The following is a 56,359-nucleotide window of genomic DNA, read 5'->3' on the forward strand; positions in this document are numbered from 1 at the left end:
ATCACACGCTGTCTCTGGATGGCGACCCGGTTGACGTTCTGGTTCCGACCCCGTATCCGTTGCAGCCTGGCTCAGTGATCCGCTGCCGCCCTGTTGGCGTGCTGAAAATGACCGACGAAGCAGGCGAAGATGCCAAGCTGGTTGCCGTTCCACACAGCAAGCTGACCAAAGAATACGATCACATTAAAGACGTTAACGACCTGCCTGAACTGCTGCGTGCACAGATCGGCCACTTCTTTGAGCACTACAAAGATCTGGAAAAAGGCAAGTGGGTGAAAGTGGAAGGTTGGGATAACGCTGCTGCGGCGAAAGCCGAGATCGTTGCTTCCTTCGAGCGCGCGAAAAACAAATAAGCGCCACACGATATGCATGCATTAAAGCCCTTACGGGCTCAAGATATCGCATGATCAAAAACACCGCCTTGCGCGGTGTTTTTATTTATGGCGACCATGACTTGATTGGCGACTCGGCCTCAAGCCTCTTCATCTTCTTCGCTGCGCTTTAGCCAGTCGCCGCTGGCAATACGCGTCAGCCCTACAACAGGGTGCTTGTACAGATAGATCCAGGCACTGCCCAGAGGCGTACGAATCAGCTCACGTTGGTATTCGTGGCCGTCCCGCTTTAAGGCATCCAGTTCGGTCAAAATCGACGAACTAATGCGATAGACCTCGCAATGGATTTCTCCATTACCGGGTACCACTGCCGGATAATGGCCGAGATCGTACAGCTCGAAACCTGCGAGCTGACAGTCCCCTAACCATTGCGCATTTGTCATCCAATGACTGTTTCCCTGTTTGCGTCGTAAACTGCCGTAAACAATAATTCGCATCGCTAGAACTCAAACTGATAGAGCACATCTAATGCCTGGCTAATTCCAGACACCGCTTCCAAGTATAGTTTTGGCATCAGGCGATAACGTAACGTTAACGTTGCCAAAGAATCAAATATGCCAACACCATATTTCACTTGCAGACCCGGAAGGACGTAGCCGCTGACGACAACCTGAGAATTATCGCCAACACCCTGTGTATCCAGAGCTAAATTACTTACGCCAAAGGCCTCGCCGATTTTACCCACAACTTGACCACTTTGTGCAACCCCTAAACCGACTAACATTGAGGTCATTGCCGAGCTATCTGCTCCACCGCTGTCCAAACCCTGTCCACGCAGCAGATAAGAGAGCGCTTCCTGCTGTGACATCGCTGGATCGGAGAAGACTTCCAGCTTCGGTGTCGCGGCCATGCCGGTAACACGTACGCCAGCGGTAACGTCATCCGCCGTGTTGTCTGGGTTGCGAATGGCTTCGATATTCAGGATCGGCTGGTCTGGCGGGCCGGAGAACAGAATCAGCCCTTTGCGGACGATCAGATCCTGCCCGTAGGCTTTAAAGCGACCGGACGGAATGTCGATCTGGCCGTTCAGCCCTAATCCGCGCTCGTCCTGAACCATTTTCAGGTCACCCTGTAGGCGAGCCGCCAGCCCGAACGCATCCAGCCGCACATCATTCCCAACGCGGATCGTCAGGTTACTGTTAATCGGAATCGCGGCGCTGGCTTTCTTCAGCGGCTGGCGCTGGGCATCCAGCATGACTTCATCCGATGACACCGCCACCGCACTTTCCGGCATGTCTTTAACCACAATGCGCGCCCACGGAATACTGACCGACCCGTTTAACGCGAACAACTGCGGCGTGGCCTCGAAGACAATATCCGGTGAGACATCCAGTCGCGCCATCGGCGGAATCGTCACCCGCAGCTTCTGGCCTTTCGCCGCAATGCGCGCACGCCAGGCATCAGGCTGCGACCAGTCCGCATTCCCGCCAAGGTTCAACTGCCCGTTATCCGTTTTCAGGAAGCCTTGCAGCGTTGACGACATCCCACTGAAATTCACCGCCAGCCGCCCGTTGGTCAGATCGACCGGCATCCAGTTGCCGTCAATGTCCAACCGCTCCAGCACCATCTGGCCAAAGATCTGAGGACGCGCCGCATCCCCGGCCAGACGCAGGTTCGCATTCAGGATCCCCGCGGCTTTTTCTCCTTTACTCAACGCAGGGTTGAGCAGCGCCAGCGAAATATTGTTGATTGTGACGCTGCCGCCGAGGTTGCGTCGGCCCTGTGGATCGGTCACCTGAATATCACCGCTGAAGCGTCCGTTCTCGCGAATCGCCATCAGCCAGCCGAGCTGCGCCCGACCGCGATCGAGCCCGGCATTCAACGTAAAGGTATCGAAATCAATCGGCAGCGTGTTGCCCTGCATCTGCTGGCGAACGCTGACGCCGTTACCCACCAGCGACACTTTCGCCTGCGGTAAACCTTGCCCCGCCTGCCAGCTGATATCGGCACCGCCGGTGAACGTCCCGGCCAGCACCGTATCCGCCGTCAGGAACGGCTTTAACATCGCGAGATCGAAGCGGTTCAAGCGAATGCTCGCCTGTCCGCTCGGTCCGGCCTCAATCGCTTTTGGTACGCAGAGCTCTGCATTCGGATTCCGCCAGCAGTGCGTGCCGATAGTGATCTTCTGCTGCGCATTCAGGTAATCCAGCGCCATATCCTGCGTCAGACGCCATTCGCCTACCGGCGTGTCGAAGCGGGTATTGTTCAGCGTGCCGCGCCAGCGCTGTTCCTGACGATCAAAACTGCCCGAAAGTGCCAATTGCCCTGCGACCGGTTCACCCTGCATATTCAGGCGAAGCTGGTGCTGCTTTTCATTGCCGCTGGCATCCAGCGTCAACAGCGCAATATTCAGGCCGTCCTGCTTTAGCGCTTCAAGACGCACGGCCAGCTTGCCCTGAATCTGCTGTTCAGAGCGCACATCACCTTCCACCCTCACACTGCTAATCGTCATCGCCTGCCAGCGCAGGCCGGACGCTGTGATATCTGCCAGCATCTGTGGTTCACGCAGATTGCCACGGAGTTTGAGTGTGCCGATGGCACGCCCCGCTAGACCGGGCAACATGCCGTCCAAGGACGGCGCATTGATGTCGGCATCCAACTGCCACTTGTCGCTCAGGTCGCCTTTGACGTTCAGTTGGTTGCGGCCTAACGCCAGATTCAGCGCTGGGATTGTCCACTGGCCCGCCGCGTTACCGCGCAGTTCGCCTCTGGCCGTGAGCTTATTCGCTTTCACGTTGCCGTCCAGACGCAGTTCCGGCACCTGCAACTGCCAGCTACCGCCATAGACGCTGCCGCGTGTCGTTATCTTGCCGTCTATTTTCGCGGGCCATTCAGGCCACTGTTTCGCGGTATTAATCCCGTTCAGCAGCAGCTCGCTGCGCCAGCTGATCGCTTTGCTCCAGTCGATAAGCGCAGCCAGATCGGCATTCCCCTGCAGCGCCGCCAACCGCAGGCGGTTCAGCGTAAACTGCTGTTCGTTGCCTTTACCATCCAACAGCAGCGTCGCGGGAGGAATATCCGCCCCGCTCAGATCGCCGCGCAGCGACAGCGCATAATCGGTCGCTTTACCGTTAAAACGCAGCCTGACGTTACTGGCCTGATACTGCGTTGCGCCCGTCAGCGGCCAGCGCACGCGTTCGGTTTGCAGCGTCAACGCCAGCGGCAGCCCGGCTTCTGCCAATTTAGTTTGCATATCTAACTGGGCACGCTGCGGCCCCGAGAGGTTCAGCGCCACATTCAGCTGTTCGCGCAGGCCACCTTCAACCGTCAGTTTCAGCTTCTCGCCTTTGAGCGGATCGACGTTCAGCACGCCGTTCGCCGTCAGCGAGACCGGCCAGCTATCACTTAGCGTCGCTTCACCGCGCACATTCAGTCCGCCCTGCGGCGATTGGACGATCAGTTTGTCCAGACGCAAATGCTGTTGCTGGGTCGAAGCCTGTACGAACAGGTTATTAATCAAGATGTCCTGATCGCCCGTCAGCCGTAGCTGTTCACCGTGAATTTCGACAATATTCAGATCCAACGGCAGCGTGAACTGGGGTAAATCAGGTAATAGCGGTTTGGAGAACAATTCGCTCAGGCGTTCACCTAGCGGTTGTTCAGGCACGGCAGGCTTGTCAGAGGTGCTATCCGTTTTGGATGTCGATGCCGTCGGTATCGGTGTCGTGGTGGTGGCAGCCGCGACCCTATTATTTGCCGCCAGCGCGTTATCGATGTGAAGCGTTTGCGAGGTGCCTTGCTCCGCCGCATCGCGCACGTTCGCCGCCGTTTCTTTAATAACCGCGGCCATTTCCGCCGCCGTCACTTTGCCGTCTTCCAGCACGTCGACAGGGGTTTTCGGTAAGGCCACCAGCAGGGCGCTGATTTTGGTCGGCAGCAGCGTCAACGCGCGCCCTTCCCACTGCATGCCGGTGCGGAATTCACTGAGAGAAACCGCTGTGTCATCCACGGTAACCTGAACGTTGCTGAGCGTTAACTGACGCAGTGAAATCGGGAACGGTGCAGAGATTTCCGTGACTGGCGTTGAAGGCGGCGGTGGCTCTGCCGCCACAGGCAAGGCTTTGGTATCCACAACCACATCAATGCGGTTTGCCGAGAGGTCATTGATACACAGCTGACTTTTGCGCAGACACGCTAGCGCAAGCGACAGATGAAACTCCTCGCTCTTTACCGTCACGCCCGGCATTTGGTAGCTAACATTTTTTAGCGTCAAATCACGCCAGCCGCCGCTTACGCTGGCAATCTCCAGCCCCGGCACCATGCGTGCTGCGGTATTCAGCAACAGATGCAAGCCCGGCGTGGTTCCTACCAGTAATCCCAGCCCAACAACGAGCAGCAGTAAGAAGGCGACAAACCCAATGCCGACCCTTTTCCACCAGCGCCCTTTTCGTACTGGCGTCACCGGCGCGTTATCCTGCGCGGCGTTTTCTTCTGTAGCCAGATCCTGGGCTTTTTTTTCGTTTTTCTCATCCATCATAATTCAGGCCCCAGCGCGATATAGAACTGAACATCGTTCTTCTTCTCTGCATCGCCGATCGGCATAGCAACATCGAGTTTTACCGGACCAATCGGCGAGGCCCAGCGTACGCCGACGCCCGTGCCAGTCTTGAAATTACTGCGTTTGATGTCATTCACTGCTTCACCTGAATCAACAAAAACTGCGCCCCACCATTTTCCCGTCACGTTGTATTGGTATTCGAGCGAGCCGGTCGCCAGCTTGGACGCACCGGTCAGTTTGCCATCGCTGTCGCGCGGCGAAATAGATTTGTACTTATACCCACGGATGCTGCGATCGCCACCGGCGAAGAAACGCAGTGAAGGCGGGACGCGGGAGAAATTATTGGTTTCAATCCAGCCCAGATTACCGCGCGCGACAAAGCGGTGTTTATCCGCCAGCGTACGAATCCAGACGTTTTGCGCCTGAATCACGGCAAAGTCGATATCCGATCCCCAGGCGGTGTCGGAAATGTCGATAGAATAACGTTGCGTATCGCCCCATACCGGCATCAGCCCGCCGCGTTGGCGAGTTCGGTTAATGCTGACGCCCGGATAGATCAGCATCGTGGTATCCGTCACGCTTGCCTGCGTAAAGTGATCGAGGCTCCAGCGCAGGTTAATCGCCCGTTGCCAGCCGCTGGAGAGATCCCAGTAGCGCGCCACGTTCAGCGTGGTGCCATCGGATTTGGTATCGTTGAGATCTTCGCGTTTGAAACCGCCTTGCAGCAGGTAATACTGCTCAAGCGGGTTCTTCAGCAAGGGGATTTTGTAGCTAAAATCGAGTGATTGCTCTGGCGCGGACACGCTCAGGCTGCTTTCCAGACTGTGCCCGCGTGAATTCACCCAAGGCTTATTCCAGGTCGTTTTAAAGCGTGGGCCAACATCCGTGGCATAACCGACACCGGTCTCAATACGGTTACGGGTTCGTGGCGTCACCACGGCATCCAGCGGCAGTACCTTGGAGCTTCTCGAGCGCTCGAAATCAGGTGAGACCACGACAGAATTAAACCACCCCGTAGCAGAAAGACGGCGGTTTAACTCACCGAGGTCTTCACTGGTGTAAGCATCACCTTCATGAAACGGCACCAGATTTTGCAGATAGTCATCGCGGATTTGCGCGCCCTGAAAATGTACGGCACCAAAACGATAGCGTTCACCGCTGTCAAAGTCGATATCCCAAAACGCCTCTCTCTCTTCCCGCATCACGCCAAGCTGGCTTTGCTGGAAGCGGGCATCGAAATAGCCTTTGCGTAATGACAAACCGTTCAGCCCGCTTTTAAAGCTATCGAAATCACCGTGGTTCAACACCGAACCGATTTCGGGGCGATCGTCTTTAACCAGTTGTTGGTAGTCTTTATCGTCATGCGCACCGCCGCGCAGGGTGATGTTCACCCCGGCAATTTTTACCGGTTCACCGGGAGTCACGGTGGCAATCAATACGGGTCGTCCGCCATTAACGGCAGGCCGGAATTCGAAACCAATCTGTGGATCGTAGTAGCCGAGCGCGCGCAATCCCTGACGGATCGCTTCATCGACGCGTGAGCGGAAACGCCCATCGGCATTCACCTCATCGACCGCAATGGTCGATAAGCGTGCCCGTACATTCTTTTGTAACTGCCCTTCCAGCCCCATGACTTGCAGACGCACATTCGCTGCCTGGCTCTCTGGGGCCAGCATCAGCAACGCACACATCAGGCCAAGAACCCGGTATCGTGGCGCACCGCAGCCAGCAAAGCTATTTTTTTGTCCTGCTATGCCTTTTTGCCCGGTAACGCTTTTTTTTCCAATGAAACTTTTCGTTGAGATGAAAATAGCCACTGAGCTCCCTGATAAATCGGTCTGTCGCCTACAACCTATAGCATGGCTTTTATTACTTCGCCCGCCGCATTGACGGACGTCGCTGTACGCTTGCCTGACAATCCGCCACGCAGCGCCAAAATCTTCTATCAACTTTGCATGATATTAGTGATAAATACTAATTTTCCATCTTAAGAATAGATTTTCACCTGCAAACATCAATATGCGGCATTACGGATAAACATTACCTTAACATTAAACACCGTGAAGATATAAAGACAGCCCAAAGCTTCTTGGTTATGCTTTCCATGAAAGCGGGTTATTTACCCAGTCTAGCTGGAGTTAACAACGTGATGAATTCAATTGATAAAACGCAGCGGATTACGCAATCCGATGCTTTACCGGGGCGTTCCACCCCTATGCCCGTCGCCAGGCTGCATGTCGTGCATGAACATTCCATGACGCATGTGCCAGACTCAATGTCCGTGGCGATTTTCGCGATGGGCTGCTTCTGGGGCGCGGAGCGTTTGTTCTGGCAACAGCCGGGGATCTACAGCACGGCAGCGGGTTACATTGGCGGTTACACGCCCAACCCGACCTACCGTGAAGTGTGCAGCGGGCAAACCGATCATGCCGAAGCGGTACGTGTCGTTTTCGATCCTGCGGTGATCGACTACGAGCAACTGCTACAGCTGTTCTGGGAAAATCACGACCCCGCGCAGGGCATGCGTCAGGGCGGCGATATCGGCAGTCAATACCGTTCCGCGATCTATACGCTCACACCCGAGCAGGAACAGGCCGCACAGGAAAGCCTTCAACGCTTTCAGCAGGCGATGAGGAAAAACGGTGACGGCCGCGCCATCAGCACAGAAATCGAGCCTGCGGGTCCGTTCTATTATGCGGAAGACGAGCACCAGCAATACCTATACAAGAACCCGAACGGCTACTGTGGATTAGGCGGTATCGGCGTCTGTCTTCCGCCTCAGCGTTGACCGCTGGCGGTAATTTCACCGCTCCTGCTATAATGCGCCCGAACCGGGCAGCGTGTTGCCCGGTTATATACCTCCAATTATTGCTATTAATTTACTCACCTTTCTGAGGATCGCTGCGTCAATCTCAGTGCATGCGAAAACTTTAAAAATGATGTTAAACAGTCTATTACTGATTCTTTTTCTTATTGCCATCAGTGCGTTTTTCTCGATTTCCGAGATCTCTCTGGCGGCGTCCCGTAAAATTAAACTCAAACTGATGGCCGATGAGGGAAACCTCAACGCCGATCTGGTGCTCAAGTTTCAGGAAACACCGGGCATCTTCTTTACCGTAATTCAAATTGGCGTCAACGCCGTCGCGATTCTGGCCGGTATCATCGGCGATGCGGCATTTTCCCCGACGTTTTCCATACTGTTTGAACGCTTCATGTCACCCGAAGCCGCAGATAAAATCAGCTTCATCTGCTCATTCGTACTCGTCACCAGTCTGTTTATCCTGTTTGGCGATCTCACCCCGAAACGCATTGGTATGATTGCGCCGGAAACCGTCGCGGTCCGCATAATCAACCCCATGCGCTTCTGCCTGTTCCTCTTCCGTCCGCTGGTTTGGATCTTTAACGGCCTGGCTAATGTCATTTTCCGCCTGCTCAAGCTGCCGATGGTGCGTAAAGATGACATCACGTCCGATGATATTTATGCCGTGGTGGAAGCCGGTGCGCTGGCTGGCGTACTGCGTAAGCAGGAACATGAGCTGATCGAGAACGTGTTTGAGCTGGAATCCCGTACCGTACCGTCGTCAATGACCTCACGCGAAAGCGTGGTCTATTTCGATCTGCGCGAGCAGGAAGACAGCATTAAGGAAAAGATCGCCCAGCAGCCGCATTCCAAGTTTCTGGTTTGCGATGGCACGATCGATCAGATCGTCGGCTACGTGGATTCCAAAGACCTGCTGATTCGGGTACTGGGAAACCAGAGTCTGACGCTGAGTAGCGGCGTGCAGATTCGTCCGGCGCTGATCGTACCGGATACGCTGACGCTGTCCGAAGCGTTAGAAAGCTTTAAAACCGCGGGCGAAGACTTTGCGGTCATCCTGAACGAATATGCGCTGATCGTCGGCATCATCACGCTTAATGACGTGATGACCACGCTGATGGGCGATCTCGTCGGTCAGGGAATGGAAGAACAGATTGTCGCGCGCGATGAGAATTCCTGGCTGGTTGAAGGTGGTACGCCAATAGAAGACGTGATGCGTGCGCTGAATATTGATGATTTCCCGCATTCCGGCAACTACGAAACCATTGGCGGCTTCATGATGTATACGCTGCGGAAAATCCCGAAACGTACCGATGCGGTGCGCTTCTCAGGCTATAAGTTTGAAGTGGTAGATATCGACAGCTACAAGATCGATCAGCTGTTGGTGACACGTCTGGAAGACCGCCCGATTGTCTCATCCAGCGTGAAGATTGATAGCGACGATTAACCGCCAGAAGACATGCCCAACCAATCGGGCTTCATCACAAACCAGAACGGCCCGCTACGGGCCGTTTCTTTATCACTTATCCCATCTCGGCCTGAAGCCGGATGACCTGGCGATTCACTTCGGACATCACCAGAAGATGCTGCTTATCCTGTTTCTTTGGCAGTAGAATTTTGCCGTAGTCGAACTCAAAAGCACCAACCCCTTTTATGTACAGCCGCCCACGAAACAGGGTTTTCACATACTTGGCGACTTTCAAAGGATTGTAACGTTCGAAGATCCTCATCGTTTTACTCTCCCGTTTTATTTTTTTACGCTCTCCCTTTCACCAACATGGCTGAGGTTCTGGAGCGCTAATGAGATAACGGATACTGCTAATTAGTACTGTAAAACGGCATTTAGTTCCCCACTATTCAGTATTCTTAACTGCTTTTACAGATTTTTACAGAGTAGTGTTTAAGGAAACCCCTATTCATCAGTATAAACCTTCAAAAATAAGGGTTTTGTGCACTCGGACACAAACCGTTTCATCGTGGAGCAGGACAGACCAGTTCCCTGAATCTACGCTTATTCCATAGCCTGATATTTCCCCTCATTGCCATCGCATCGGGCCACCCACACTGAAGGACATACCATGATAAAAATACGCCACCTGCTCCTCGCGCTCTCTATCACGCCTCTGCTGGGGCTCCCAGCCTTAGCCCATACGCTGGTACTCAACCAATTGGTTCCCCCCGTCGGCGTCGCAGACAGAGGAGAACTTCAGTACCTTAATAATCAGTTTAGTTATAAAAACTGGAACAGTGCGCAATTGCCCGGAAAAGTACGTGTGATACAACATATCGCTGGCCGCACCTCTGCCAAAGAGATGAACGATCCACTCATCTCCGCACTGAAGGCCGCTAACCTACCGCATGATTATTACCAAACGACGACAATCGTGAATACCGACGATGCCATCATCGGCACTAGTATGTTTGTGCGCAGTAGTCTTGAGGACAACAAGAAAGCTTTCCCGTGGTCGCAATTCATTGTCGACAGTAACGGCAACGTGCGGAAGACCTGGCAGCTACAACCACAAAGCTCAGCTATCGCGGTGTTGGATAAACAGGGGAAAGTCCGTTTCGTGAAGGATGGCGCATTGAGCGGACAAGAAGTGCAGCAGGTGATGTCCCTGCTGCGCCAGTTGCTGGAAGAGAAATAACGCCCCGCCTCTAGCTGATTAAAATAAAGAGACGCGAAAACCGGGGTTGAGGAAAGATTCACGCGGCGTGTAGGACAGCGGACGCCCTTGCCAATCATGAATCTGCGCCCCGGCAGCCACCGCCACCGCATGGCCCGCCGCCGTATCCCAAATGTTGGTCGGCCCGAAGCGCGGGTAAAGCTGCGCTTCACCTTCCGCCACCAGACAAAATTTTAGCGATGACCCAATCGCCACCGTCTGGTGCTCACCCAATTGGCTAAGATAATCTTTCAGTTCACTATCAGCATGGGAGCGGCTAACCACCACCAGCGGCGGATGCGCCTGCTTCACCGTAATTTGCCGACGCTGGCCGTTCTCTTCTTTCCAGGCTTTGCCTTCCGCCGCAGAATACATCACGCCCGTGACCGGCACATACACCACGCCCAGCACGGCCTGACCGTTCTCGATCAGCGCAATATTCACCGTAAACTCGCCATTGCGGCTAAGGAACTCTTTGGTGCCGTCCAGCGGATCGACCAGCCAATAGCGCTGCCAGTGCCGACGGATTTCCCACTCTGGCGGATCTTCCTCTGACAGCAAAGGAATGTCAGGATACGCCGCAGTCAGCCCGTCCTTAATAACGCGATGCGCCGCAAGGTCGGCAGCCGTCACCGGTGAATCATCTTTCTTGTGCGCAACATCGACAGGATGTTGCCCTTCGTAAACCTGCATAATCGCAGCACCAGCATCGCGAGCCAGTTGGCAAACAGTTTCTAACATGATCGACCTCGTCGTTATCGGTTACACGTAACGCAGACTTCATCTCTATCATTCATTATACATCTGTGAGGCAATCTACGATTATTGCCATTATTGATGTCATCCTCAGCATTTAGAGACGATAATCACTTTAACTTCATCATGATATGAAAGACACCCCCGATCGCCTCACGCGTCGACAATTACCTCACAAGGAGTTACGCAATGAAGCATTCACTGGCACTCAGCCTGCTTGCTACGCTGGTCGCCACGACCGTTCATGCCGCTACTGTTGATCTACGGGTATTGGAAACCACCGATCTGCACAGCAATATGATGGACTTCGATTACTACAAGGATACGCCAACCGACAAATTTGGTCTGGTGCGCACCGCCAGCCTGATTCACGCCGCGCGCGAGCAGGCCACCAACAGCGTGCTGGTGGATAATGGCGATTTGATCCAGGGCAGCCCGTTAGGCGATTACATGGCCGCGAAGGGGCTGAAAGCGGGCGACGTGCACCCGGTTTATCAGGCGATGAACACGCTGGACTATTCCGTCGGCAATATCGGTAACCACGAATTCAACTATGGCCTGGACTACCTGCACAAGGCGCTGTCCGGCGCGAAATTCCCTTATGTGAACGCCAACGTGCTAGATGCCAAAACGGGTAAACCGCTGTTTACACCTTTCCACATTGAAAACAAGTCGGTTACGGATCGCGACGGCAAAAAGCATACATTGCGTATCGGCTATATTGGCTTCGTCCCGCCGCAGGTCATGGTGTGGGATAAAGCCAATCTGACAGGAAAAGTCACCGTAGAAGACATCACGGAGAGTGCCAAAAAGTGGGTGCCAGAGATGCGTAAGCAAGGTGCCGATCTGGTGATTGTGATCCCTCACTCCGGCCTTTCTGCCGAGCCGTATAAAGCGATGGCGGAAAACTCTGTTTACTACCTCAGCCAAATTCCCGGTGTCGACGCGATCATGTTCGGCCATGCTCATGCGGTTTTCCCCAGCAATGACTTTGCGAACATCAAGGGCGCTGACATCAAACAGGGAACACTCAACGGCGTGCCTGCTGTGATGCCGGGGCAATGGGGTGACCACCTCGGCGTCGTCGATTTCACGCTGAATAACGACAGCGGCACATGGAAGGTAGAACAGGCGAAAGCGGAAGCCAGACCGATCTATGACAAAACGCAGAAGAAATCACTGGCGGCAGAAGACGACAAGCTGGTGAAAGTGCTGTCCGATGCGCACCAGAATACGCGCGAATTTGTCAGCAAGCCGATTGGTAAATCCGCAGACAACATGTATAGCTACCTGTCGCTGATTCAGGACGATCCTACGGTGCAGATCGTCAACAATGCTCAGCGCGCCTATGTGGAGCACTTTATTCAGGGCGATCCCGATCTGGCCGATCTGCCCGTGCTTTCCGCCGCCGCGCCGTTTAAAGCCGGTGGACGTAAAAACGATCCTGCCAGCTATGTCGAAGTGGAAAAAGGCCAGCTCACCTTCCGTAACGCAGCCGATCTGTATCTCTACCCGAATACGCTGGTGGTGGTGAAAGTTAACGGGCAGCAGGTACAGGAGTGGCTGGAATGCTCTGCGGGTCAGTTCAAACAGATCGATCCAAGCAAGCGTGAACCGCAATCCCTGCTCAATTGGGACGGCTTCCGTACCTATAACTTCGACGTGATCGATGGCGTCAATTATCAGATTGATGTGACGCAGCCTGCCCGCTATGACAGCGAGTGCGCGTTAATTAACGATAAATCGCATCGTATCAAAGGGCTGACGTTTAATGGCAAACCGATCGATCCCAAAGCGACCTTCCTGATCGCCACCAATAACTATCGCGCCTACGGTGAGAAATTTGCCGGTACGGGTGAGAAGTATGTGGCCTTCGCCTCGCCGGATGAAAACCGCTCCGTTCTGGCGGCCTACATCAGCGCGGAAACGCAAAAGTCGGGAGAAGTGAAGCCGCAGGCGGATAACAACTGGCGTCTGGCACCTATCGTCAGCGAGACGCCGCTGGATATCCGTTTTGAGACGTCACCGTCTGAAAAAGCCACGGCGTTTATCAAAGAGAAAGCACAGTACCCGATGACGTCCGTCGGCAATGACGAAACGGGCTTTGCGGTTTATCGCCTTGACCTGCAACACGCTAAATAAAGACTGACAGCGATGTCATCCACAGGCTCCTGCTTCGGTGGGAGCCTGAACGGAAGTTTTACAGCGGCTCAACCGCGTTATTTGCTGACGCATCAAACTTCTTTTGGGATAACAGTACGTTATCCATATTCTGTTCCGCCCAATAGGTAAGCTCGGCAATCGGCTTTGCCAGCGTTTTTCCCATTACGGTTGAGGCGTATTCCACTGTCACCGGAATGGTTGGAAAAACCGTTCGTTCGACAAAACCGTCACGTACCAGATTCTTCAGCGTTTGCGACAGGACCTTTTGTGAAATCCCTTCCACATCGCGTTTTAACTGATTAAAGCGCATCGGTCGTTCAACCAGAATATTCAGAATCAGCAACGTCCATTTATCCCCCACGCGATCCAAAATCATGCGGGTCGGGCAGTTTTTCGCATAAACATCATAGCGTTTGCTCATTATCGCGTTTCCATCTGGTTACCTTGAAGATACCAACTCACTTAAAAGTGCTGTCTTAACAGAACCACGAGGCTCCGATATAGTCCTCACATTATAAAGTTAGTATCTATTAGAAAGCACGTATCACTCGCAGGCTAGATGACAAAGCCACGGCGTATCGTTGATAAACACAGAGAAATGAGGATAAGTTATGTCAAAAGCAGTCGTTATTTATCATTCAGGCTACGGCCACACCCAGCGTTTGGCTACTGCCGTTGCCGAAGGCGCTAACGCCGAGCTGATTGCCATCGATGCGGAAGGAAATATCAGCGATGCCGAGTGGGAGCAACTCGCCGCTGCTGACGCCATTATTTTCGGTACACCGACCTACATGGGTGGCCCGACCTGGCAGTTCAAGAAATTTGCGGATGCCAGCTCTAAAGCCTGGTTCTCCCGCAGCTGGAGCAACAAAGTGTTTGGCGGCTTTACTAACAGCGCCAGCCTGAACGGCGACAAGCAGGTCACACTGATTTATCTGCAAACGCTGGCTTCACAGCACGGCGGAATTTGGGTCAGCCTGAATCAACTGCCTTCCAATGCCAAAGCGGCAAAACGCGATGATTTGAATAACCTCGGTGGTTCTGTCGGTCTGCTGGCACAGACGCCGTCTGACGCCAGCGTAGATGAAGTGGTCGCGGGCGATCTGGCGACCGGTAAGCTGTACGGTCAGCGCATTGCTGACATCGCCGCAAAACTGGCTAACTAGTTCAGCAACACCGTCTAAGTATCATTATCCAATGCACAAGCGCCGCCCTTTCGCGGCGCTTTTTTTATCTGCTAGTCGCGAAACGATCCCCGCCCATTGCGATAGTGCCCCTTCCCCCGCTCATGCCCGCGTCTGTCCCAATCACCGCGACGCGGCCCGCGATCGTCAACGTAGCGAGGGGGATCAAAACGGCGCTTATCATAATCGCGCCTGTCACGCTGACTCTCACGCCACCAGCGGGCATCGCGCCAGCGCCAGCCATCCCAATAGTAACCGTGCTGATTACGTTCACCACGGTGGTAACCCCGGTGCTCCTGCCACCAGCGCTCGCTGCGCCAGTCATAGCCATCCCAGTAATTACCTTGTCTGTCACGCTCGCCGATATTCAACGTGACACCGGGCATCAGATCGATGCTGGCCCCCTTAGCCTCTGGCGCTGGCATGACCGCAAACATTCCTACAAACAGGGCACTGATGACGAGTGGCTTAAACATAGGGTAACTCCTTGCTCACCGCGACTGCGGCCTGACAGAGATATACGGGGAATTTCCCTACGCCACTATCAGATAAATACTTATTTTCCTAATTTTACCATTCTTAACGTTTCGCTAATGCCCATGCACGCTACTCATCAGCGCCCTATTAATTCATTAATAAATTTAATACTAAAAATCCACTCAGGTACCAATAAATGCCGAATTAAAGATTAACCATAGGGAATAAATATTAGAAATATTCACCTTAGCGCCAATACTTACTTTCAGAATATCCATCATTCATAGAGGAAGCAGCGATGAGCGAAAACTATACGGTGGGCGATTATTTACTGGATCGTCTGACACAAATTGGTATTCAGCATCTCTTCGGCGTGCCGGGCGATTACAACCTGCATTTTCTCGATCATGTTATCAGGCACCCGGAGATCGCCTGGGTGGGCTGCGCGAACGAGTTAAACGCCGCTTACGCCGCCGATGGCTATGCGCGATGCCGTCCGGCGGCGGCCCTGCTTACCACGTTCGGTGTCGGCGAGCTCAGTGCGATTAACGGTATTGCAGGCAGCTATGCGGAATGCCTGCCCGTCATTCACATTGCCGCTGCGCCTAGTCTCGCGTCACAACACAACGGTGAACTACTCCATCACACATTAGGCGACGGCGACTTTAGCCACTTTTCCCGTATGGCGGCAGAAGTCACCGTTGCCCAAGCCAGCCTCACCGTCGAGAACGCCACCACAGAGATCGACAGGGTCATTGGAGAAGCGCTTGCTCAACACAAGCCGGTATACCTGTTTCTGCCTTTGGACGTGGCTGCCGCACCGGCTGGAACACGGCCGTATTCGCTCGTTATCCCTGAACCATTACGCTCTGATGAGTCACTGCAAGCCTTTGTTACCGCCGCCACCGAGATGCTGAGCGAGGCAAAATCGGTCTCATTGCTGGCTGACTTTCTGGCTCAGCGCGTTGGCGTTGCAGAGCAGATCCAACGCTGGCTCGATAAAACGCCGCTCCCCCACGCCACCTTACTGATGGGGAAAGGCACGCTAAACGAACAGCATCGCAGCTTTACCGGCACCTACGCGGGTGGCGGCAGTCACGAAACGATCCGGGCACACATCGAAGACGCGGATGTCATCATCAGCATTGGCGTACGCTACACCGATACGATTACCACTGGCTTCAGCCACCAGATTCCCAGCGAAAAAAACATCGATATCCAGCCCACGCTGGCGCGTGTTGGCAGTCAGGTTTTCCCCGCTATTCCAATGTCAGATGCTATCGCCGCGCTGGAAAAAATCACTGCGATACTCGCGCCCCGCTGGGATCACCGCACCATTACGCCGCCAGCCTTACCGCCATCAGAGCACACAGACACGCTCAATCAGCGGGAGTTGTGGCAACAGATGCAGCGTTTCCTTCGTTCCGGCGATATTCTCGTGACCGACCAGGGCACCTCCTGCTTTGGCGCCGCGGCGCTCCGGTTGCCGAGCCACTGCCACTTCATCGTCCAGCCGCTGTGGGGATCGATAGGCTATTCTTTGCCAGCCGCATTCGGCGCACAAATAGCTGAGCCGGAACGGCGCGTGGTGCTGTTGATCGGCGACGGATCGCTGCAGCTCACCGTACAGGAGCTTGGCTCTATCATTCGGGATCGCTTGAACATAGTCATTGTGGTACTGAATAACGAAGGCTATACAGTCGAACGCGCCATTCACGGCCCTGAACAGCGCTACAACGATATCGCGGCCTGGAACTGGACGCAGCTTCCCGCCGCGCTGGGCGCAGATGAAAATGAGATACTCTGTGAACAGGTCTGCTCACCCGTTGCACTCGCGCAGGTGCTTGAGCAGGTGAACGCCACGTCTCGCTTCTCGCTCATTGAGGTGGTATTGCCGAGAATGGATATTCCCGCGCTCTTACACACCATCACGCAGTCGCTTGAGACCCGTAATACCGTGCAGTAGAACGGCATACTTTTTACCGCCTACCTCGTAAGCGGTATATTCAACGATTAAAGATGCATTTAAAATGCAATTTATAAACTGCATTCGTTGAGAGGCATCATCATGGCATACCGCGATCAATCCCTGGGTGAGTTGGCTATCGCTATTCCGCGCGCGACCAAACTCTTTCGTGAACTCAATCTGGACTTCTGCTGCGGCGGAAAGCAAACGCTCAGCCGCGCGGCGGGCAAAAAAGATCTCAATATCGACGAGCTGGAAGCACAGCTAGAAAAACTGGCCGCGCAGCCTTCTGACGCACGCGACTGGCGTGAAGCACCGCTGGCCGACATTATCGCTTACATCATCCCTCGCTTTCACGATCGCCACCGCGAACAGCTGCCAGAACTGATTCTGATGGCAGAAAAAGTCGAGCGCGTGCATCACGATAAAGCCGATTGCCCACACGGTCTCGCAAACCAACTGACCGCCATCTATAACGAGCTGTCTCAGCATATGATGAAAGAAGAACGCATCCTCTTCCCAATGATCAGTCAGGGAATGGGCGCGAATGCTGCCGCACCGATTTCAGTGATGGAGCATGAGCACGATGACGCTGGACGTGATGTGGAAGTGGTCAAAGAACTGACCAACGGTGTCGTACCACCGGAAGGTGCCTGCAACACCTGGCGTGCGCTGTACTCCGGTATCAACGAATTCATTACCGACCTGATGGAACACATCCATCTGGAAAACAATTTGCTGTTCCCACGCGCGCTGCGCGGCGAGTAATGTCGTTTCAATAAAAAAAGAAAGTCAGTAGAAACAAGAAAGGCGCTCATTGAGCGCCTTTCTTTTGGCTGGAGATTACAGAATTTCCAGCAGTTCCACTTCAAAAATCAGCGCGCTGAACGGCGGAATGGAAGCGCCCGCGCCACGTTCGCCATACGCCAGATTGTGCGGAATATAGAGTTCCCACTTGGAACCAACTGGCATCAGCGTCAACGCTTCAATCCAGCCTGGAATCACGCCGCTTACTGGGAATTCAGCAGGTTGACCACGCTGGACGGAGCTGTCGAACACGCTGCCGTCAATCAGACGACCGGTGTAATGCACACGTACGCGATCCTGACGAGCCGGGATTGAACCTTCACCCTGCGTCAACACGCGGAATTGCAGACCCGATTCCGTGCTGTTCACGCCTTCTTTCTGCGCGTTTTCGGCCAGGAACTGCTGACCCTCTACCGCCAGCACCTGTTGGCGATCGCGACGTACCGCATCAGCACGCTCGTGAATTTCACGCAGCGCACGATGAACCACATCCACAGGCACCGCAGGCGCATTACCTTCCAGCGCGTCACGTAAACCAGCAAGCAGAGCTTCTGGGATCAGGCCTTCAAGACCTGATTCCTGTAACTGTTGACCAACCTGTAAGCCGATGCCGTAACTTGCCTGCGCTTCGACGCTATCAAAAGAAGGAGTTGTCATGGATGTTCCTTTTAATCTGTAAAAAACTGAAAGCGCAGCATAACAGCGACGGGGATTGGGGTAAAATCCTGTGTGCAGGTAATCACGTTAACCGCACGCCAGCCAAGCCATTCCGGGAAGCTGGCCTATACTGGTAGTTCTGAAGTTTCTATCGCACGGGTTGCCTTAATCATCAACGCGTTAACTGGTCAGCCCATACGGATTATCGGTATACTGGATTGCGTTATTATCCTGATACCGTTTTTATGCCGACGCAGTTTGGCTACAGGTATAGCTTAGTAACTGGCATAGCGTTGTTAATGACATCATTTTTATACTGATTGTTTTTATACTGAACTGTAGTAAGAGAGGTCACCATGGGCAGAATTGCGCCCAGGAAGCGGAAAACCACCTGGGATTATCAAACGCTAGTACGCTTCTGCCAGCGAATCATCCAGCGGCAGCCCTCACATGCTGTAGCCGTAGAGAACGACGGGGAACGCGAAGAGCAGGAACAGCTGCCCTCTCCTTCCCTGCGCGAGCGTCTTGGTGCCATGCTACAGAAAGTCTGGCATCTGCCCGACGGTTATCACTGGATGGAACCGTTGCCGTTCTTCCATCGCCGCGGGATTTTAATCGCTATCGCACTGCTGCTCGTCGTGCTGCTCTGGCCTTACAGCGCCCAACACCCGCAGCCAGCCCGTACCACGCCCGTGCCTCTTACTCAGGCAGATAATCAGGCTGCGATGCAGGCCGTGATTATTGAAAACCAGCCTTCCATACCCCAGCAGCAGCCTGCGGCTACCGAGCCTCCGGCTACGTCATCAGCACCGTGGCGACAGTATGAAATTGCCTCGGGGCAAACGCTGGCCCAGCTCTTTCGGGATAACAATCTGCCCGTCAGCGATGTGTTCGCAATGGCTCAGGTGGAAGGCCGTGATAAGCCACTCAGCAATTTACGCGCAGGTCAGGCAGTTAAATTACAGCTGAATGCACAAGGTATGGTTGCCGAGCTGGAGATCGAAACCACGGCGAACCAGACGATTCGGTTCACCCGCGGTGCGGACGGGGCTTTTACTCGCACTCGCTAGCGAGCCAGCCGTTCCAATAGAAAATCGCGCAGGACAATAGCATGGTTGTGCTGCGCGTCTTTGCTGCCATAAAGCAGCGTGATTGCCTGCTTCTCTTCAAGTAACGCCAACAGCCTGCCGCACGCCGAGCCCTGCGCTAACTCATTACGATAATAATCCACAAATTCCGCCCAGCGTTCAGGTTCGGCGTGAAACCATTTCCGCAACTCGCTGCTCGGCGCGATGTCTTTAAACCACTCAACGCCCTCCAGACGCGCTTTGCTGATGCCACGCGGCCACAGGCGGTCAATCAGAAAAGTATGGGGAGAGAAAGGGGCGTGCGCGTCATAAACACGGGTGAGATGAATCAAGTCAGACATGCGGCCTCCGGCCTGCTTTTTAGGTATAGGTAATGATAGGCCATTTCCCGATCCCTAAAATGCAAAACGCTGGCACAAGGCCAGCGTTTCACATGTTAACTAAAGAGTTAATTCAACGATAAACGTGAATTACGCTTCAGCAACAACAACAACATTCAGTTCAGCAAAGACATCGCTGTGTACCTGGAAGCTTACTTCGTGCTCACCCAGAGTACGCAGAACGCCGTTCGGCAGGCGAACTTCGCTCTTAGCAATGTCAACACCGGCAGCCGTTACCGCATCAGCGATATCGCGAGTACCGATGGAACCGAACAGTTTACCTTCGTCGCCTGCTTTAGACGCGATGGTAACGCTACCCAGTTCTTTGATCTTAGCAGCGCGAGCTTCAGCAGCAGCCAGAACGTCAGCCAGTTTGGCTTCCAGTTCAGCACGGCGTGCTTCGAAGAACTCAACGTTTTTCTTGGTTGCCGGGACAGCTTTGCCCTGTGGAACCAGGAAGTTACGAGCATAGCCCGCTTTAACGTTTACCTGATCACCCAGGCTGCCCAGGTTTGCTACTTTATCAAGCAGAATAACTTGCATTACTTTATCCTCTCAAAGTCTCGTTAATGGACAGTGGCCGATTACTGATGACGGTCAGTGTACGGCAACAAAGACAAGTAACGCGCACGCTTGATAGCGCGGGCCAGCTGACGCTGGTATTTTGCACGAGTACCGGTGATACGGCTCGGAACAATCTTGCCGCTTTCAGTGATATAGTTTTTCAGCGTAGCGATATCTTTGTAATCAATCTCTACAACGCCTTCCGCGGTGAAACGGCAGAATTTGCGACGACGGAAATAACGTGCCATGTGGCTAGTCTCCAGAATCTATCAATTCAATCTGCTCGGCATGTAACACTATCTTACTCAGACCATTGCGCCCTTGATGGCAGCTAATAAATCCGTGCACGGTAAGTTGCGTGCCGACCGTTATACTGTGGGTAACTGCTTGTGACGAGAGTCCGCTGACAATCACGGGCATACGACACCATGCTTGCCGACTCAATCCGGCTTCCTCCTGTGTCGAGCGGTGCTCAAGCACAAACTGACAGTGAGGAATGCCTGACGGGCTGACTTTACGAATGGGCGTCTTGCACACTGTGCCGGACAACACCAGACGATTCACCGTCACCACAACAATTACTCTTCAGAATCCCCTGCATCCACATCATCGCCAGCTTCAGCGAAATCTTCACGACGCTCACGGCGTTCGTCTTTCGCTTTCACCATTGGAGATGCTTCAGTTACCGCGTGCTTAACGCGCATAACCATGCTGCGGATAACGGCATCGTTAAAGCGGAAGTTTGTTTCCAGCTCATCGATCGCTTCCTGCGGTGCTTCAACGTTCAGCAGAACGTAGTGAGCTTTGTGCAGTTTGTTGATCGGGTAAGCCAGCTGACGGCGGCCCCAGTCTTCCAGACGGTGGATCGTGCCCTGCGCACCAGTGATGGTAGCAGTGTAGCGCTCGATCATGCCCGGAACCTGTTCGCTCTGGTCAGGATGAACCATAAATACGATTTCGTAATGACGCATCGAATTGCTCCTTACGGATTATTCAGCCTCCTGTCTGGGTCAACCGCGGCCCGTGGAGGCAAGGAACGTGTATGTGTGCGGCTGAAAAAATGACGCGTAAGTATAGTGCCCGACATTAAAGAACACAAGGAAGAAACACGGGAGTTTTCTGCGTGGCGATATTTAAGCATTCGGGACGGGATTACAGCGTCCGCTGGAAGAAATCAGCCCCCGCTTGCAGCGCCGTTGGCGTAATACGATGCCCCACGCCCGGCTCGGTCAAATACGTCAGATTAGCCAGCTTATCGCGCACCTGTAATGCCTGATAGAGGCGGGCGCTTTCTGCCGCCGGCACGACATCATCCGCTTCACCGTGCCACACCAGCAGCGGACGTTCGGACAAAGCGTCCAGACGCGTAGTGACATCATAATCAGCCAGTTTGCTCGCTAACGTCTGCAACACCGCTTGATTTTCTTCACTATCGGCCGGAACCGGAGGAAACAGCGCGGACGATAGCGTCGAGAAATAGCCCGATCCCATAAACGCCGCCACGGCGGTAATCCAGGGATAACGCGCCATACAACCAAGCGCACTCATTCCACCGAGCGACGCACCGCAAACGCCAATTCTCTCACCATCAATCAGGCCACGCTGCCGATATTCCGCCACATAGCCGGGGAGTTCTTCAATATTCGATTGCAGAATATCCCAGAAATGGCGCAACCGACGTGCGTCATCCCCGTCATAGCGCGCACCGTGCATGGCCGCATCGGCCAAAATCACCCGAAATCCAGCCTGAGCCAACGCATAGCCAAAATACGAGTACACCTCTTTTGATGAAGTGTAACCATGAAAGAAAAAAATCGTCGGGAGGGGCTGCTCTCTCCTTCCCGCTGGTGCCGCGTGAATCGTTTCAATACCGCTACCGAGTTTATCCAGTGACATTTCGACCATATTTCCCTCGTTTTCTGTTCTGTCAGCCTATTTTTATGTAGCGAAATCGTATTTAGCAGAAAGGGGATGACCTTCTACGATAACCCACTCACAGCCATTTTCTTATCTCCGTGTCGTCACTGATTCCATGCTGGTTTAATTGGCGTATTTATGTAAATAAAAAAATCACATTGATCCAGATCAATAACTGAAACGAATGTTTACACTCCGTGATTAATTTTTTTTCACTTACTGCCGTTAACGCATGTGAAGCAAGACTAAAAAATAACCTTTTTATTATAAGAGACACACATATGTTGGGACTTTCTTTTAAACACTGGGGCCTGGGTATCAAGCTATCCGTCATCGCTTCACTGAGCGTGGCGATACTTTTCATTGCATTCACCCTATCCCTCACCCGATCAGCAGGCAATCAGCTCAAAGCCCTGACCCTTAACGACATGCAGAGCCAGGTGAATGGCGTCACCGACATGATCAACATGTACGATACCAGCCTACAAGCCGAGGTTAGCAATTATACGCGGCTGCTGGCGAGCTTTCTGCCGACGCGGTTTTCACTGGATACCGTTAACCGCACACCTTTTGGCAACACCGCTCACCCAACGCTTAAGGCTGGCGACACGGTATTGAACCTCAATACTGAAGTGCCGGACGACTTTCTGAGCCGTACTCACGCGATTTCAACGATTTTTGTTCGCGATGGAGAGGATTTTACGCGCGTCACCACGTCGCTGAAAAAAGAAGATGGATCGCGCGCGATGGGCACCAAACTCGATCGTGAAAGTCCGGCCTATGCGCCCGTGATGAAAGGCGACACCTACAGTGGGCTAGCCACGCTGTTCGGCAAACAGTACATCACTCAGTATGAACCGATACGCGATAGTGAAAACAAGGTGATCGGTATTCTGTTCGTCGGTGTCGACATCACGAAGCAATTTACCGATATGCAGCAAACGATTCTGAACAAGAAAATGGGTGAAACCGGCCATTTCTTTGTACTTAGCACGAAAAAAGGAAAAGATGCGGGCAACTATCTTTACCATCAAAGTAACGCCAACCAACGCCCTGACTGGTCAGAAGGTGCGTTAGAGAAAGTGCTGGCAACCGGTAATGGTACGATCGAATACGACAACAACACGATGACGGGCGAAGAGAAAACCCGAATCATGGTGTACCGCAGTATTCCGCAGTGGAACTGGATTGTTGCAGGCACGGTGAGCAAAGAAAGCCTGATGGCAGAAATTAATCACACCCGTAACTTGTTTTTGAGCGGCGGCATTATTCTGGTTCTGCTGTTCGCCGCATTCTTTGTCATGCTGACACGCAAATGGCTGAGCCAGCCGCTGGTTGAAATCGTCAAAGTGGCGGAACAGTTTTCTGCCGGTAACCTGACCGCGACGCTTTCAAGCAACCGTTACGATGAAGTTGGCCGCCTGATCGATGCCATTAACGGTATCGGACAAGGGCTAACGACCATCGTGTCGCAGGTGAGAAATTCGTCCGAAGAAATCAGTGCTGGTACCGATGCGCTAGCTGCCGATAGCGAAAACATCAGCGAACAAATTGCCCGTCAGGCCAGCAGCGTCGAAGAGACATCTGCCAGCATGGAGCAACTCTCCGCCAGCGTGAAGCAGAACGCCGATAACGTCTCCGCCGCCAAAGATCTGGCAGAGCAGAGCGCCGCAGCAGCACGAAACGGTAGCCAGACCGTCACCGACTCCGTTTCTACGATGAGCGACATCAAGAACTCATCGCAGCGGATTGCTGATATCACGACCGTGATCGAATCTATCGCTTTCCAGACCAATATTCTGGCACTGAATGCCGCAGTAGAAGCCGCTCGCGCAGGTGAACACGGCAGAGGTTTCGCCGTGGTTGCTGCTGAAGTACGGGCGCTGGCACAGCGCAGCTCCACCGCGGTGAAAGAGATTGAAACCCTGATTGATGAATCACTGGAGAAAATCGAAGCGGGTTATCATTTCTCAGAAAAAACGCAGGCGGTAATGGACGACTTGCGTAACCGCATCTTGCAAGTCAGCACCATCGTGAACGATATCGATATCGCCTCACGCGAGCAGTCCGCTGGTATCAGCCAGGTGAACATCGCGATTGTACAGATTGGTCAGGCAACACAGGAAAACGCCATTCTGGTCAACAATTCGGAAGACACCGCGCAGAGCCTGCGCCAGAAAGGCCACCACCTCAGCGAGCTGGTCAGCGTCTTCCGTATTTAACATTCACACAGCGGCCATCGTGTTGCAGGTATTGCACGATGGCCACCACTTGCGTATTATGCCGACGTTTTTTCACCCATCCCCCCACACTGACAAAGGAGACGACATCATGACAACACCAACTCTGATTCTTTGCAGGACATCTCGGGACTAATTCCGCATTCTTTTCCGCTTTGCGTTATCCCCCCAGCTGTAGCCTGCCTTACCCTATTTTTAAATTGATCAGCAGGATGATCTATGGGCAATGCTATTCGCTCTATTTCGGCGCGCGTCAGTGTGATCGCGACGGAAAACACCTGGATTGAAGATAAAGCAATCCAACAGCTTCACATTACATCACAACTTCCCGATATGGTTCGCGTGGCCGGCATGCCAGATTTGCATCCGGGTCGGGGTTACCCTATCGGCGCCGCCTTTTTTTCACAACAGCGGTTCTATCCGGCGCTGGTCGGAAACGACATCGGCTGCGGCATGGCGCTATGGCGCACGAGCCTGAACGCCAACAAAATCTCTCTGGATAAGCTGGAGAAACGGCTTGGTAATATCGATGGACCACTGGAAGACGATATCGAAATTCCCCCTTCGCTGGCGGATTTTCGCTATTCGCTGGGCACCATCGGCGGCGGTAATCATTTTGCGGAACTACAGCAGCTTGATGAAATCTATCAACCCGATGCACTACACGCTTTGCACATTGATCCTAAACAGCTGCTGTTGCTCGTCCACAGCGGCTCGCGCGGATTAGGGCAAACCATACTGGAAGCTCACGTGCGGGAATTCGGCCATCAGGGGCTTGAAGCCAATACGCCTGCCGCAGAGGCCTATCTGGAACAGCACCAGTTCGCGCTGACGTTTGCCACCCACAATCGGCGGCTGATCGCGCAGCGAATGCTGGAACGTTGGCATACGGAAGGCGATGCCGCACTGGACGTGAACCACAATCTGGTGACATCAGCAACGATTGAGGGCATTTCTGGCTGGCTGCACCGCAAAGGCGCGACACCTGCCGACTGTGGACCGGTCATCATTCCCGGTTCGCGCGGCGACTACAGCTACATCGTGCAGCCCATTCCTCACGCCGACAGCCTGTATTCGCTGGCACATGGCGCGGGCAGGAAGTGGATGCGCACGGAGTGTAAAGATCGACTGTCTTCACGTTACAGCGTCCAGCAACTCGCGCGTACCCGCTTCGGCAGCCGCGTGATTTGTCAGGACAGACAGCTGATTTTTCAGGAAGCACCAGAAGCCTACAAACCGATAGACAGCGTGATCGGTGCGATGCAGCAGGCGGGATTAATCACGCTGATTGCTCGCCTGAAGCCGGTACTCACCTACAAAACGCGTGGGGAGGATAAATGATATTGCTTCAACTCTCCGCCGCACAGGGGCCGGACGAATGCATGCTGGCAACGACAAAAGCGCTTCACGCTCTGACGCGAGATGCCGCACGGCAAGGCGTCAACTGTGAAATTATCGAAACCGAAGCGGGGAAACGCGCGGGCACACTACGTTCCGCACTGGTTCTGCTAAACGGTGAACAGGCGGAACCGCTCGCCGCCAACTGGTGCGGTACACTTCAGTGGACGTGCAATAGCCCCTGGCGCAAGGGTGGCGGACGCAAAAACTGGTTTATCGGCGTCGCCCGCTTTCATCAGGAACAGGCGTTTGCCGATCACGAGATTCGCTTTGAAGCCACCAAATCCTCGGGTCCCGGTGGGCAGCATGTGAATAAAACCGAGTCTGCCGTCCGCGCTACCCATGTCGCCAGCGGTATCACGGTGAAGGTACAGAGTGAACGCAGCCAGCACGCCAACAAGCGTCTGGCCTGTTATCTCATCGCCTATCGTCTTGAAGCGTTACAACAGCAGCAGCACGCTGAACTAAGGCCACAGCGGCGTCTGTTCCACCATCAGATCGAACGCGGCAATCCGGTAAAAGTCTTCAAAGGCGAAGATTTTACGCTGGTCACCTCGCGCTAACCTCAACTCACGGGCAGCACCGACTGCCCGCTGTTAGTTTTCTCTTGTTAAAGAGAATGCCATCGGCCCGGCGATAGCGCTACACTTCCGCTATCCACTCCTGTCAGGCTGAAACGATGAACATCGTGCGGATACTTTTCTTACCCTTAATACTGATGCTGTCCGGCTGCCAGATCATACAAGGTAAGCCTGTCGCGCCACCGCCGCCTGCGGAGAAAGCGCTTGAAATTCGCTACGCGCAGGCCAGCAAGCTGGAAAAAATGGGGACGATTTCGGTGAGCATGCGCGGAAACGCAGATGATGTGGATCGCGCCCTTCAACAAAAAGCCGATGCCTCTGGTGCGCATTATTATGTGATCGTAATGAAATCCGAAGCTGCCGCGCTCCCCGGCATGTGGCTTGCGCGCGCCGTGCTATATCGCTGAATCTGTGGGACAGGTTGTCAAAACGCGGTAAACAAAGGTGCTGGGCAAGGATATCCGCCAAACAATACCGGGCGGATTCCCGGTATTGTCATGCAACGGCAAATTAATACGACATACACGCCGCATTCAGAATCCCGCCGCTGAGCGAGGCGGCACAGAGAAAGGCACCAGTGGCGACATCATTATTCTGGATATGCTGACTGATGCGTGGCATATACAGGCGCACCGCGAAATAAATAACCAATTGCACCACCAGCGCGACTGCGCCCCAGGTGATGTAATCCACCAGGCTCACCGAATTAATCGCCGCACTGGAAAGCGGGATAACATAGCCAATTAACGCCCCACCAAACCCAATAGCCGCCGTAGCGTTGTTTTCTTTAATCAACGCCCACTCATCATGTGGCGTGACACGGGTGTAGATAAACAGAAAGGCCAGCACCATGGCAAACCCGATAAAGAAATAAGAAGCGAAAGCGAGTAGCGACGTAACAATAGGCATAGCGATATTCCTTTTAAATGAGCCCCGTTGGCGCATCAGCAATAAATAACAGGAAGCATGAAGAATATAGATGATTCTTGCATAGCAAAGCGTTTATACATGACTTTACGTGATAAACAATGCAGAAATCCCCAGCGGAGCGCGTTTCCCCCCAGACTTCATACCCGCACGAGTCTCCTCACATTTTTCAAGAAAACGGATAAGCATTGCACCTGAAATGTCGATAACAGATAAGGCATTTTTTATCAGTCAGATAGGTGCCTGTTTCACACTCATCACCTGCTTTTTATGCAAACACACAACAACAACTAATCCGTTATTGACCTGCGATAACGGTAAATAATTAATGAACGAAAGGAAGAGGTTTATGCTGCGCTGGATGTCATTTCAAAACCTGTCTGTAACGCGCAAGTTATTGGTAGGGTTTGGTTTATTGCTCATTATGGGAGTCATCCTCTCTATGGTCGGCTTTTACGGATTGCACAATAGCGACCAATCGTTAAAACGCATCAGCCGTCTTGGCGCCATGTATGACAAGACAGTAGTCGCGCGGGAAGGCAACTTCGGTTATGCGCTGGAGCGTAAAACGGCGCGGCACTCGTTAACGGCGCGGGGAAAACGATGGAAGGGATTGTCCAGTCAGTGACGCAGGTCCACGCCATCATGAAAGACATTACTACCGCGTCGGACGAGCAGCATCGCGGTATTTCTCAGGTCGGTCGAGCCATTATAGAAATGGATCAGAACACACAGCAAAACACCGTGTTGGTGGAGCAATCCTCTTCTGCGGCTCAGTCTCTGGAACAGCAGGCGATCGTACTTTCTGATGCCGTTTCCGTCTTCCGACTTTTACAGCCTTCACAACAAGGCATTCACAGGCTGGCGAGCCCCGCTGCATAACCCCAACGAAAAAGAGGTGCCCCAGGGCACCTCTTTACTATCATTCGCGACACTGATTACGCGCGCTGGCGAACGGCTTCAAACAGACACACGCCAGTAGCAACCGACACATTCAGTGAAGACACGCTGCCCGCCATCGGAATACTGATCAATTCATCGCAGTGTTCACGAGTCAAACGACGCATACCTTCCCCTTCCGCGCCCATCACCAGCGCCAGCGGCCCGGTCAGCTTGCTTTGGTACAGCGTATGATCCGCTTCACCCGCCGTGCCAACGATCCAGATATTACGCTCCTGCAACAGGCGCATCGTACGGGCAAGATTGGTCACGCTGATAACCGGTACGGTTTCCGCCGCACCGCAGGCCACCTTCTTCACCGTCGCATTAAGCTGCGCAGAACGATCGCGCGGCACAATCACCGCATGTACACCAGCGCCATCCGCATTACGCAGGCAAGCGCCCAGATTATGTGGATCGGTCACGCCGTCCAATATCAGCAGGAAAGGCGTTTCCAGATTGTCTAACATCGCAGGCAGATCGTTTTCCTGATATTTCCGCCCTTCTTTAACTTTCGCTACGATCCCCTGATGCACCGCATCGTCAGCCTGCTTGTCCAGCCATTGGCGGTTCGCCACCTGAATGACGATGCCCTGCGCTTCCAGCTCCGCAATCACAGGCTGAAGGCGACGATCGTCGCGCCCTTTCAGAACAAAAACTTCCAGAAAACGCTGTGGATCGCGCTCAAGCAGTGCCTTAACCGCGTGGATACCGTAAATAATTTCGCTCATTGATACTCTTCAAATTAACCATAACAGGTGGTGCCCGTTAATGTAGAGATAGAGGTTTTCCCCGCGCGCTCACCTTCTCAGTGGAGGGCGCGGGCTCACTAACCTTACTCAGCAGATTTTTTCTTCGCGCGTTTCGCTTTGGTCGCGGCAGCGATTTTACGCGTTTTTTCCGCGTTCTTTTTCGCTTTATCGCGGTTCTTTTTCGGCTTGGCTTTTGACTTATCCGACTTCGTGCTGCTCTCGCCTTCTTTGCGGAATGCGGCATCCGGCTCAAAGTTTGCCGGCGCTTTGCTCGCGCTGCGACGACGTCGACTTGGCTTGGCCTCACGCGATTCCGGTTTCTTCACACGATCGCGTGCAGTTTTACCTTCACCGCGCACCTTGCGCGTGCTGGAAATCAACGCGAAATCAATGTTGCGCTCATCCATATGGACAGCTTCAACACGAATTTCGACTTCATCACCCAGACGATAAACCTGCCCGCGCGATTCGCCGATCAGCCGCTGGCCGATATTATCGTAGCGGTAGTAGTCATTATCCAGCGTGGAAACGTGCACCAGCCCGTCGATAAACAGATCTTTCAGGCGCACGAAGAAACCAAAGCCGGTCACGCTGGCGATAATTCCCGTAAAGACCTCACCCACGTGATCCTGCATAAAGTCGCATTTCAGCCAGTCCGCGACGTCACGCGTGGCCTCATCCGCACGGCGCTCCGTCATCGAGCAGTGCATGCCCAGCTGTAGCATCTCGTTAATATCGCTATGCCAGCCGCCCGTTGACGTCCAGCGCTCATGACGATCGCTCAGCAGATACTTAATGGCGCGGTGCAGCGACAGGTCTGGATAACGACGAATCGGTGACGTGAAATGGCCGTAAGACGTTAATGCCAGACCGAAGTGGCCTCGATTCTCTGGGTCATAAATCGCCTGCTTCATTGAACGCAGCAGCATAGTTTGCAGCATTTCCCGATCGGGACGATCTGCCAACTCATTCATCAATTCGGCGTAATCTTTCGGCTGTGGCTTCATTCCACCTTTCAGCGTCAGCCCCAGTTCGCCCAACACGCTACGCAGGGCTAAGACATGGTCTTCACTCGGCTGATCGTGTACGCGGAACAGCGCAGGCTCTTCGTTTTTCTCCACAAATTTCGCGGCGGAGATATTCGCCAGAATCATGCACTCTTCGATCAGCTTGTGCGCATCGTTACGCACCACCGCTTCCACACGATCGATACGGCGTTCGGCGTTGAAAATGAACTTCGCTTCTTCCGTTTCAAACGCGATGCCGCCACGCACTTCACGCGCGTGTTCAAGCGCCTTGTACATGCGGTGCAGCTCTTCCAACCCACCCACCAGCGGCTTGTAGTGCTCGCGCAGTTCGGCGTCGCCTTGCAGAATATTCCACACTTTGGTGTAGGTCAGGCGCGCATGTGAGCTCATCACTGCTTCATAGAACTTATAGGACGACAGCTTACCCTGCGCAGAAACGGTCATTTCACAGACCATACACAGGCGATCGACCTGCGGGTTAAGCGAACAGAGTCCGTTCGACAACACTTCCGGCAGCATCGGGACTACCTGCGACGGGAAGTATACCGAGGTGCCACGCGCCCGCGCTTCATGGTCAAGCGGCGTATTCGGCCGAACGTAATAGCTCACGTCCGCAATCGCAACCCATAAGCGCCAGCCACCGCCGCGTTTCGGCTCACAGTGTACCGCGTCATCGAAATCGCGGGCATCTTCGCCGTCAATCGTAACCAGCGGCAGCTTACGCAGATCCACTCGGCCTTTTTTCGCAGCTTCCGGCACTTCTTCGGAAAGATCCTTTACCTGCTCTTCCACTTTCTCCGGCCAGGTGTGCGGAATATCATGGGTACGCAGGGCGATATCCACCGCCAATCCGGTGCCCATGTTGTCACCGAGGATCTCGACGATCTTACCCACCGCTTTCGTGCGGCGCGTGGCACGTTGCGTCAGCTCAACCACCACCACGAAGCCCATACGAGCGCCGTTAATTTCTTCTTTCGGGATCAGAATATCGAAGCTCAGGCGGCTGTCATCCGGTACGACGAACCCGACACCAGCATCGACAAAATAGCGTCCAACAATTTGTCCGGTACGCGGTTCCAGCACGCGCACAATGCGCCCTTCACGACGCCCTTTACGATCCGCGCCCAGCGGCTGTGCCAGCACTACATCACCGTGAATCGCCCGTTTCATCTCTTCGGCCGACAGATAAAGATCGTCTTTACGGCCTTCCACGCGCAGGAAGCCGAAACCATCGCGGTGACCAATGACCGTACCGCGCAGCAGATCGAGTTTTTCCGGCAACGCATAGCACTGACGGCGGGTAAAAATAAGCTGACCATCACGCTCCATCGCACGCAGGCGACGGCGCAGCGCTTCGAGAGCGTCTTCTCCGGTTAATTGCAGGTCGGCGGCTAATTCTTCCCGGCTAATCGGGGTATCGCGCTTGGCGATGTGCGCCAAAATATATTCACGACTGGGGATGGGGGATTCGTATTTTTCTGCTTCTCGTTCCAGGAATGGATCTTGTGACATTGCGGTTCCTCCGTTGTCATCAGCAGGAGGCTGAACAAAACTCATTCAACCAACAATAATTTATAAAGCGGCGGGTTTTCTTTGACCATATCAGCCAGCGTGTATTGATCCAGCTCATGCAGGAAATTTTGTACCGCTTGTTGAAGCACCTGCTTTAAGCGACAGGCCGGTGTGATGTGGCAAAATTCATGGCTACAGTTAACCAGCGTGAGCGGCTCCAATTCGCGCACGACATCGCCAATTCGGATGGTTTCTGCCGGTTTCCCAAGACGGATACCGCCATTCTTGCCGCGCACGGCCATCACCAACCCAGCACGACTAAGTTGATTGATAATTTTGACCATATGATTACGGGACACGCCATACACTTCCGTGACTTCCGAAATGCTGGTCATTTTCCCGCCCGGCAGCGATGCCATGTAAATCAGCGCTCGCAAACCATAATCCGTAAAACTTGTTAACTGCACATAAACCTCGGATACCTCTGGGTATCATTGACTGGCGTATTGAGTACGCCCCTGAAAAACCAACGCTATTAACAGATAATAAACCAGGCGTAAACGCTACGGCTAATTATTTATACCCTTATGTGTTAAGAGAAACCCGCGTTGAAAGAAACCACCTGGCTACGCACTTCCACACATCCTGACGTCTGCCATATCTTTTTAATTTTATCTCACCGCAACACAGATAACGTATTCTCTTCTGTTGCACACACCACATCCAATGATGACTGGGTTATCACCCACGAAGGCGGCGTAAGGAAAAGGACACCATGAGGTTGAAAAATATTTCTATTCGTACCGGCTTATTAACGTTATTGCTGCTAACTACCCTATTGCTACTTATCGTCAGCAGCATGGGCGTTGTCGCGATTAAGAAAGACAGGGAAACGCTGACAGCACAAAATCAGATTCAGGGCATTGAGTTGGGCAACCTGATGAGCGGCTATAATCAGACGCTTAGCGCACGTGCCTCGGCAACGCTCGCCGTCAGGAAGATTGAAATCGGTCTGCTGGACGACGGAGCCAAGGAAACCGGGGTCGTAGAGAAACATCTTCACCAATCGCAGGAAGACATTGACCGCGTGATCAAATCGGCCAATGCCGATCCCAAACAGCAGGCGCTGGCGCAGGACGTATTAAAAACCTATCAGGCCTATTTTCAGCAGGGCATGACCCCGATGCTGAGTGCACTGCAAAAGCAGTATACCGACGAATATTATGAAGTTCTGGAAAAACAGCTCGGCCCGCTGAGCGAAGCCTTTGATTTATCAATCCAGAATTTCCGTCAGTATGCCCAACTGCTTTCCGAACAGGGGCTGGCACAGTCCGAGAACAATGAGAGCATCATGCTGTTGCTCATTGCCATCGCCTGCCTGCTGTCTATCACGCTGGTGGCATTAGCCTGGGTCGCGCTACGGCACATGCTGCTCAAACCGCTGGACTATGCCATTGAGCAACTGGAACAGGTTGCCGCCGGTAACCTGACACGCCGCCTGATTCAAGGCGGAGACAACGAACTGGGTCGACTCAATGATGCTATCGGCCGCATGCAGGGTGCGCTGCTGGAGTCGGTCAGTCAGGTGCGCGATGCCAGCACGCAAATCGATCTCGGTAGCCGCGAACTGTTTGAAGAAAACGCTCAGCTTTCTCAACGTACGGAAGAATCTGTTGCTGCGCTGGAACAGACGGCAGCGAGCATGGAGCAATTGAGTGCGACGGTGAAACTCAATGCCGATCACGCGGAACTCGCGCATCAGCTTGCCAATAATGTCTCGAACACCAGCAGCCGCAGCAACGAGTCTGTCTGTTACGTCATTGAAAAAATGCAGGAGATCGCCACCAGCGCCAAGCGCATCAATGACATTCTCAGCGTCATTGACGGCATCGCATTCCAGACCAACATTCTGGCGCTGAACGCCTCCGTTGAATCCGCTCGCGCAGGCGAACAAGGCAGAGGCTTTGCCGTCGTCGCCGGAGAAGTGCGTAATCTGGCGCAGCATAGCGCACAGGCGGCGAAAGAAATCCGCGCATTGATTTTGGATTCCCAGACGCGCGTGTCGGAAGGGCTTGAATTAGCCTCTAAAGCAGGCGAAACCATGGACGAAGTGACCGACGAAATCATCCGTATTACACAGCTGATGCGAGACATTTCCACTGCCACGCAAGAACAGCATCGCGGTATTGAGCAGGTTAACGTCGCCTTCACACAGATCGATAAGGTCGCTCAGCACAACGCGCAGCTCGTCAAAGCCTCATCGGCAACTACACAGTCGCTGGAGCAGCAGTCTCAGCAGTTGATGCGATCCATGGCGCTGTTTCAGGTAGAGCCTCGTCTTTCCTAATCTACTGATGGATTGCACCGCCTATGGTCAGCCCAGCGCTGACCATAGGCATTCCCCCCGCAGATAGTTCCGCTTCCGCATATTCCCTAAAAAATCGAATAAATAATGAGAAAAAGCAGGAACCCTTTTCCCTCCCGAGAAACCTATTTCATAGGTATCCTTTCAGATAATTTGAGTATTATTTTTTTACCGCTATTCTCTGTTTTTATACATAAGCGTATAAATAGAGTTACAGCGTTAACGCTGTCCAAAAGAATTGCTTCAATACATTGAATAAGAAGACAATGAGAAAAAATCCCTGACAGGGATATTAATCATGTATTTCAGGTCATTAATTAGTTATTAATGTAATATTTATTATATTAATTAATAGCACGCTATTTTATTAACTCGTTCCATTGATTTTCGCTTATAAAAATGGGAACAGTAAATCACCCGATAACATCACAGATGGCATCATGATAAAAAGAATGCCTCTGACAACAGCGAATCAAGGGTAAAGACAGAAAGAACATAGGCAAATATAAACATGAATAATCAGTCAGTTGATGTTGATTTGATTACCAGGTTTGACAATGAAGCCAAACTACACGCGCTCAATTCCGTTTATGCCATCGCCGAATTCGACCTGGCAGGGAAACTGATTGAAGCCAATCCGCTTTTCTGCAAAATGCTGGGCTATAAAAAAGAAGACATTATTCAGAAAAACCACACGTTTTTTCTGCCAGAAGCGCAGCGCCCAAAACACGATCATTTCTGGCACGACGTGGTTAAAGGAAATATCAATGCAGGGGAATTCCAACGGAAAACCCAAAAAGGAGAGATTATTTGGCTCCATGCGGCTTATACGCCAATTATCGATGATAAAGGCCGACATATCGGCATCATAAAACTGGCAACGGATATTACACAGGAAAAACTTCTCGTGTCAGAACACCGCGCCCGGTTAGATGCGATTGAGAACGCTCAAGGCGTCATCGAGTTTGATAAAGATGGCTATATCACCCACATCAATAAACATTATCTGGTGCTGACAGGCTATGAGGAAAAAGAATTACTCGGTCAGCACCATCGTCTACTCTGCGATCCTGTTGATACTGAACAAACAGAGTATCAAACATTTTGGGAAACCTTACACCGCGGCCACCCCATCAGCGGGCGCTTCCATCGGCTTGGCAAAGACAGCCATTCATACTGGATACAGGCGACCTACAGTCCGATCATGGATAGCGACGGCAATGTAAGAAAAATCATTAAATACGCCCACAACATCACGCAAAACGTCGAAACCGAAAAGAAAACCCATCAGCAAGGCATCATTCTCGATATTCTGCTGTCAGTCCACGACAGCTTTCTGCTCGACCACAATCTGCCTTCCGCCTGCGATAAAGTCTTTGAGCGGCTGCTTAACGTCACCAACAGCACCTTCGGCTTCATTGCCACGTTGCAGGAAGATGAAGACGGCAAGTCGCTCTATCTTCCCGCGATCTCCAACCTTGCCTGGGATGAAGAAACCCTTAACTGGTACAGGCACCAGCGCAGAACCCACGGCGGCCTGAGGCTCCGTAAGCTGGATAATCTGTTTGGCCACGTGGTCACCCACAATACGGTGGTGTGCACCAATAATCTGCTGAGACAAAAGGCAGGCCGGGATCTTCCGCCTATTCATCCCGCACTGTATTCCCTGCTTGGGATTCCTATCACCCACAACGGCAAAGCGATCGGGATGATCGCGCTGGCTAACCGCCAGGAAGGTTACGATCAAACGATGATCGAGCTACTGGCTCCGCTAGTGAAAACGCTCGGCATCATCATCCACGCGCGCTCACTGGAGGATGAACGCACGCAGATAGAAGCCTCTCTGCGCTTTAACGCAGGGCATGATTTTCTTACCGGACTGCCGAATCGCAGCAGTTTCTTCGAACAGGCCAACACCTTTTTCCAACACAAGCAGCAAAGCCATCAGGCAGAGAAAAGCTGTCTGGCGATTATCGACATTGATTTATTCAAAAACATTAACGATCAATATGGCCATCTGGCTGGCGATGCCGTCCTCAAAGAGCTGGCGATGCTGATGCGCATGTCGCTACGTCAGGAAGATCTGGTCGCCCGCATCGGTGGTGAGGAGTTCATCATTCTATTAAAAGATGTCTCTTACCAAACGGCAGTGGTAACGATTGAGCGTATTCGACAAGCGATTGAGCAACATACGCTGGAATACGATCGTCAGAATCTGCGTTTCACGATTAGCGCTGGCATTGCTGCTTACCGTACCGATCTTGCTTCTGTTGAGGACTGGATTCAGTTAGCCGATGAAAACCTCTATGCGGCTAAACGGCAAGGTCGCAACTGTGTGAAATAAGCCCATCCCGACAGCGTTGCTGGTAGCTTTGCTCGAACGTTTGCATTCCCGCAGCGGCTCCGGTTTGAATCAGGCCGGGAAGCTGGTGCGTTTTCCCTTCCCGAATCAGGTTGCTGACCGCCGCAGTCGCCGTCAGCACTTCATAAAGCGCGATTCGGCCACCTTGCGCAGCGGGCAGCAGTTTTTGCGTCACTACCGCCTGCAAACAAGTAGCTAACTGGCTACGAACATAGGCTTTCTCTTCACCTGGAAAGACGTCAATCAGACGATCGACCGCCTGCGATGCACTACGTGTATGCAGCGTGGATAACACCAGATGGCCGGTTTCCGCCGCCGTCAGCGCCAGCCGAATCGTCTCCGTATCGCGCAATTCCCCCAGCAGAATGACATCGGGATCCTCCCGCAATGCGGCCCGTAGCGCCTGCGCAAACGATGCGCTGTGCGCACCGATCTCCCGCTGTTGAATCAGGCAACATCGGCTGGCATGGATAAACTCGATCGGATCCTCCAGCGTAATCACATGGCGATCGCTGCTGTCGTTTAACGCTCCAAGCATGGCCGCCAGCGTCGTGGATTTGCCGCTCCCCGTCGCACCGGTAATCAGGATCAGCCCGTTCGGTTTCTCCAGCAGCGTCGAGAGAACGGGTGGTGCCTGTAGCGTCGTCAATGAAGGCTGAGCGGACGGAATAATACGCAGCGCCGCAGACAGCCCTTCCCGCTGGCGAAACACATTCACCCGCAGGCGTTGCCCATCGGGCAGCATTAGCGCGCCGTCCACCTGCCCAGCCTGCCGTAGTTGCTCGCGCTGAGCGGGTTCGAGCCAGGCATCGCACCATTGTGCCACCTGATCCGACGTTAAACGTGGTAAGGTATTTTCAGGCTGTAGCCGCCCGTCCACACGCAGCACTGGCGGGTGACCGCTACAAAGGTGCAGATCCGAGGCATTATGTTTTACACTACGCGCCATCCACTCATCCAATTCCATAGATAACCTCCTGAATAACCATGACGACAATCCAGCAGAATCTACAGGACATCCGGCAGCAAATCGCAGCCGCCGCGGTGCATTGCGCACGAGCACCAGAAGAAATTACGCTACTTGCAGTCAGTAAAACCAAACCTGTGAGCGCGATCGAAGAAGCTATTGCGGCAGGGCAACGGGCGTTTGGTGAGAACTATGTTCAGGAAGGCGTGGAGAAGATCCATTATTTCCAGAAAAACCACCCGGACACACCGTTGGCGTGGCACTTTATCGGTCCGCTACAGTCAAATAAAAGTCGACTGGTGGCCGAGAATTTTGACTGGTTTCACACCGTGGATCGTCTGCGCATCGCGCAGCGTCTGAGCGAACAGCGCCCGACCACCTTGCCACCGTTAAACGTTCTGTTGCAGATTAATATCAGCAGCGAACCGAGCAAATCAGGCATTATGGTCGCTGAATTGGCAGAGCTTGCCGCCAGCGTCGCCGCACTGCCCAACCTGCGTCTGCGTGGCCTGATGGCGATTCCGGCACCGGAAACCGATTACGAGAAGCAGTTGGCTGTTTTCAAACAAATGGCCGTACTGTTGCAAACGTTGTCCGCAAATTATCCGCATATTGATACACTTTCTATGGGGATGACGGACGACATGCGCGCGGCGATTACCGCCGGCAGCACGCTGGTGCGCATTGGTACGGCAATCTTTGGCGCGCGCGACTATTCAGCAAAAAGCGCCTAACTGTCAGTAAAAGGTCCACAAACAGGAGTACGCGCTGAACGGCACGTCATCTTTGACAGAATATAAACGGAACAGGTGATTAGCGATAATGCAGATGCAGCAACGTAAAATAGCGTTTATTGGTGCCGGAAACATGGCGCAGGCCATTATCGCCGGATTGGTCAACGGCGGTTATCCCGCTCAACACATCAGCGTCTGCGCGCCTTCGGGTAAGAACCGCGATGCACTGGCTGCACAGTATGGCGTGATCAGCAGCGCAGACAATGTCCGCTGCGCTCAGGAAGCGGACGTCATCGTGCTGGCCGTCAAACCGCAGATGATGGCAACGGTTTGCGAACCGCTGCGTGAACAAGTCAATTTCAACGGTAAGCTGGTGCTGTCGATTGCCGCAGGCATCAACGTCGCACGTTTTCAGGCGCTGCTGGGCGAACCGCTGAATATCGTGCGGATTATGCCAAACACGCCGTCTCTGGTCGGCAAAGGCATGAGCGGAATGTATGCCCCCGCCTCCGTCAATCAGGCTGATAAAGATTTCACGGCACAGCTGATGCAGAGCGTCGGTAAAATTTGCTGGGTGGATAGCGAACAAGGTATCAACGGCGTGATCGCCGCGGCGGGCAGCGCACCAGCCTATTTCTTCCTGTTTATGGAAGCGATGCAGCAGGAAGCCATCCGTCAGGGATTCAGTCAGGAAACGGCTCGCCTGTTGGTGCAGCAGGCCGCATCAGGTGCTGCCGCGCTGGTTGAAGCCAATCCGGATACGCCGCTGTCGACCCTGCGTGAAAATGTCACCTCCAAGGGCGGCACCACGGCAGAAGCTCTGCGGGTATTTAACGAACAGCAGTTGACGCAAACCGTGGCTGAGGCCATGCAGGCGGCAATTGCTCGCGCACAGGAAATGGAAACGCTTTTTTAACCAAAGCAGGTTCCCCGATTCTTTATCTTATAAGGAAAAGACGTACTTATGCTCACCCTGACTTTTCTGGTCAAAACGCTGGTCGACCTCTATGTAATGGTCCTGCTGCTGCGCATCTGGATGCAGTGGTCACGCAGCGATTTTTATAACCCGCTATCGCAGTTTGTCGTCAAAATCACCCAGCCGATTGTCGGTCCGCTGCGCCGCATTCTGCCGTCGTTAGGGCCGATTGACAGCGCCTCGCTGCTGCTGGCCTTTATTCTCACGACAATCAAATACCCGTTACTGCTGTTGATTCAGGTTGGCGCGATTTCCCTTAGCCCAATGAACCTGCTGGTCGGGCTCATTTCGCTGATTAAATCCGCGGGCTATCTGGTTTTCTGGGTCATCATCATCCGTTCCATCATGAGCTGGGTAAGTCAGGGCCGTAGCCCTATTGAATATCTGCTGCACCAGTTGACCGAACCGCTAATGGCACCGCTCCGCCGCGTTATTCCGGTCATGGGCGGCATTGATTTCTCCGCGATGGCCGTGATTCTGATTCTGTATATGCTCAACTATCTGGGCATGGATCTGTTTCCGGGGCTGTGGTTCCTGCTGTGAGTGCCATTACCCGCCACGGCGATGCGCTGGTGATTCGGCTGTATATTCAGCCGAAAGCCAGCCGGGACCAGATCGTGGGTTTGCATGGCGACGAGCTAAAAGTCGCCATCACCGCACCACCGGTTGATGGGCAGGCCAACGCCCATCTGACCAAATTTCTCGCCAAACAGTTTCGGGTCGCCAAGAGTCTGGTCGTGATTGAAAAAGGCGAACTCGGACGGCATAAACAGATTAGAATTACCCATCCGCAACACATCCCGGCTGACGTCGCGGACTTCATTGAATAAATACGCAGGACAAGACGATGCAAAAAGTGGTTTTGGCTACCGGAAACCCCGGTAAAGTGCGCGAGCTCGCCAGCTTGCTGGCCGATTTCGGTTTGGATATTGTGGCGCAGACCGAACTGGGCGTGGATTCCGCCGAAGAAACCGGCCTGACCTTTATCGAAAATGCCATCCTGAAAGCACGTCATGCGGCGCACATCACGGGACTGCCAGCCATTGCCGATGATTCCGGGCTGGCTGTCGATGCACTGGGCGGCGCGCCGGGCATTTACTCGGCACGCTACGCGGGCGTGGATGCCAGCGACCAGCAAAATCTGGACAAGCTGCTGCTGACACTAAAAGACGTACCGGACGCACAGCGCCGCGCCAGCTTCCACTGCGTGTTGGTGTATCTGCGCCACGCGGAAGACCCGACGCCGATTGTCTGCCACGGTAGCTGGCAGGGTGTGCTGACGCATGAAGCGGCGGGCAGCGGCGGCTTCGGCTATGATCCGATCTTCTTCGTGCCGGAGCTGGGTAAAACAGCGGCGGAACTGACGCGTGAAGAGAAGAACGCGCAGTCTCATCGCGGTCAGGCGCTGCGCCTGCTGCTGGATGCGCTACGCAATGCTTAAGCTTCCCCCGCTCAGCCTGTACATCCATATTCCGTGGTGCGTACAGAAATGTCCGTACTGCGACTTCAACTCTCACGCGCTGAAAGGCGACGTGCCGCATCAGGAATATGTCGATCACCTGCTGGCGGATTTGGATGCCGATTTGCCGCTGGCGAGCGGTCGTGAGCTGCACTCGATCTTTATCGGCGGCGGCACGCCTAGCCTGCTGAGCGCAGAGGCAATGCAGGCGCTGCTCGACGGCGTGCGGGCAAGAATTCCGTTAACGCCGGACGCCGAAATTACGATGGAAGCCAACCCCGGTACGGTTGAAGCCGACCGTTTCAGCGGCTATCAGCGTGCGGGGATTAACCGTATCTCCATCGGCGTGCAGAGTTTCGATCCGCAAAAGCTGACGCGCCTCGGGCGTATTCACGGCCCAGACGAAGCCAAACGCGCAGCGCATCTGGCGAACGGTCTGGGATTACGCAGCTTTAATCTGGATCTGATGCACGGCTTGCCGGATCAATCGCTGGACGAAGCGCTGGACGACCTGCGTCAGGCCATTGCGCTCAATCCGCCGCATTTATCGTGGTATCAGCTCACCATCGAGCCCAATACGCTATTTAGCTCGCGCCCGCCGACGCTGCCGGACGACGACGCGCTGTGGGACATCTACGAGCAGGGCCACGCGCTACTGAGCGCCGCGGGTTACCAGCAATATGAAACCTCCGCCTACGCCAAACCGGGCTACCAGTGCCAGCATAACCTGAACTACTGGCGCTTCGGTGACTATTTGGGGATTGGCTGTGGGGCGCACGGCAAGCTGACCTTCAGCGACGGGCGCATTCTGCGCACGGTCAAAGTCCGCCATCCGCGTGGCTATATGCAGGGCACGTATCTGGATAAACAGCACGACGTTGCTAACGACGAACGGCCTTTTGAGTTTTTCATGAACCGCTTTCGCCTGCTGGAAGCCGCCCCGCGCGCGGATTTCACGGCGTACACCGGTCTGGAAGAACACAGCATTCGTCCGCAGTTGGATCAGGCGCTAGCGCAAGGCTATCTGACGGAAACCGCCACACACTGGCAAATCACCGAGCACGGTAAACTGTTCCTGAACTCTCTACTGGAGCTATTTCTGGCGGAAGAAGAGTAATTATTCCGTGGGCAGGTTTTCTCTGAAAAACCTGCCCACCGCTTCCCACCCTATTTCTCCTTTTGCAACGCTTACAAAGCTTATTTCGAGCCGTCTCCCTTTTCCACCAAACGCCGCTTGTCCGCAGCATGAAAATCCTTTCTCCTTGTGCTGGACGACGATGTCATCGTTAAGTACGCTACAGGCTTCTGATAAGAACAAATCTTACATCTGAGAACCGGAGGCATGATGGCCAGAACCATGACAATTGACCTTGGAGATGAACTTCGTCATTACGTGGAATCGCTGGTGGAATCAGGCGATTACCGCACGCAAAGTGAAGTCATTCGGGAAGCGCTAAGAATGCTACGGGAAAAACAGGCGGAGTCAGATCTACAAACGCTGCGTCAGTTAATCGCTGAAGGGATAAACAGCGGAGAACCACAGGAGTGGGATAAAGATGAGTTCTTGCGAAAAATCAGAAACAGGACGCGAACGGCCACCCGATAAAATCAAGCTAACACCGCTCGCGCAACACGACCTAGAGGCTATTTACCTCTACGGCTTGCTGCATTTTAATCAGGAAAGGGCTGAAGCCTATCTGGAAACCATCGAGCACGCGTTTACCGCTATCAGGCATAACAAGATAGGGATCGAACGTAAGGAGCTTGGGCCAGGTTTGTACTCATTTCCCGTCGCCAGACATACGCTATTTTTTCTGTACGAAACAGACAGCGTCCTTGTTGTTCGAATACTTCATCAATCGCAGGACATTGTGCGGCATCTTAAGTGGCTATGAGCCATTTTCTGCGACCATAGGTTGTATTCGCTCAGACTTGAACTGACCGCTTTCGCGGACAGAACACTATTAAATCTGACATGCTGTAATGAGCAAAGAGCAGACATTAACACCGCGCTTTGCGGAAAACTTGTCCGACAACAGCGCTTTGTTAAATGCTTGATATCAGGAATGTGAGATCAAACCCATTAAACTTATGATTTGGCCAGTGCTCTACAATCAATGCGATTGTTTTACCCTCAACTTTCTCAGAATGTGAATTACAACCTGAAATAGCATTTTTCATCTCTTCAGATAAAGGCAGGCTTAAGCTTGAGATACTCAAAGCTTCAGCCATGGCTTCTAACTTTTCACATGCCTGATGGGTTCTGGAAGCATCATTCACGTTCACTTTAAGCTTCAGGACTTTTGCAACATCTTCAGAACCTTCAACATAATAAGCGATATTATCCGGGATAAAACCATCGCTAAATTCTTCCATTGGGGATGATGCAAACCATTCCTCTTCGAAAGATCTATTATAGAATCCAGCACTCAACCCTTCGTTTACGAGAAATTCTTTGGCTTTATAAGGGCTCCAACCTTGATTTTGTGGCACTTCCTTTGGATTTTTCTCAGAATATCTCGCTTTAAATATATATTTAAAGGTATCAATCAGATCCGAGTATGATTCTATGTTTGTTTTGACGACATGAAATGACCATCGCTCTAGCAGGCTGATCCGGACATTAAACAATATAAATGCATAGAATTTAGCCAAATATCTATGGAACCGGTTCTTTATTGAAAATCTAAGGCGAACAGAGACCTGCTCATATGTTGAATAAACCAACATAAAGAAAACGAATGGTAAGTAACAGAGAGTCAGCAATGGGGGAACAAAGAAGTCGTATGCAGTTTTTTCTTTCCCAAACTCACCAAAATCGGTCATTAACATGTACAAAGTGTAAATAATTAAGACTACCCCGAATGAAGATAGGAAATATTCTAGAAGAATCTTTACCTGATGATGTTTTCTGTTGGTTTCAGCAATAGCTAGCATAGCTCCCAATAATGCTAAAACAGGGACTAACAGGGTTTCGACCCAAAGAGAGAAAGTATATACTCCAACAACAAATTGAAGAATCGCTAGTAGTTTCAAGTTATCTAAAACTGAGCGCTTGAAAAAAACCTTATCTCTTTTAATTTTCTCAAGATTAAATAGCGACATAAAACCAACAGAAATGGACCAAAAAACAGTATTTTTTAGCTGTTCAAAATTCCATAATTTCAACTCAGAAAGCCAGTAAATGACAATTGCCATGTAAGCAACCATCAAACAAAGGACAGACATTATTTGTCTAACAAATAAAGCCGCTAAGACGCCTTTGAAAGCACTTCTGGCCTCCGCCATTTTTGAGGAAGAAAAAATGTAAACCGAAATTGCTAAAAGCCATAACGCAATTGCAATCTCTCGATTATTTAGAATATCCACGAGCTTCCTTGTGCATTTAACGCCTAATTTAGGGGTCGGCGCTGCGTAGCAGCAAAGGCACAACATAATTGTGGGCGACTACAATTACTGCTATGCATTTTTCAAAATAGGAACTCTTATTTTTCTAAAACTCATACCGCACAATTCCTCCAGTTTTCCTTCATGGTGAGTTTTGCATAATTGAACATATTCATTCGCATCAAAACTACACTTTTCTAATTCGCACTTTACCTTAGTTACAATTTCACTATAAGTTATAATTTTTCCTAAACACATAACAGTTATTAAGTAGGCATATCCGTAATATCTGAAAAATCAACTAACAAGTCATCATTTTAACGTACCTATTTTAAACAACCTACAACCTACTCACGTTTTTTTCAATAGGATACTTTCGCCGCCCCCTCAGAGCCATTATGAAGCGGGCAGACCATTTCCGGCAATTTCCCTGTCCATATTACCCAAAAAAGACCGTGATGATTTCTGCGCATCTGTATGGCTATGTACAGGAGTAACTGGCGGGCATTTAGAATAAATATTAAAGCCAGCACACCGTTTTAAGCGAAAATTCAACATGCATTAGTTAACGGGAGATTAGTCGGCTTATGGCACAAAACCGCTTGTCAGATTAGGTTTAGCTCTGCGCTATAACACTGCCAGCTCGGCTCTGAGCCACTACACATCAGCCGCTACATAATCTCAAACAATATCAGCTGGTTCAGGGCTCTCGAGGATTGAATTTTTACCTGCGGTTATGACACAGTAGAAACCTATCAACATCTTTCTATCAAACCCTGTTTATCAACCACCTGCGGGTAACGATGATGAAACGTATAACAACAATCGTAGTAGCGCTGCTGGTCACGGCAGCATTGAGCGGCTGTAACACCACGCGCGGCTTTGGCCAGGATGTGCAGAAACTGGGTAGCAAAATTTCACACGCCGCTAGCTAAACCACCGTCAAATAACAAAAAACCGGCCATACATCAGCCGGTTTTTTCGTTTACGCCGCGATCCCTACGCTTTCCGCAGTTGGTTCAATATCCCTCAGAACGCCGACAGCATATCAATATGCGGAATGCCGTCTTCGTCATATTCCTCACCGGTCGCCACAAAGCCAAACGCACCGTAGAACGTTTGCAAATGAGCCTGCGCAGACAGGAAAAGATGCTTTTGCGGCCAGTGGCGTGCGCAGGCAATCAGCGTGTGTTCCATCAACTGGTGCCCCAGATGTTGCCCGCGGGCATGAGGCGCGACAATCACGCGTCCAATTGTCACCACATCGTTGTTCGGATGGGGAGCAAGCAGCCGAGCGCATGAGGCCAGCTTGCCGTCACGGTACGCCGTAATATGGCGATTACCGTCCACCAGATCGCGGCCATCAATATCCAAATAGGGACAGGTTTGCTCGACCACGAATACCTGATTGCGCAGCGCCAATATGTCATGCAGTGAATACACGTTAAGGTCTGCCACATCCCAGTCATGCCATATCAGACTCATTGCTACCCTTCCTATTTCGTTTATTCCGCACCAGTGGAACGATCGCGGCGCTTAGCCAGAACCAGCCATGCCCACAGAAACGCAATCGCCAGCGCAAACAAGACACCAAAGCCAATCCCGATGGTGATAACCGACACACCCAGTTTCACCACCAGAGAATAAAGCCCCAGCATTAACAGCATAGCGCCGTTCTCACCCAAATTCTGTACGGCGATCGCATTCCCCGCCCCAACGCTGGCCTTACCGCGCTCCTGCAACAGCGCATTCAGCGGGACGATGAAGAACCCACCGAGCGCCCCCAGCAGAATCAGCAAGGAATAGGCGCTCATGAGGTTGTGTTGGAGTGTGAAAATCACCACCACTACGCCAATCAAGAACCCCGCAGGCAGACAGCGCCGCACGCTATCGAGCGTTACCAGCTTCGCAGCCGCACCGGCTCCTACCACGATACCCACGGCGACCATCGCGTTAAGCAGCGTCGGCGTTGCATTGTCGGTAATCCCAAGCGCATGCGGTACCCACAGCACCAGCAGAAAGCGCAGCGTCACACCTGCGCCCCAGAACATACTGGTGCCGATCAGCGAGAGTCGGGCGTCGCCATCGCGCCATAGCACGCGACAGGCGGAAAAGAAGCTGCTCGCCATCTGCACCGGATGCCACGGCTGTCCCGGCCGCGCCGCGTTGAGACGAGGAATCAGCATGTTCGCTCCCAGCGCTATGCCGTAAGCCACCGCACAAACCGATAGCGCCCCGTAAATGTTCCAGTCCGCCAGCACGCCGCCTGCGACTGAACCGGTCAGGATCGCCGCAATCGTCGAGGCCTCCATCAGACCATTCGCTTTGACCAACTGATCGCCGCGCGTGATCTCACCCAGAATGCCGTATTTCGCCGGGGAATAAGCCGCAGCGCCAATGCCCACCAGCGTGTATCCCAAAAACGGATTTCCGCCCACGCAAATCAACAGCGCGCCCGCCAACTTCAGGGTATTGGCGAACATCATCACCTGCCCTTTGGAGAAGCTGTCCGCAATTTGCCCGACAAACGGTGCGAGAATGATGTACGCAGCGACAAACCCCATCTGCAAAAACGGCTGGCTCCAGTCGGGATACACCAGCTGTTTGATCAGCGCTAACGTGGCAAACAGCAGCGCGTTATCGCCAAACGCGGAGAAGAACTGCGCGATAATCACCGCGCTCATACTGCGCGACAGCAAAGGCGTCGCGGGTTCAGTCTGTTGACTCATACATTCGGCTCCGACGCGTTAGTTGCTGGTTCTTCGGCCATCTGGCGCAGCGTGACAAAGTCAGGCTTGCCGCTGCCAAGTAGCGGTAAGGCTTTCACATAGCGAATATCGCGCGGCACCGCCAGTTCCGGTACGCCGCTGCTGCGTGCTTGTGCAAGCAACGCGTCACGGGTTATCTGGTTGTCCGTCGTAAACAGCACCAGCGCCTCGCCTTTGCTGCTGTCACTTTTCGCACTGGCCGCATGCTGCGCTTCCGGCGATATCTTCACCGCTAGCTGTTCTACACTTTCCAGCGACACCATCTCCCCTGCCAGCTTGGCAAAGCGCTTCACGCGGCCGATGATGGTGCAGAAGCCTCTTTCATCCAGTTCGACAATATCGCCCGTGTCATACCAGCCCTGCTGCAACTCGCCCTGCGCGTTTTCTGCCGCAGGCGCTTCGAGCACGCCGGGGTTTTCCACTCGCAGATAGCCTTTCATGATATTCGGCCCGCGCAGCTGTAGACGACCGCCGCGCGTGATGCCCGGCACCGTAATCAAACGCGATTCGATTTCCGGCAACAGCTTGCCGACGGAATGGATTTTTGTCGCCATCGGGACGTTGATCGCCACCACCGGCGCGCACTCGGTCACGCCGTAGCCTTCCAGAATGCGGATACCAAATTTATCCTGCCAAACCTGACGCGTGGTTTCAGACAGCTTTTCTGCCCCGGCAACCACATAGCGCAGACGAGCAAAATCATACGGATGGGCGAAGCGTGCGTAGTTGCCTAAAAACGTTGACGTCCCAAACAGCACGGTACAGTTCTGGTCATAAACCAGCTCCGGCACGATGCGATAGTGCAACGGGCTGGGGTAGAGGAACACGCGAGCGCCCGTCATCAGCGGCGTTAACAGCCCCACCGTCAGGCCAAACGCATGGAACAGCGGCAGCGCAGACATAAAGCGGTCACGCGCCGTGAAATCTGCCACCGTACGAATCTGCTCAACGTTCGCCAGCAGGCTGTCATGGGAATGCACGACACCTTTCGGATTCCCCTCGGAACCGGAGGTAAACAGTACGATAGCCGCATCGTCAGGTTTCTGCGGCAGCATCGCGCGAGCAGGAAACAGCAGATGAAACAGGATCCACAGCTTATCGGTCAGCGTCACGGTGTCTTTCAAATCTTCCAGATAGACCCAGTTGGCCTCGCTGACCTGCTTCGGTAGATCCGTCAGCTTGCCCTTTTCCAGAAACTGGCGAGACGTGACGATGGTTTTGATCCCCGCCGCTTTCATCGCGCTTTGTAGCCCTTTCGCGCCAGCGGTGTAGTTCAGCATGGCAGGAACGCGGTTACGCAACGATGCGCCCAGGATGGATGCCGCGGTAATGGTCGCGTTGGGCAACAGCATGCCGACATGTTCATCGACGCGGGTGAAGCGCTGCAAAATGCGCGATACGCCCAGCGATTTTTTCAATAAGCCCTGATAGCTGTCTTCATTGAATGAGATATCCGCAATGCTGGGGGAGGAGCGCCCATAACGAGTTCTCGCGGCCAGAAAGGCCTGATACAGCGTGTGCTGCGGGCGCGTATCCATCCGCGCCTTCATCATAATCTGGTGCAAATGCTCACCGGCCAGCGCACGACGTTCTCTGGCACTGCTGGCTTCCGGCATCGGCAACGTGGTCGGGGGCAAATAGGTGATCGTAATCTGCGGGAGGCAGCGGCGTTTAAAGACGCCCGCCAGCCGACCAAACGGCGTGAACTCTGCGCCATCAATGCGCACGGGGATAATCGTTGCCCCCGATTTCGCCGCGACAAACGCCGCGCCGCTGTAAATCTTCATCAGCGATCCGGTAACGCTGATCCGCCCTTCTGGGAAAACCACGACGGGCTGGCCGCGTTCGATCACCTTGATCAGCCCTTTGATTGCCAGAGGCTTAGTGGGATCTAACGGCACGAAATCGATATACGGCTTCAGCCAGCGCATAAACCAGCGATCGGAAATGGAGGAGTACACGGCAAAGACGGGCTTTATCGGTAAGAATAACGCCAGCAAAACGCCATCAAGGAACGAGACGTGATTGGGGGTGATGAGCAATTTGGATTGCTGAAACTGGCTGCTGTCGCCCTCGATCCGGATGCGATACAGACGCTGGAACACCCAACGTAACAGGGTATGAATCATGCCTTCTCCCAATAGACAGATAAATGAATTGATCCTTCAGACGCCCTATCGTGATATCCGTACATCAGCGATCGGTACAGAACAAAGGGTATTATATTATTTATTTGAATATCATAACCCGCATGTAAAAAATCATGACAACAAAGGTTATATACCCTAAATAATCCGGTTTGCGGGACAAAGCGCTATCATTTTCACAACATACTGCGCTGGTTCTTTAGGGCAATACGCATTGCCATGGAGCAAGCAACGGACAACGTCGTCAGGAACGAATTTGACCACGCAACAGCGGGGCCTGCCGTAAGAGACTCGCGGCCTCTCTCATTTCATTCTTTCCCATCGCTGACCCTGCCGTTTTACAACAGCACAAAAAGACGAAAAACAGCGTCTCCACCACATTGACAGAAACACCAAACGAAATTAAAACTATACCGTACAGTTTACTTTTGTAATCCACTCACTATCACGTCAGGAGAAAGAGAATGAAAAGTCTATTGCTACTCAGCTGTGTCAGCTCGGTATTGATGCTGAGCGGCTGTGTCTCTTTATTTTAACTCAAGCATATAAGAGCATTTAAGTTACGTGGAGAACGTATGAAAAATCTGTTTCTTGCAAGCTGTATCGCCGCCACATTCTTGCTAAGCGGCTGCCTTTCTATCGGTAGCCACCTCAACTGATCTTTCGCGCTATGCCGTCCCTCGTCATAGCGCGATATTCTCTCTTCTCTCTCCAGACCACGCCTTTCCTGCATCAGGCACCAACGACAAATGACAGGCAAAAAAAAACCTACGCATCCGCGTAGGTTGGTGTAATCAAATGGTTTCAATGTACAGAGCACATCGATATATCACCAATCAATACCTCTGGGACTTGTAACTCTAAAGATCGCCACCTCTCTTCACCAGCGATGAATCGAAAGAGTTATTCCATAAGTGCAACCAACTGTAAGATTCTGGTGAATCATGTAAGGCCGCCGCCTTTTAGCGCGTTTTTCTAGCGTGATAGCGACTGGTGATACAGGCGCACGGCTTTGTCCGGGTAATCCAGCCCGTCGCCGATGTAACGCCAGCCGTGTTTTTCGTAATAGCCGCTAAACGTAGCGAACAAATAGAGATCGTCAAAGCCTCGACGACGGCAGAAATCCAGTACGTGCTGTTGTAGCGCGATACCCAGCCCTTTGTCACGCTGGCTTTCTTCCACATACAGCGATGCCAGCCAAGGTGTCAGATCCTGTCGGCTGATTAAATCGCAGCGCCATAACCCCACCGTCCCGACTAAGCGCTCGCCCTCCAGCGCGATAAACGTCAGCGGCAACGCCGCAGGATTCAGGCTATTGCGCACCACGCTGGCAAAGAATTCACGGCTGTTCTGGCTGCCGAACGCCTGCCAAATCCAGTCGATCACCTGCTCTTGATGCTGAGGGTGATCCGCCAGATAAACAATCTTCACGCTAGACATGTCCGTCATGATTACACCAGTTTTCCCTGGAAGATCGGCACAGAATCAAACAAATAGCCGTCAAACTCCGGTGCATCGGCGTCAGAGATTTCCATCAGCGTATTTTTGACGTTTTCGAGATGCTGCCACATCGCCTGATAAGACCCAGACACATCGCGACGCCGCAGCGCCGCCAGAATAGCCTGATGATCCGCCAGCCATTTCAGGCGATAGCCCTGCGTCCCAACGTGCGTATAAAGCTGCTGCCAAAGCGCGTTATCGTCACGACATGCCCAGATATTGCTGACCGTTTCCAGCAGCATCTGATTTTGCGTCGCGCCGGCAATTTGCAGATGGAACAGGCGATCAAAATCGCCACGGTAATCTTTACCGGCAATCGCGGCCTGCTCTTGTTCTAGCGTCTTACGCAAATTTTCGATATCCGCCCGCGTTGCCATGCGCGCCGCAAATGCCGCGATGTTGCTTTCCAGCAGTTGACGAGCCTGTAGCATTTCAAACGCGCCGATACGGTTTTTGGCACCGTCTGTCGCGTCATCTTCATCGGGAATACGCAAGACATAAACCCCAGAGCCCTGACGAATATCGACCGTGCCTTCCAGTTCAAGCATCAGTAGCGCTTCGCGCACTATCGTCCGGCTAACGCCATAGGTTTCCGCAATATTTCGTTCAGGAGGGAGGCGCGATCCGACGGGGTAATCCCCTGACTGAATCTTCTGACGCAAATCACAGCCGATTTCCTGATATTGCTTCTTCTCTTGCAGAACTACATCCTTCGCCACGCTTTCACCCTACATGCACTTTCGCCCTAAGTGCGGGCGTCAGGCCCGCTCTGATTGTGCCTGTCATACTGCAAGCTGCAACTTGAATGATGACAGGCACTGCTACAGCCACGTACTCACGCAGCGGTAGAGCGTTAGTTTACCAAACTCAGTGCCTGATCCAGTACTTTTGCGCCATTTAATGTGCCGTAGGCGACAGGGTCGATCACCGCGATAGGAATCTGGTAGCTGTCCGTCAGCTTTTTATTCTCGTTAAGCTTGAAGCGCACCTGCGGCCCCAGCAGAACCGCAATAATGTCGCCGCCAAACTCCTGCAACTCATCGCGCAAGTTTTGCTCTGGGATCGCGTAGATCTTCAGTTCCATTCCCCGCGTTTCCGCTTCCTTCTCCATCTTGGTGACCACCAGTGAGGTCGACATTCCTGCTGAGCAGGCCAGTACGATTCTTTTCATATTCCGTTCCTCATTTTGGTTATCTGCACCTATTTCTCTTCATCATCCAGCGTCAATTCAAGTCGACGCGTGTCATGTAGCTGACGAAACCAGGCGGCGGATTTTTTCGGCCGCCGTTGCCGATCCTGCTCCAGATCGATTTCGATCAATCCGTAGCGATTTTTAAACGCGTTCATCGGCGAGACGTTGTCGGTAAAGGCCCACAGCATGTAGCCGCGGCAGTTTGCGCCCTCTTGCTTCGCCTTCAGCGTCCAGTACAGGTGTTCGGCAATAAATGCGATACGGTAATCGTCCTGAATCACACCCGCGTCGTCTTTAAAGCGCGCCTCGTTCTCAATACCGATGCCGTTTTCCGCCACAAACCACGGCGCATTGCCGTAGTCACGCTCTATGCGTTTCGCCATGTCGTAAATGATTTTGGGATTGATCTCCCAGCCGCGTGAAGTGTTCATCCGACGCCCCGGCAGCTCAAAATGCTCGTAATAATAGGCCGGATGGAACGGTGTCTCTTTGTTCCACTCGCGGCTGGGCGCTTTGACACGATGCGGGTAATACAGGTTGATCCCCACCTCATCGACCGTATTGTCCCGAATGGTCGCCAGCTCTTCTTCCGTGTAATCCCACTTCACCTGATGCTGCGCCAGCAGCGCCACCAGCTCCGCCGGATATTCGCCTTTTAACGCCGGATCGAGAAAAACCCGGTTATAGAACAGATCGTAAAGGTGTGCCGCTTTCACATCGTGCGCCGCACGAGATCGCGGATACGTGACTTCAGGATTGAGGATCACACCGATCGAGCCTCCATCACGGTGATAACCCTGCTGCCGAAACCGCTGCACCACTTTTGCCGTTGCCAGATTCTTATGGTGATTCCACTGCATCCACGTGTGCGTGTTCTGCTCATAAGGGTAGCGTAGCGCGTCCAGATAAACGCGCGTCTGCACCACAATCGGCTCATTGAAGGTAAACCAGCGCTTCACTTTCCCGGCATAGCGGGCGAAAACCGCGTCGGCGTACAGCACAAACCACTCCACCACCTGCTTGGATGACCAGCCCTGATATTTCTCCAGCAGGCAGGCGGGCAGTTCGTAATGCTCAAGGCAGATCATCGGTTCGATCCCCTGCCGGTGCATTTCATCCAGCATGTTATCGATATAGGCCGCATACTCTTCATCGACAATGCCTTTCTCATAGTCCAGCATAAAGCGTGACCAGTTTATCGACGTACGATAGTGCGTCAGCCCCGCCAGCTTCATCAGCGCCACGTCTTCCCGATAGCGATTAAAGAAATCCGTCGCTTTCGCCGGGCCGTAGCCGTTATGCCAGACCTGACGATCCTGCTTGTACCAGAGATCCAGATAGGAATCCTGCCCGGCTTTCTTGCCGCTCCATCCTTCCGTTTGCCATGCCGATGCCGCCGCACCCAGAATAAAATCCGGTGGAATAGTCAGTGCAACCTTACTCATGCATTACCTCTCTTCTCGTCCGTTTCAGGCTTTTTCCGCTGCGGCCTGCTTTTCTGCTTCCAACTGCGCCAGCTCGGCACGACGGGACGCCACTTTGACAAACGGCAGATAGATCAGCATCGCGACGATGATGCATACGATCTGTGTCGCGACGGCCCCCATCGATCCCGCTGTCGACAGCCAGGCGTTAATGATCGGCGGCGTTGTCCACGGCACCATCACCACGGCTTTGCCCGCAAACCCCATGCTGGTGGCAAAATAACCAATCGTGCCCGTCACTAACGGTGTGATAATGAAGGGAATAGCCAGAATCGGGTTGAGCATAATCGGCATACCAAAAATCACCGGCTCATTAATATTGAACACGCTGGGGCCGAAGGAGATTTTGGCGATCTCTTTCATCTCTTTGCGCTTGGAAGCAATCATCACCGCCAACAGCAAGCCAATCGTCAGGCCGGAACCGCCGATGCTCATGTACACATCCCAGAACGGCATGGTGATAATGTTCGGTATCTCATGTCCCTGCTCGAACGCGGTCATGTTGACGGCAATCGCCCCCAGCAGCAGCGGTTCACGAATCGGCTTAATCATCTGGTTGCCATGAATCCCGATCACCCAGAACAGCTGAGCGACAAACATCAGCACCAGTAAACCAGGCAGGCTCTGCACCACGGACTCCAGCGGCTGCTGTACGACTTTATAAACGGCGTCATACAGATACATGCCCGTCACGCGGTGAAACACAAACCCAAAGGTGGCGATAGCAACCACCGTGATAATGGAAGGAAACAGCGCAGAAAAAGAGGCCGCGACGTTGGGCGGCACGCTGTCCGGCATTTTAATCTGCAGCCGATCGACATTTTGCAGCTTGGTATACATCTCGACAGACAGGATGGCGATGAACATCCCCAGAAACAGGCTTTTAGTATCGGAGAACTGTTTCGCCAGCACGTCTTTCACCACCATCATCTGCCCGTTGACGGCCATTTCGATCGTGGTTGGCGTGACGGCGATAAAGCAGATCACCGCCAGCAGGCCGGGAAACAGCCCGCGTGAACCGTTAATCTTCCCAAGCTCGATACCAATCAGGAAGACGGCACCGATAGTCAGAAAGCTGAGCGTGGCGTAGTTAATGCCGCTCATAATCGGTTTAAGTTCAGCCAGAAACGAGAACATGGAAAAACTGGCCAGACCATTTTTCGGGTCCATCACCATGTTGGAAATCAGAACGGAAAACGCCCCGACGATAATGACGGGCATCAGCGTAATAAAGGATGCCTTAATCGCCATAATGTAACGCAGACTGTTAAATTTATTGGCAAAGGAGCCCAATGAATCAATCAGTTGGTCCTTAAATGACATAACACCACCTCTTTCATCATCATATTGTTATATCGCGTGTGACACGCGGGATGGCCGTTACGCGCAGGGTAAATGCAGGTACCGCGCTTTCGCGTTTGGCATACCAAAAATCAACCATAATGAATTATTTTTCTGTGACATGATTCTCACAAGGTGATATTGGAATTCCAATATGATGAAAATGTGATTTTTGGCATACCATAAATTCTCAACCAATATGGGCTGCTTTCCTGACCACAAGAAGGAAACCAACGATGAAAGACACAGAAAACGTTCCTGCATTCGATATGGAACAAACCGTGATGGAACTGCTGATTAATGCGGGTGAAGCGCGTTCAAACGCCATGATGGCCATTCAGGCGGCACGCCAACGGGAGTGGCAACAGGCTGACGACCTGCTCGCCGCGTCACAAGAAGCGGCTCGTGCGGCTCATCGCGTTCAAACACGGCTGATCGGTCTGGACGAAGGGGAAGGCAAGGTGCCCGTCAACCTGATCATGGTTCATGCACAGGATCATCTGATGACCGCCATGCTATGCCGGGATTTGGCGGAAGAGATTGTCTTGTTACGCCGTGAAATGGCTGCATCACAGAATTGACAAAAATTCGATTGAGAAACGAACATCAGGCGTTAAATCCAGCAATAGGCCTGTGGTAACATGTCGCATGATGTTCGTAACAGGGATGGATAGGCTTTTTTAGCCCGTCATCATACTCAATTAAGGTGCAGCGATGAAAACCATGCTTGAGGTGGCAAGACGTGCAGGGGTGTCTAAAGCGACCGTCTCCAGAGTGCTAAACGGCACGGGTCAGGTCAAACAGGCAACACGCGATGCCGTATTTCAGGCAATGGAGGAGCTAGGCTACCGTCCTAACTTTCTGGCGCGTTCGCTGGCTCGTCGTACTTCAAACAGCATTGGTCTCGTTATTTCCAATTTTGACGGCCCCTATTTTGGCCGCCTGCTGCGCCGTGCTACGGATATCGCAGAAAGCAGCGGTAAACACCTGATCGTCACCGACGGGCACGATACGCCGGAAGATGAGCAGCGTGCGGTGCAGCTTCTGTCTGACAGACAATGCGACGCCATTATCCTCTATACCCGCTATATGTCCGAATCGGACCTCATGACGCTGCTCGACACGCTGACTATTCCGATGATCGTGATGAATCGCGATCTGCCGCAGGCACGGGAACGCTGTATTTTCTTCCGTCAGCAGCAGGCCGCATTTGACGTGGTGAATTACCTGATCGAACAGGGCCACCGAGAGATCGCCTGCATCACCGCCCCCATGAAAACGCCGACGGCGCAGGCGCGGCTCGCGGGCTATCAGCAGGCATTGACCGCTCACCAGATCGCGCTTGAACCGCGCCGGGTGGCATATGGCACCAGTATGGTCGCCAGCGGCTATCAGGCTGCACGCCAGTTGCTGAATAGCGGCATCAGTTTTAGCGCGCTGTTTGTCAGCAACGATCATATGGCGATTGGCGCGATGAAAGCGCTGTACGAGGCAGGGAAAAAATTACCTCAGGACGTCTCCGTCTTCGGCTTTGACGATGAACCCTGCGCCACTTACCTGCACCCTTCACTTTCCACCGTCTACATGCCGATTGAAGAAATGGCCGCTACCGCGATTACGCAAGTGCTGGATCTGATCGCGGGTAAGGACGTCAATCCGCTACAGCCATTCACCGGCGAACTAAAAATCCGCGAGTCGGTACAGAAAGGGCCGTATTACACAGCGTAAAATTCACAGTAAAATCGCTCCCCGGGCAAGCAGCCTGCACGGGGTTCTCCTCTTTAGCCATGCTCAATCAACATCACCGCACTCGTATCCGCTTCCAGCGCATCAAACAAATGCGGGACATCAGCGGAGTAGCTAATGTAATCCCCTTCGCTCAGTTCAACGGGCTGTGTGACAGGCCCAATTCTGGCGCGACCGCTGCTCAGGATCACGTGTTCAACCGTCCCCGGCCTATGCGGTTG

The 56,359-nt window shown here is 52.9% G+C and carries 57 protein-coding genes and 1 pseudogene (2 of these 58 only partly in view); 29 read left to right on the forward strand and 29 right to left on the reverse strand.

Annotated elements, in window-relative coordinates; translation table 11 throughout:
• Positions 1–353: the 3' portion of an inorganic diphosphatase gene (gene ppa / locus H4F65_RS18160; RefSeq protein ID WP_010278977.1), read on the forward strand. 178 nt of this gene lie to the left of the window's left edge; only the last 353 of its 531 coding nucleotides appear in the window; its start codon lies off the left edge, out of view; its stop codon occupies positions 351–353.
• A 119-nt stretch (positions 354–472) separates the two neighbouring features.
• Here the strand turns inward: ppa and H4F65_RS18165 are convergent, their stop codons facing one another.
• From H4F65_RS18165 to tamA, 3 genes are read right to left on the reverse strand one after another with little or no spacing between them, the layout of a single operon-like run.
• Entirely contained in the window at positions 473–829 is a 357-nt protein-coding gene (locus H4F65_RS18165) for a gamma-glutamylcyclotransferase family protein (protein WP_010278980.1), read from the reverse strand.
• 2 nt (positions 830–831) lie between these two features.
• Positions 832–4,869 (reverse strand): autotransporter assembly complex protein TamB, encoded by a 4,038-nt coding sequence (gene tamB, locus H4F65_RS18170; protein ID WP_010278984.1) that lies wholly within the window; start codon positions 4,867–4,869, stop codon positions 832–834.
• A complete protein-coding gene (gene tamA, locus H4F65_RS18175) occupies positions 4,866–6,581 on the reverse strand; it encodes an autotransporter assembly complex protein TamA (RefSeq protein ID WP_039319129.1) in 1,716 nt (571 codons plus the stop codon). Before tamA ends, tamB begins: the two co-directional genes overlap by 4 nt.
• A gap of 458 nt (positions 6,582–7,039) precedes the next feature.
• On the opposite strand from tamA, the gene msrA reads away from it, so the two are divergent.
• Positions 7,040–7,678 (forward strand): peptide-methionine (S)-S-oxide reductase MsrA, encoded by a 639-nt coding sequence (gene msrA / locus H4F65_RS18180; RefSeq protein WP_010278989.1) that lies wholly within the window; start codon positions 7,040–7,042, stop codon positions 7,676–7,678.
• 151 nt (positions 7,679–7,829) lie between these two features.
• Complete coding sequence (gene paeA / locus H4F65_RS18185) at positions 7,830–9,155, forward strand: polyamine export protein PaeA (RefSeq protein WP_039317075.1); 1,326 nt, start codon at positions 7,830–7,832, stop codon at positions 9,153–9,155.
• Between the two features lie 76 nt (positions 9,156–9,231).
• On the opposite strand, the gene H4F65_RS18190 is transcribed toward paeA, so the two are convergent.
• Positions 9,232–9,438 carry a DUF1107 domain-containing protein gene (locus tag H4F65_RS18190; protein WP_005974755.1) on the reverse strand — a complete coding sequence of 69 codons (207 nt, stop codon included), beginning with the start codon at positions 9,436–9,438 and terminating at the stop codon, positions 9,232–9,234.
• A gap of 348 nt (positions 9,439–9,786) precedes the next feature.
• On the opposite strand from H4F65_RS18190, the gene H4F65_RS18195 reads away from it, so the two are divergent.
• The gene (locus H4F65_RS18195) at positions 9,787–10,356 is read left to right on the forward strand and encodes a YtfJ family protein (protein WP_010279011.1); all 570 of its coding nucleotides are present in this window, start codon (positions 9,787–9,789) and stop codon (positions 10,354–10,356) included.
• An 18-nt stretch (positions 10,357–10,374) separates the two neighbouring features.
• On the opposite strand, the gene cysQ is transcribed toward H4F65_RS18195, so the two are convergent.
• Complete coding sequence (gene cysQ / locus H4F65_RS18200) at positions 10,375–11,115, reverse strand: 3'(2'),5'-bisphosphate nucleotidase CysQ (protein ID WP_010279013.1); 741 nt, start codon at positions 11,113–11,115, stop codon at positions 10,375–10,377.
• A gap of 204 nt (positions 11,116–11,319) precedes the next feature.
• Between cysQ and H4F65_RS18205 the strand changes: the two genes are divergently transcribed.
• Positions 11,320–13,272 (forward strand): bifunctional 2',3'-cyclic-nucleotide 2'-phosphodiesterase/3'-nucleotidase, encoded by a 1,953-nt coding sequence (locus H4F65_RS18205; protein ID WP_010279017.1) that lies wholly within the window; start codon positions 11,320–11,322, stop codon positions 13,270–13,272.
• Between the two features lie 58 nt (positions 13,273–13,330).
• Here H4F65_RS18205 and H4F65_RS18210 read toward each other — a convergent pair whose 3' ends face one another.
• Entirely contained in the window at positions 13,331–13,714 is a 384-nt protein-coding gene (locus H4F65_RS18210) for a winged helix-turn-helix transcriptional regulator (RefSeq protein WP_010279023.1), read from the reverse strand.
• A 190-nt stretch (positions 13,715–13,904) separates the two neighbouring features.
• Between H4F65_RS18210 and H4F65_RS18215 the strand changes: the two genes are divergently transcribed.
• A complete protein-coding gene (locus H4F65_RS18215; RefSeq protein WP_010279026.1) occupies positions 13,905–14,459 on the forward strand; it encodes a flavodoxin family protein in 555 nt (184 codons plus the stop codon).
• Positions 14,460–14,530: 71 nt separating this feature from the next.
• On the opposite strand, the gene H4F65_RS18220 is transcribed toward H4F65_RS18215, so the two are convergent.
• A complete protein-coding gene (locus tag H4F65_RS18220; protein ID WP_010279030.1) occupies positions 14,531–14,953 on the reverse strand; it encodes a DUF2502 domain-containing protein in 423 nt (140 codons plus the stop codon).
• A 299-nt stretch (positions 14,954–15,252) separates the two neighbouring features.
• Between H4F65_RS18220 and ipdC the strand changes: the two genes are divergently transcribed.
• Positions 15,253–16,920, forward strand: coding sequence for an indolepyruvate decarboxylase (gene ipdC / locus H4F65_RS18225; protein ID WP_010279032.1), 1,668 nt, complete (start codon positions 15,253–15,255; stop codon positions 16,918–16,920).
• A 102-nt stretch (positions 16,921–17,022) separates the two neighbouring features.
• Positions 17,023–17,688 carry an iron-sulfur cluster repair protein YtfE gene (gene ytfE, locus H4F65_RS18230; protein ID WP_010279034.1) on the forward strand — a complete coding sequence of 222 codons (666 nt, stop codon included), beginning with the start codon at positions 17,023–17,025 and terminating at the stop codon, positions 17,686–17,688.
• Positions 17,689–17,763: 75 nt separating this feature from the next.
• Here ytfE and bamJ read toward each other — a convergent pair whose 3' ends face one another.
• A complete protein-coding gene (gene bamJ, locus H4F65_RS18235; RefSeq protein ID WP_010279036.1) occupies positions 17,764–18,384 on the reverse strand; it encodes a BamJ family beta-barrel-assembly machinery protein in 621 nt (206 codons plus the stop codon).
• A 2-nt stretch (positions 18,385–18,386) separates the two neighbouring features.
• On the opposite strand from bamJ, the gene H4F65_RS22020 reads away from it, so the two are divergent.
• Together H4F65_RS22020 and H4F65_RS18240 are read left to right on the forward strand one after the other, a co-directional pair.
• A complete protein-coding gene (locus H4F65_RS22020) occupies positions 18,387–18,521 on the forward strand; it encodes a hypothetical protein (RefSeq protein ID WP_010279037.1) in 135 nt (44 codons plus the stop codon).
• A 219-nt stretch (positions 18,522–18,740) separates the two neighbouring features.
• Positions 18,741–19,454, forward strand: a complete 714-nt coding sequence (locus H4F65_RS18240) for a LysM-like peptidoglycan-binding domain-containing protein (RefSeq protein ID WP_010279039.1) — start codon at positions 18,741–18,743, stop codon at positions 19,452–19,454.
• Here the strand turns inward: H4F65_RS18240 and H4F65_RS18245 are convergent.
• From H4F65_RS18245 to yjfP, 6 genes are all read right to left on the reverse strand, one after another.
• Entirely contained in the window at positions 19,451–19,813 is a 363-nt protein-coding gene (locus tag H4F65_RS18245) for a DUF488 domain-containing protein (protein WP_010279041.1), read from the reverse strand. The genes H4F65_RS18240 and H4F65_RS18245 overlap by 4 nt on opposite strands.
• 129 nt (positions 19,814–19,942) lie before the next feature.
• A complete protein-coding gene (rplI, locus tag H4F65_RS18250; protein WP_010279043.1) occupies positions 19,943–20,395 on the reverse strand; it encodes a 50S ribosomal protein L9 in 453 nt (150 codons plus the stop codon).
• A gap of 41 nt (positions 20,396–20,436) precedes the next feature.
• Positions 20,437–20,664 (reverse strand): 30S ribosomal protein S18, encoded by a 228-nt coding sequence (gene rpsR / locus H4F65_RS18255; protein ID WP_005974788.1) that lies wholly within the window; start codon positions 20,662–20,664, stop codon positions 20,437–20,439.
• A 4-nt stretch (positions 20,665–20,668) separates the two neighbouring features.
• Entirely contained in the window at positions 20,669–20,989 is a 321-nt protein-coding gene (gene priB, locus H4F65_RS18260; protein WP_015841576.1) for a primosomal replication protein N, read from the reverse strand.
• Positions 20,990–20,994: 5 nt separating this feature from the next.
• Positions 20,995–21,387, reverse strand: coding sequence for a 30S ribosomal protein S6 (gene rpsF / locus H4F65_RS18265; protein WP_005974793.1), 393 nt, complete (start codon positions 21,385–21,387; stop codon positions 20,995–20,997).
• A gap of 181 nt (positions 21,388–21,568) precedes the next feature.
• On the reverse strand, positions 21,569–22,321 hold the full coding sequence (gene yjfP / locus H4F65_RS18270) for an esterase (RefSeq protein WP_010279053.1): 753 nt from the start codon (positions 22,319–22,321) through the stop codon (positions 21,569–21,571).
• Between the two features lie 293 nt (positions 22,322–22,614).
• Here yjfP and H4F65_RS18275 point away from each other — a divergent pair, with 293 nt between their 5' ends.
• The 4 genes from H4F65_RS18275 to bsmA all read left to right on the forward strand — a co-directional run bounded on the left by H4F65_RS18275 (position 22,615) and on the right by bsmA (position 26,959).
• Entirely contained in the window at positions 22,615–24,555 is a 1,941-nt protein-coding gene (locus tag H4F65_RS18275) for a methyl-accepting chemotaxis protein (RefSeq protein ID WP_010279056.1), read from the forward strand.
• A 237-nt stretch (positions 24,556–24,792) separates the two neighbouring features.
• On the forward strand, positions 24,793–25,914 hold the full coding sequence (locus tag H4F65_RS18280) for an RNA ligase RtcB family protein (RefSeq protein WP_010279059.1): 1,122 nt from the start codon (positions 24,793–24,795) through the stop codon (positions 25,912–25,914).
• On the forward strand, positions 25,911–26,534 hold the full coding sequence (prfH, locus tag H4F65_RS18285) for a peptide chain release factor H (RefSeq protein ID WP_010279061.1): 624 nt from the start codon (positions 25,911–25,913) through the stop codon (positions 26,532–26,534). The genes H4F65_RS18280 and prfH overlap by 4 nt, the downstream gene beginning before the upstream one ends.
• Positions 26,535–26,650: 116 nt before the next feature.
• A complete protein-coding gene (gene bsmA / locus H4F65_RS18290) occupies positions 26,651–26,959 on the forward strand; it encodes a biofilm peroxide resistance protein BsmA (protein WP_010279066.1) in 309 nt (102 codons plus the stop codon).
• Positions 26,960–27,062: 103 nt separating this feature from the next.
• Here the strand turns inward: bsmA and H4F65_RS18295 are convergent, their stop codons facing one another.
• Entirely contained in the window at positions 27,063–27,461 is a 399-nt protein-coding gene (locus tag H4F65_RS18295) for a DUF350 domain-containing protein (RefSeq protein ID WP_010279072.1), read from the reverse strand.
• 367 nt (positions 27,462–27,828) lie between these two features.
• On the opposite strand from H4F65_RS18295, the gene H4F65_RS21950 reads away from it, so the two are divergent.
• Both H4F65_RS21950 and H4F65_RS21955 read left to right on the forward strand, forming a co-directional pair.
• Positions 27,829–28,107 carry an MCP four helix bundle domain-containing protein gene (locus H4F65_RS21950; protein WP_010279075.1) on the forward strand — a complete coding sequence of 93 codons (279 nt, stop codon included), beginning with the start codon at positions 27,829–27,831 and terminating at the stop codon, positions 28,105–28,107.
• Positions 28,047–28,361: pseudogene (locus tag H4F65_RS21955) on the forward strand (methyl-accepting chemotaxis protein); the annotation flags it as partial. The gene H4F65_RS21950 and the pseudogene H4F65_RS21955, both read left to right, overlap by 61 nt.
• A 56-nt stretch (positions 28,362–28,417) precedes the next feature.
• On the opposite strand, the gene rlmB reads toward H4F65_RS21955, so the two are convergent.
• The 3 genes from rlmB to nsrR form a co-directional block, all read right to left on the reverse strand.
• On the reverse strand, positions 28,418–29,149 hold the full coding sequence (gene rlmB / locus H4F65_RS18305) for a 23S rRNA (guanosine(2251)-2'-O)-methyltransferase RlmB (RefSeq protein ID WP_010279080.1): 732 nt from the start codon (positions 29,147–29,149) through the stop codon (positions 28,418–28,420).
• Positions 29,150–29,253: 104 nt separating this feature from the next.
• Positions 29,254–31,710: a ribonuclease R gene (rnr, locus tag H4F65_RS18310; RefSeq protein ID WP_010279084.1), complete on the reverse strand. Its 2,457-nt coding sequence runs from the start codon at positions 31,708–31,710 to the stop codon at positions 29,254–29,256.
• 41 nt (positions 31,711–31,751) lie between these two features.
• Positions 31,752–32,177, reverse strand: coding sequence for a nitric oxide-sensing transcriptional repressor NsrR (nsrR, locus tag H4F65_RS18315; protein WP_010279087.1), 426 nt, complete (start codon positions 32,175–32,177; stop codon positions 31,752–31,754).
• A 308-nt stretch (positions 32,178–32,485) separates the two neighbouring features.
• Here nsrR and H4F65_RS18320 point away from each other — a divergent pair, with 308 nt between their 5' ends.
• The gene (locus H4F65_RS18320) at positions 32,486–34,057 is read left to right on the forward strand and encodes a methyl-accepting chemotaxis protein (RefSeq protein WP_010279090.1); all 1,572 of its coding nucleotides are present in this window, start codon (positions 32,486–32,488) and stop codon (positions 34,055–34,057) included.
• A gap of 529 nt (positions 34,058–34,586) precedes the next feature.
• A complete protein-coding gene (locus tag H4F65_RS18325) occupies positions 34,587–36,419 on the forward strand; it encodes a sensor domain-containing diguanylate cyclase (RefSeq protein WP_010279093.1) in 1,833 nt (610 codons plus the stop codon).
• Here H4F65_RS18325 and H4F65_RS18330 read toward each other — a convergent pair.
• Positions 36,388–37,404, reverse strand: a complete 1,017-nt coding sequence (locus H4F65_RS18330) for a type IV pilus twitching motility protein PilT (protein WP_010279096.1) — start codon at positions 37,402–37,404, stop codon at positions 36,388–36,390. The two genes, H4F65_RS18325 and H4F65_RS18330, sit on opposite strands and share 32 nt — an antisense overlap.
• A 20-nt stretch (positions 37,405–37,424) precedes the next feature.
• Here H4F65_RS18330 and H4F65_RS18335 point away from each other — a divergent pair, with 20 nt between their 5' ends.
• From H4F65_RS18335 to H4F65_RS18370, 8 genes are all read left to right on the forward strand, one after another.
• On the forward strand, positions 37,425–38,138 hold the full coding sequence (locus tag H4F65_RS18335) for a YggS family pyridoxal phosphate-dependent enzyme (protein WP_010279099.1): 714 nt from the start codon (positions 37,425–37,427) through the stop codon (positions 38,136–38,138).
• Positions 38,139–38,232: 94 nt separating this feature from the next.
• Complete coding sequence (gene proC, locus H4F65_RS18340) at positions 38,233–39,054, forward strand: pyrroline-5-carboxylate reductase (protein ID WP_039317070.1); 822 nt, start codon at positions 38,233–38,235, stop codon at positions 39,052–39,054.
• Positions 39,055–39,102: 48 nt separating this feature from the next.
• A complete protein-coding gene (locus H4F65_RS18345) occupies positions 39,103–39,657 on the forward strand; it encodes a YggT family protein (RefSeq protein ID WP_010279107.1) in 555 nt (184 codons plus the stop codon).
• Positions 39,654–39,944, forward strand: a complete 291-nt coding sequence (gene yggU / locus H4F65_RS18350; RefSeq protein ID WP_010279110.1) for a DUF167 family protein YggU — start codon at positions 39,654–39,656, stop codon at positions 39,942–39,944. Before H4F65_RS18345 ends, yggU begins: the two co-directional genes overlap by 4 nt.
• Before the next feature lie 17 nt (positions 39,945–39,961).
• Positions 39,962–40,555 carry an RdgB/HAM1 family non-canonical purine NTP pyrophosphatase gene (gene rdgB, locus H4F65_RS18355; RefSeq protein ID WP_010279113.1) on the forward strand — a complete coding sequence of 198 codons (594 nt, stop codon included), beginning with the start codon at positions 39,962–39,964 and terminating at the stop codon, positions 40,553–40,555.
• Positions 40,548–41,690, forward strand: coding sequence for a radical SAM family heme chaperone HemW (gene hemW, locus H4F65_RS18360; RefSeq protein WP_010279117.1), 1,143 nt, complete (start codon positions 40,548–40,550; stop codon positions 41,688–41,690). Before rdgB ends, hemW begins: the two co-directional genes overlap by 8 nt.
• 228 nt (positions 41,691–41,918) lie before the next feature.
• On the forward strand, positions 41,919–42,179 hold the full coding sequence (locus H4F65_RS18365) for a type II toxin-antitoxin system ParD family antitoxin (protein ID WP_072014188.1): 261 nt from the start codon (positions 41,919–41,921) through the stop codon (positions 42,177–42,179).
• Positions 42,130–42,468, forward strand: coding sequence for a type II toxin-antitoxin system RelE/ParE family toxin (locus H4F65_RS18370; protein WP_010279124.1), 339 nt, complete (start codon positions 42,130–42,132; stop codon positions 42,466–42,468). The genes H4F65_RS18365 and H4F65_RS18370 overlap by 50 nt, the downstream gene beginning before the upstream one ends.
• A gap of 151 nt (positions 42,469–42,619) precedes the next feature.
• Here the strand turns inward: H4F65_RS18370 and H4F65_RS18375 are convergent, their stop codons facing one another.
• The gene (locus tag H4F65_RS18375; RefSeq protein WP_010279126.1) at positions 42,620–43,942 is read right to left on the reverse strand and encodes a hypothetical protein; all 1,323 of its coding nucleotides are present in this window, start codon (positions 43,940–43,942) and stop codon (positions 42,620–42,622) included.
• Between the two features lie 824 nt (positions 43,943–44,766).
• Between H4F65_RS18375 and H4F65_RS18380 the strand changes: the two genes are divergently transcribed.
• Complete coding sequence (locus tag H4F65_RS18380; protein WP_010279129.1) at positions 44,767–44,895, forward strand: entericidin A/B family lipoprotein; 129 nt, start codon at positions 44,767–44,769, stop codon at positions 44,893–44,895.
• A gap of 94 nt (positions 44,896–44,989) precedes the next feature.
• Here H4F65_RS18380 and H4F65_RS18385 read toward each other — a convergent pair whose 3' ends face one another.
• The 8 genes from H4F65_RS18385 to H4F65_RS18420 form a co-directional block, all read right to left on the reverse strand.
• The gene (locus H4F65_RS18385) at positions 44,990–45,445 is read right to left on the reverse strand and encodes a GNAT family N-acetyltransferase (protein WP_010279132.1); all 456 of its coding nucleotides are present in this window, start codon (positions 45,443–45,445) and stop codon (positions 44,990–44,992) included.
• A gap of 20 nt (positions 45,446–45,465) precedes the next feature.
• Positions 45,466–46,689 carry a lysophospholipid transporter LplT gene (gene lplT, locus H4F65_RS18390; RefSeq protein ID WP_010279138.1) on the reverse strand — a complete coding sequence of 408 codons (1,224 nt, stop codon included), beginning with the start codon at positions 46,687–46,689 and terminating at the stop codon, positions 45,466–45,468.
• Positions 46,686–48,857: a bifunctional acyl-ACP--phospholipid O-acyltransferase/long-chain-fatty-acid--ACP ligase gene (gene aas / locus H4F65_RS18395; RefSeq protein WP_010279141.1), complete on the reverse strand. Its 2,172-nt coding sequence runs from the start codon at positions 48,855–48,857 to the stop codon at positions 46,686–46,688. Before aas ends, lplT begins: the two co-directional genes overlap by 4 nt.
• Positions 48,858–49,850: 993 nt before the next feature.
• Positions 49,851–50,324: a GNAT family N-acetyltransferase gene (locus tag H4F65_RS18400; protein WP_010279145.1), complete on the reverse strand. Its 474-nt coding sequence runs from the start codon at positions 50,322–50,324 to the stop codon at positions 49,851–49,853.
• A 2-nt stretch (positions 50,325–50,326) separates the two neighbouring features.
• Complete coding sequence (locus H4F65_RS18405; protein ID WP_010279148.1) at positions 50,327–51,094, reverse strand: FCD domain-containing protein; 768 nt, start codon at positions 51,092–51,094, stop codon at positions 50,327–50,329.
• A gap of 134 nt (positions 51,095–51,228) precedes the next feature.
• A complete protein-coding gene (locus tag H4F65_RS18410) occupies positions 51,229–51,546 on the reverse strand; it encodes a PTS sugar transporter subunit IIB (protein WP_010279152.1) in 318 nt (105 codons plus the stop codon).
• Positions 51,547–51,575: 29 nt separating this feature from the next.
• Positions 51,576–53,012 carry a glycoside hydrolase family 1 protein gene (locus H4F65_RS18415; protein ID WP_010279156.1) on the reverse strand — a complete coding sequence of 479 codons (1,437 nt, stop codon included), beginning with the start codon at positions 53,010–53,012 and terminating at the stop codon, positions 51,576–51,578.
• A 24-nt stretch (positions 53,013–53,036) separates the two neighbouring features.
• Positions 53,037–54,374: a PTS sugar transporter subunit IIC gene (locus tag H4F65_RS18420; RefSeq protein WP_010279159.1), complete on the reverse strand. Its 1,338-nt coding sequence runs from the start codon at positions 54,372–54,374 to the stop codon at positions 53,037–53,039.
• Positions 54,375–54,628: 254 nt separating this feature from the next.
• On the opposite strand from H4F65_RS18420, the gene H4F65_RS18425 reads away from it, so the two are divergent.
• Together H4F65_RS18425 and H4F65_RS18430 are read left to right on the forward strand one after the other, a co-directional pair.
• Positions 54,629–54,973, forward strand: coding sequence for a PTS lactose/cellobiose transporter subunit IIA (locus H4F65_RS18425; protein WP_010279161.1), 345 nt, complete (start codon positions 54,629–54,631; stop codon positions 54,971–54,973).
• A gap of 133 nt (positions 54,974–55,106) precedes the next feature.
• Positions 55,107–56,120 (forward strand): LacI family DNA-binding transcriptional regulator, encoded by a 1,014-nt coding sequence (locus H4F65_RS18430; protein ID WP_010279165.1) that lies wholly within the window; start codon positions 55,107–55,109, stop codon positions 56,118–56,120.
• Positions 56,121–56,173: 53 nt separating this feature from the next.
• Here H4F65_RS18430 and H4F65_RS18435 read toward each other — a convergent pair whose 3' ends face one another.
• A protein-coding gene (locus tag H4F65_RS18435; RefSeq protein WP_010279168.1) for a helix-turn-helix domain-containing protein crosses the window boundary here: on the reverse strand, positions 56,174–56,359 show its 3' end. 408 nt of this gene lie beyond the right edge of the window; the window shows 186 of its 594 coding nt (coding positions 409–594); its start codon lies off the right edge, out of view; its stop codon occupies positions 56,174–56,176.

It is taken from the genome of Pectobacterium brasiliense, from assembly GCF_016950255.1.
Taxonomy (GTDB): Bacteria; Pseudomonadota; Gammaproteobacteria; order Enterobacterales; family Enterobacteriaceae; genus Pectobacterium; species Pectobacterium brasiliense.

What these genes read in the sequence shown, in the direction of transcription:
- H4F65_RS18215 (WP_010279026.1), top strand. Translation starts at nt 13,905, where the DNA reads ATGTCAAAAGCAGTCGTTATTTATCATTCAGGCTACGGCCACACCCAG.
- hemW (WP_010279117.1), top strand. Translation starts at nt 40,548, where the DNA reads ATGCTTAAGCTTCCCCCGCTCAGCCTGTACATCCATATTCCGTGGTGC.
- H4F65_RS18430 (WP_010279165.1), top strand. Translation starts at nt 55,107, where the DNA reads ATGAAAACCATGCTTGAGGTGGCAAGACGTGCAGGGGTGTCTAAAGCG.
- H4F65_RS18330 (WP_010279096.1), bottom strand. Translation starts at nt 37,404, where the DNA reads ATGGAATTGGATGAGTGGATGGCGCGTAGTGTAAAACATAATGCCTCG.
- msrA (WP_010278989.1), top strand. Translation starts at nt 7,040, where the DNA reads ATGAATTCAATTGATAAAACGCAGCGGATTACGCAATCCGATGCTTTA.
- H4F65_RS18275 (WP_010279056.1), top strand. Translation starts at nt 22,615, where the DNA reads ATGTTGGGACTTTCTTTTAAACACTGGGGCCTGGGTATCAAGCTATCC.
- aas (WP_010279141.1), bottom strand. Translation starts at nt 48,857, where the DNA reads ATGATTCATACCCTGTTACGTTGGGTGTTCCAGCGTCTGTATCGCATC.
- H4F65_RS22020 (WP_010279037.1), top strand. Translation starts at nt 18,387, where the DNA reads ATGTTCCTTTTAATCTGTAAAAAACTGAAAGCGCAGCATAACAGCGAC.
- H4F65_RS18420 (WP_010279159.1), bottom strand. Translation starts at nt 54,374, where the DNA reads ATGTCATTTAAGGACCAACTGATTGATTCATTGGGCTCCTTTGCCAAT.
- H4F65_RS18320 (WP_010279090.1), top strand. Translation starts at nt 32,486, where the DNA reads ATGAGGTTGAAAAATATTTCTATTCGTACCGGCTTATTAACGTTATTG.
- H4F65_RS18380 (WP_010279129.1), top strand. Translation starts at nt 44,767, where the DNA reads ATGAAACGTATAACAACAATCGTAGTAGCGCTGCTGGTCACGGCAGCA.
- rlmB (WP_010279080.1), bottom strand. Translation starts at nt 29,149, where the DNA reads ATGAGCGAAATTATTTACGGTATCCACGCGGTTAAGGCACTGCTTGAG.
- H4F65_RS18280 (WP_010279059.1), top strand. Translation starts at nt 24,793, where the DNA reads ATGGGCAATGCTATTCGCTCTATTTCGGCGCGCGTCAGTGTGATCGCG.
- rdgB (WP_010279113.1), top strand. Translation starts at nt 39,962, where the DNA reads ATGCAAAAAGTGGTTTTGGCTACCGGAAACCCCGGTAAAGTGCGCGAG.
- ipdC (WP_010279032.1), top strand. Translation starts at nt 15,253, where the DNA reads ATGAGCGAAAACTATACGGTGGGCGATTATTTACTGGATCGTCTGACA.
- H4F65_RS18385 (WP_010279132.1), bottom strand. Translation starts at nt 45,445, where the DNA reads ATGAGTCTGATATGGCATGACTGGGATGTGGCAGACCTTAACGTGTAT.
- tamB (WP_010278984.1), bottom strand. Translation starts at nt 4,869, where the DNA reads ATGATGGATGAGAAAAACGAAAAAAAAGCCCAGGATCTGGCTACAGAA.
- H4F65_RS18245 (WP_010279041.1), bottom strand. Translation starts at nt 19,813, where the DNA reads ATGTCTGACTTGATTCATCTCACCCGTGTTTATGACGCGCACGCCCCT.
- H4F65_RS18335 (WP_010279099.1), top strand. Translation starts at nt 37,425, where the DNA reads ATGACGACAATCCAGCAGAATCTACAGGACATCCGGCAGCAAATCGCA.
- H4F65_RS18295 (WP_010279072.1), bottom strand. Translation starts at nt 27,461, where the DNA reads ATGCCTATTGTTACGTCGCTACTCGCTTTCGCTTCTTATTTCTTTATC.
- H4F65_RS21950 (WP_010279075.1), top strand. Translation starts at nt 27,829, where the DNA reads ATGCTGCGCTGGATGTCATTTCAAAACCTGTCTGTAACGCGCAAGTTA.
- bsmA (WP_010279066.1), top strand. Translation starts at nt 26,651, where the DNA reads ATGAACATCGTGCGGATACTTTTCTTACCCTTAATACTGATGCTGTCC.
- H4F65_RS18400 (WP_010279145.1), bottom strand. Translation starts at nt 50,324, where the DNA reads ATGACGGACATGTCTAGCGTGAAGATTGTTTATCTGGCGGATCACCCT.
- prfH (WP_010279061.1), top strand. Translation starts at nt 25,911, where the DNA reads ATGATATTGCTTCAACTCTCCGCCGCACAGGGGCCGGACGAATGCATG.
- H4F65_RS18190 (WP_005974755.1), bottom strand. Translation starts at nt 9,438, where the DNA reads ATGAGGATCTTCGAACGTTACAATCCTTTGAAAGTCGCCAAGTATGTG.
- cysQ (WP_010279013.1), bottom strand. Translation starts at nt 11,115, where the DNA reads ATGTTAGAAACTGTTTGCCAACTGGCTCGCGATGCTGGTGCTGCGATT.
- H4F65_RS18240 (WP_010279039.1), top strand. Translation starts at nt 18,741, where the DNA reads ATGGGCAGAATTGCGCCCAGGAAGCGGAAAACCACCTGGGATTATCAA.
- H4F65_RS18205 (WP_010279017.1), top strand. Translation starts at nt 11,320, where the DNA reads ATGAAGCATTCACTGGCACTCAGCCTGCTTGCTACGCTGGTCGCCACG.
- rpsR (WP_005974788.1), bottom strand. Translation starts at nt 20,664, where the DNA reads ATGGCACGTTATTTCCGTCGTCGCAAATTCTGCCGTTTCACCGCGGAA.
- paeA (WP_039317075.1), top strand. Translation starts at nt 7,830, where the DNA reads ATGTTAAACAGTCTATTACTGATTCTTTTTCTTATTGCCATCAGTGCG.
- H4F65_RS18370 (WP_010279124.1), top strand. Translation starts at nt 42,130, where the DNA reads ATGAGTTCTTGCGAAAAATCAGAAACAGGACGCGAACGGCCACCCGAT.
- H4F65_RS18165 (WP_010278980.1), bottom strand. Translation starts at nt 829, where the DNA reads ATGCGAATTATTGTTTACGGCAGTTTACGACGCAAACAGGGAAACAGT.
- yjfP (WP_010279053.1), bottom strand. Translation starts at nt 22,321, where the DNA reads ATGGTCGAAATGTCACTGGATAAACTCGGTAGCGGTATTGAAACGATT.
- H4F65_RS18425 (WP_010279161.1), top strand. Translation starts at nt 54,629, where the DNA reads ATGAAAGACACAGAAAACGTTCCTGCATTCGATATGGAACAAACCGTG.
- bamJ (WP_010279036.1), bottom strand. Translation starts at nt 18,384, where the DNA reads ATGACAACTCCTTCTTTTGATAGCGTCGAAGCGCAGGCAAGTTACGGC.
- tamA (WP_039319129.1), bottom strand. Translation starts at nt 6,581, where the DNA reads ATGTGTGCGTTGCTGATGCTGGCCCCAGAGAGCCAGGCAGCGAATGTG.
- proC (WP_039317070.1), top strand. Translation starts at nt 38,233, where the DNA reads ATGCAGCAACGTAAAATAGCGTTTATTGGTGCCGGAAACATGGCGCAG.
- H4F65_RS18415 (WP_010279156.1), bottom strand. Translation starts at nt 53,012, where the DNA reads ATGAGTAAGGTTGCACTGACTATTCCACCGGATTTTATTCTGGGTGCG.
- rpsF (WP_005974793.1), bottom strand. Translation starts at nt 21,387, where the DNA reads ATGCGTCATTACGAAATCGTATTTATGGTTCATCCTGACCAGAGCGAA.
- H4F65_RS18325 (WP_010279093.1), top strand. Translation starts at nt 34,587, where the DNA reads ATGAATAATCAGTCAGTTGATGTTGATTTGATTACCAGGTTTGACAAT.
- lplT (WP_010279138.1), bottom strand. Translation starts at nt 46,689, where the DNA reads ATGAGTCAACAGACTGAACCCGCGACGCCTTTGCTGTCGCGCAGTATG.
- H4F65_RS18220 (WP_010279030.1), bottom strand. Translation starts at nt 14,953, where the DNA reads ATGTTTAAGCCACTCGTCATCAGTGCCCTGTTTGTAGGAATGTTTGCG.
- H4F65_RS18210 (WP_010279023.1), bottom strand. Translation starts at nt 13,714, where the DNA reads ATGAGCAAACGCTATGATGTTTATGCGAAAAACTGCCCGACCCGCATG.
- H4F65_RS18365 (WP_072014188.1), top strand. Translation starts at nt 41,919, where the DNA reads ATGGCCAGAACCATGACAATTGACCTTGGAGATGAACTTCGTCATTAC.
- rnr (WP_010279084.1), bottom strand. Translation starts at nt 31,710, where the DNA reads ATGTCACAAGATCCATTCCTGGAACGAGAAGCAGAAAAATACGAATCC.
- ytfE (WP_010279034.1), top strand. Translation starts at nt 17,023, where the DNA reads ATGGCATACCGCGATCAATCCCTGGGTGAGTTGGCTATCGCTATTCCG.
- H4F65_RS18345 (WP_010279107.1), top strand. Translation starts at nt 39,103, where the DNA reads ATGCTCACCCTGACTTTTCTGGTCAAAACGCTGGTCGACCTCTATGTA.
- rplI (WP_010279043.1), bottom strand. Translation starts at nt 20,395, where the DNA reads ATGCAAGTTATTCTGCTTGATAAAGTAGCAAACCTGGGCAGCCTGGGT.
- H4F65_RS18195 (WP_010279011.1), top strand. Translation starts at nt 9,787, where the DNA reads ATGATAAAAATACGCCACCTGCTCCTCGCGCTCTCTATCACGCCTCTG.
- H4F65_RS18410 (WP_010279152.1), bottom strand. Translation starts at nt 51,546, where the DNA reads ATGAAAAGAATCGTACTGGCCTGCTCAGCAGGAATGTCGACCTCACTG.